Source organism: Phenylobacterium sp. (assembly GCF_030697305.1).
Taxonomy (GTDB): domain Bacteria; phylum Pseudomonadota; class Alphaproteobacteria; order Caulobacterales; family Caulobacteraceae; genus Phenylobacterium.
In genome coordinates this window covers 1-55,031 of sequence record NZ_JAUYQL010000113.1, presented here as the reverse complement: position 1 = coordinate 55,031, position 55,031 = coordinate 1, and the positions used below count along the sequence as shown (strand labels likewise).

The 55,031-nt window shown below is 68.0% G+C and carries 55 protein-coding genes, 1 other RNA gene and 1 pseudogene (1 of these 57 running past the window's edge); 25 read left to right on the top strand and 32 right to left on the bottom strand.

Annotation, left to right across the window (positions count from 1 at the left end; all coding sequences use genetic code 11):
* A protein-coding gene (locus Q8R27_RS12010) for a sigma-70 family RNA polymerase sigma factor (protein ID WP_305594813.1) crosses the window boundary here: on the bottom strand, positions 1-501 show its 5' portion. It extends 72 nt beyond the left edge of the window; 501 of the gene's 573 nt are visible here — the first part of the coding sequence; its start codon is at positions 499-501; its stop codon lies off the left edge, out of view.
* Positions 502-805: 304 nt separating this feature from the next.
* Here Q8R27_RS12010 and Q8R27_RS12005 point away from each other — a divergent pair, with 304 nt between their 5' ends.
* The 3 genes from Q8R27_RS12005 to rpoH all read left to right on the top strand — a co-directional run bounded on the left by Q8R27_RS12005 (position 806) and on the right by rpoH (position 3,787).
* On the top strand, positions 806-1,666 hold the full coding sequence (locus tag Q8R27_RS12005) for a helix-turn-helix transcriptional regulator (protein WP_305594812.1): 861 nt from the start codon (positions 806-808) through the stop codon (positions 1,664-1,666).
* Positions 1,663-2,685 (top strand): RluA family pseudouridine synthase, encoded by a 1,023-nt coding sequence (locus Q8R27_RS12000; RefSeq protein ID WP_371134693.1) that lies wholly within the window; start codon positions 1,663-1,665, stop codon positions 2,683-2,685. Before Q8R27_RS12005 ends, Q8R27_RS12000 begins: the two co-directional genes overlap by 4 nt.
* Positions 2,686-2,893: 208 nt before the next feature.
* The gene (gene rpoH / locus Q8R27_RS11995; RefSeq protein ID WP_371134692.1) at positions 2,894-3,787 is read left to right on the top strand and encodes an RNA polymerase sigma factor RpoH; all 894 of its coding nucleotides are present in this window, start codon (positions 2,894-2,896) and stop codon (positions 3,785-3,787) included.
* 33 nt (positions 3,788-3,820) lie between these two features.
* On the opposite strand, the gene Q8R27_RS11990 is transcribed toward rpoH, so the two are convergent.
* From Q8R27_RS11990 to Q8R27_RS11970, 5 genes are all read right to left on the bottom strand, one after another.
* On the bottom strand, positions 3,821-4,636 hold the full coding sequence (locus tag Q8R27_RS11990) for a response regulator transcription factor (protein ID WP_305699238.1): 816 nt from the start codon (positions 4,634-4,636) through the stop codon (positions 3,821-3,823).
* 133 nt (positions 4,637-4,769) lie between these two features.
* On the bottom strand, positions 4,770-6,059 hold the full coding sequence (locus tag Q8R27_RS11985; RefSeq protein WP_305699237.1) for an adenylosuccinate synthase: 1,290 nt from the start codon (positions 6,057-6,059) through the stop codon (positions 4,770-4,772).
* A gap of 178 nt (positions 6,060-6,237) precedes the next feature.
* Positions 6,238-9,369 (bottom strand): efflux RND transporter permease subunit, encoded by a 3,132-nt coding sequence (locus Q8R27_RS11980; protein WP_305699236.1) that lies wholly within the window; start codon positions 9,367-9,369, stop codon positions 6,238-6,240.
* Positions 9,366-10,496 carry an efflux RND transporter periplasmic adaptor subunit gene (locus Q8R27_RS11975; RefSeq protein WP_305699235.1) on the bottom strand — a complete coding sequence of 377 codons (1,131 nt, stop codon included), beginning with the start codon at positions 10,494-10,496 and terminating at the stop codon, positions 9,366-9,368. Before Q8R27_RS11975 ends, Q8R27_RS11980 begins: the two co-directional genes overlap by 4 nt.
* 9 nt (positions 10,497-10,505) lie before the next feature.
* Positions 10,506-11,939 (bottom strand): efflux transporter outer membrane subunit, encoded by a 1,434-nt coding sequence (locus Q8R27_RS11970; protein ID WP_305699234.1) that lies wholly within the window; start codon positions 11,937-11,939, stop codon positions 10,506-10,508.
* A 259-nt stretch (positions 11,940-12,198) separates the two neighbouring features.
* Between Q8R27_RS11970 and Q8R27_RS11965 the strand changes: the two genes are divergently transcribed.
* Genes Q8R27_RS11965 through Q8R27_RS11955 form a run of 3 tightly spaced genes read left to right on the top strand, consistent with a single transcriptional unit; the run spans position 12,199 to position 15,125 of the window.
* A complete protein-coding gene (locus Q8R27_RS11965) occupies positions 12,199-13,863 on the top strand; it encodes a M28 family metallopeptidase (protein WP_305699233.1) in 1,665 nt (554 codons plus the stop codon).
* 2 nt (positions 13,864-13,865) lie between these two features.
* Positions 13,866-14,669, top strand: coding sequence for a DUF72 domain-containing protein (locus tag Q8R27_RS11960; RefSeq protein WP_305699232.1), 804 nt, complete (start codon positions 13,866-13,868; stop codon positions 14,667-14,669).
* Positions 14,670-14,729: 60 nt separating this feature from the next.
* Complete coding sequence (locus Q8R27_RS11955; RefSeq protein WP_305699231.1) at positions 14,730-15,125, top strand: RidA family protein; 396 nt, start codon at positions 14,730-14,732, stop codon at positions 15,123-15,125.
* Here the strand turns inward: Q8R27_RS11955 and Q8R27_RS11950 are convergent.
* Positions 15,122-15,628 carry a sigma-70 family RNA polymerase sigma factor gene (locus tag Q8R27_RS11950; protein ID WP_305594803.1) on the bottom strand — a complete coding sequence of 169 codons (507 nt, stop codon included), beginning with the start codon at positions 15,626-15,628 and terminating at the stop codon, positions 15,122-15,124. The genes Q8R27_RS11955 and Q8R27_RS11950 overlap by 4 nt on opposite strands.
* 663 nt (positions 15,629-16,291) lie before the next feature.
* Here Q8R27_RS11950 and Q8R27_RS11945 point away from each other — a divergent pair.
* Both Q8R27_RS11945 and Q8R27_RS11940 read left to right on the top strand, forming a co-directional pair.
* The gene (locus Q8R27_RS11945; protein ID WP_305699230.1) at positions 16,292-16,912 is read left to right on the top strand and encodes a TetR/AcrR family transcriptional regulator; all 621 of its coding nucleotides are present in this window, start codon (positions 16,292-16,294) and stop codon (positions 16,910-16,912) included.
* Positions 16,913-16,955: 43 nt separating this feature from the next.
* Entirely contained in the window at positions 16,956-17,939 is a 984-nt protein-coding gene (locus Q8R27_RS11940) for an NADPH:quinone oxidoreductase family protein (RefSeq protein ID WP_305699229.1), read from the top strand.
* Positions 17,940-17,946: 7 nt separating this feature from the next.
* On the opposite strand, the gene Q8R27_RS11935 is transcribed toward Q8R27_RS11940, so the two are convergent.
* Positions 17,947-19,197 (bottom strand): CAP domain-containing protein, encoded by a 1,251-nt coding sequence (locus Q8R27_RS11935; protein WP_305699228.1) that lies wholly within the window; start codon positions 19,195-19,197, stop codon positions 17,947-17,949.
* A 146-nt stretch (positions 19,198-19,343) separates the two neighbouring features.
* Between Q8R27_RS11935 and Q8R27_RS11930 the strand changes: the two genes are divergently transcribed.
* The 9 genes and pseudogenes from Q8R27_RS11930 (at position 19,344) to dapE (ending at position 26,668) form a co-directional block, all read left to right on the top strand.
* Entirely contained in the window at positions 19,344-19,931 is a 588-nt protein-coding gene (locus Q8R27_RS11930; RefSeq protein ID WP_305699227.1) for a TIGR00730 family Rossman fold protein, read from the top strand.
* Between the two features lie 75 nt (positions 19,932-20,006).
* Positions 20,007-20,141 carry a 50S ribosomal protein L34 gene (gene rpmH / locus Q8R27_RS11925; protein ID WP_305594029.1) on the top strand — a complete coding sequence of 45 codons (135 nt, stop codon included), beginning with the start codon at positions 20,007-20,009 and terminating at the stop codon, positions 20,139-20,141.
* A 35-nt stretch (positions 20,142-20,176) separates the two neighbouring features.
* Positions 20,177-20,615: pseudogene (locus Q8R27_RS11920) on the top strand (ribonuclease P protein component); the annotation flags it as partial.
* Positions 20,592-22,394, top strand: coding sequence for a membrane protein insertase YidC (gene yidC, locus Q8R27_RS11915; protein ID WP_305699225.1), 1,803 nt, complete (start codon positions 20,592-20,594; stop codon positions 22,392-22,394). The pseudogene Q8R27_RS11920 and the gene yidC, both read left to right, overlap by 24 nt.
* Before the next feature lie 69 nt (positions 22,395-22,463).
* On the top strand, positions 22,464-23,030 hold the full coding sequence (gene yihA / locus Q8R27_RS11910) for a ribosome biogenesis GTP-binding protein YihA/YsxC (protein WP_305699250.1): 567 nt from the start codon (positions 22,464-22,466) through the stop codon (positions 23,028-23,030).
* A gap of 73 nt (positions 23,031-23,103) precedes the next feature.
* The gene (gene argB, locus Q8R27_RS11905) at positions 23,104-24,018 is read left to right on the top strand and encodes an acetylglutamate kinase (RefSeq protein ID WP_305699224.1); all 915 of its coding nucleotides are present in this window, start codon (positions 23,104-23,106) and stop codon (positions 24,016-24,018) included.
* Positions 24,015-24,677 (top strand): pyrimidine 5'-nucleotidase, encoded by a 663-nt coding sequence (locus tag Q8R27_RS11900; protein WP_305699223.1) that lies wholly within the window; start codon positions 24,015-24,017, stop codon positions 24,675-24,677. The genes argB and Q8R27_RS11900 overlap by 4 nt, the downstream gene beginning before the upstream one ends.
* Positions 24,678-25,514 (top strand): 2,3,4,5-tetrahydropyridine-2,6-dicarboxylate N-succinyltransferase, encoded by an 837-nt coding sequence (gene dapD / locus Q8R27_RS11895; protein WP_305699222.1) that lies wholly within the window; start codon positions 24,678-24,680, stop codon positions 25,512-25,514.
* On the top strand, positions 25,499-26,668 hold the full coding sequence (gene dapE / locus Q8R27_RS11890) for a succinyl-diaminopimelate desuccinylase (RefSeq protein ID WP_305699249.1): 1,170 nt from the start codon (positions 25,499-25,501) through the stop codon (positions 26,666-26,668). Before dapD ends, dapE begins: the two co-directional genes overlap by 16 nt.
* On the opposite strand, the gene truA is transcribed toward dapE, so the two are convergent.
* Together truA and fmt are read right to left on the bottom strand one after the other, a co-directional pair.
* Positions 26,644-27,399 carry a tRNA pseudouridine(38-40) synthase TruA gene (truA, locus tag Q8R27_RS11885; protein WP_305699221.1) on the bottom strand — a complete coding sequence of 252 codons (756 nt, stop codon included), beginning with the start codon at positions 27,397-27,399 and terminating at the stop codon, positions 26,644-26,646. The two genes, dapE and truA, sit on opposite strands and share 25 nt — an antisense overlap.
* Positions 27,399-28,325, bottom strand: coding sequence for a methionyl-tRNA formyltransferase (gene fmt / locus Q8R27_RS11880; protein WP_305699220.1), 927 nt, complete (start codon positions 28,323-28,325; stop codon positions 27,399-27,401). The genes truA and fmt overlap by 1 nt, the downstream gene beginning before the upstream one ends.
* Before the next feature lie 90 nt (positions 28,326-28,415).
* On the opposite strand from fmt, the gene Q8R27_RS11875 reads away from it, so the two are divergent.
* Positions 28,416-28,778, top strand: a complete 363-nt coding sequence (locus Q8R27_RS11875; RefSeq protein ID WP_305699219.1) for a hypothetical protein — start codon at positions 28,416-28,418, stop codon at positions 28,776-28,778.
* A gap of 20 nt (positions 28,779-28,798) precedes the next feature.
* Here the strand turns inward: Q8R27_RS11875 and Q8R27_RS11870 are convergent, their stop codons facing one another.
* The 6 genes from Q8R27_RS11870 to ffs form a co-directional block, all read right to left on the bottom strand.
* Positions 28,799-29,308 carry a peptide deformylase gene (locus Q8R27_RS11870; protein WP_305699218.1) on the bottom strand — a complete coding sequence of 170 codons (510 nt, stop codon included), beginning with the start codon at positions 29,306-29,308 and terminating at the stop codon, positions 28,799-28,801.
* 31 nt (positions 29,309-29,339) lie between these two features.
* On the bottom strand, positions 29,340-30,632 hold the full coding sequence (gene rmuC, locus Q8R27_RS11865; RefSeq protein WP_305699217.1) for a DNA recombination protein RmuC: 1,293 nt from the start codon (positions 30,630-30,632) through the stop codon (positions 29,340-29,342).
* Positions 30,633-30,679: 47 nt separating this feature from the next.
* The gene (recR, locus tag Q8R27_RS11860) at positions 30,680-31,282 is read right to left on the bottom strand and encodes a recombination mediator RecR (RefSeq protein WP_305594050.1); all 603 of its coding nucleotides are present in this window, start codon (positions 31,280-31,282) and stop codon (positions 30,680-30,682) included.
* A 1-nt stretch (position 31,283) separates the two neighbouring features.
* On the bottom strand, positions 31,284-31,607 hold the full coding sequence (locus tag Q8R27_RS11855) for a YbaB/EbfC family nucleoid-associated protein (RefSeq protein WP_305699216.1): 324 nt from the start codon (positions 31,605-31,607) through the stop codon (positions 31,284-31,286).
* Positions 31,608-31,613: 6 nt separating this feature from the next.
* The gene (locus Q8R27_RS11850; RefSeq protein ID WP_305699215.1) at positions 31,614-33,389 is read right to left on the bottom strand and encodes a DNA polymerase III subunit gamma/tau; all 1,776 of its coding nucleotides are present in this window, start codon (positions 33,387-33,389) and stop codon (positions 31,614-31,616) included.
* A 19-nt stretch (positions 33,390-33,408) separates the two neighbouring features.
* Positions 33,409-33,507, bottom strand: an RNA gene (gene ffs / locus Q8R27_RS11845) — signal recognition particle sRNA small type.
* A 59-nt stretch (positions 33,508-33,566) separates the two neighbouring features.
* Here ffs and nudC point away from each other — a divergent pair.
* Positions 33,567-34,505 carry an NAD(+) diphosphatase gene (nudC, locus tag Q8R27_RS11840; RefSeq protein ID WP_305699214.1) on the top strand — a complete coding sequence of 313 codons (939 nt, stop codon included), beginning with the start codon at positions 33,567-33,569 and terminating at the stop codon, positions 34,503-34,505.
* Position 34,506: 1 nt separating this feature from the next.
* Here the strand turns inward: nudC and Q8R27_RS11835 are convergent, their stop codons facing one another.
* Positions 34,507-35,349: a prephenate dehydratase gene (locus tag Q8R27_RS11835; protein WP_305699213.1), complete on the bottom strand. Its 843-nt coding sequence runs from the start codon at positions 35,347-35,349 to the stop codon at positions 34,507-34,509.
* Positions 35,346-36,083 (bottom strand): 3-deoxy-manno-octulosonate cytidylyltransferase, encoded by a 738-nt coding sequence (locus tag Q8R27_RS11830; RefSeq protein WP_305699212.1) that lies wholly within the window; start codon positions 36,081-36,083, stop codon positions 35,346-35,348. Before Q8R27_RS11830 ends, Q8R27_RS11835 begins: the two co-directional genes overlap by 4 nt.
* 161 nt (positions 36,084-36,244) lie before the next feature.
* On the opposite strand from Q8R27_RS11830, the gene Q8R27_RS11825 reads away from it, so the two are divergent.
* Positions 36,245-36,973, top strand: a complete 729-nt coding sequence (locus Q8R27_RS11825; protein ID WP_305699211.1) for a cytochrome c family protein — start codon at positions 36,245-36,247, stop codon at positions 36,971-36,973.
* A gap of 8 nt (positions 36,974-36,981) precedes the next feature.
* Here Q8R27_RS11825 and Q8R27_RS11820 read toward each other — a convergent pair whose 3' ends face one another.
* Positions 36,982-37,815 (bottom strand): NlpC/P60 family protein, encoded by an 834-nt coding sequence (locus Q8R27_RS11820; RefSeq protein WP_305699210.1) that lies wholly within the window; start codon positions 37,813-37,815, stop codon positions 36,982-36,984.
* Complete coding sequence (locus Q8R27_RS11815) at positions 37,812-39,194, bottom strand: M17 family metallopeptidase (protein WP_305699209.1); 1,383 nt, start codon at positions 39,192-39,194, stop codon at positions 37,812-37,814. Before Q8R27_RS11815 ends, Q8R27_RS11820 begins: the two co-directional genes overlap by 4 nt.
* A gap of 85 nt (positions 39,195-39,279) precedes the next feature.
* On the opposite strand from Q8R27_RS11815, the gene Q8R27_RS11810 reads away from it, so the two are divergent.
* A complete protein-coding gene (locus Q8R27_RS11810; RefSeq protein ID WP_305699208.1) occupies positions 39,280-40,095 on the top strand; it encodes a tetratricopeptide repeat protein in 816 nt (271 codons plus the stop codon).
* A 54-nt stretch (positions 40,096-40,149) separates the two neighbouring features.
* On the opposite strand, the gene Q8R27_RS11805 is transcribed toward Q8R27_RS11810, so the two are convergent.
* From Q8R27_RS11805 to Q8R27_RS11760, 10 genes are all read right to left on the bottom strand, one after another.
* On the bottom strand, positions 40,150-41,133 hold the full coding sequence (locus Q8R27_RS11805; protein WP_305699207.1) for a type II secretion system F family protein: 984 nt from the start codon (positions 41,131-41,133) through the stop codon (positions 40,150-40,152).
* A 12-nt stretch (positions 41,134-41,145) separates the two neighbouring features.
* Positions 41,146-42,126, bottom strand: a complete 981-nt coding sequence (locus Q8R27_RS11800) for a type II secretion system F family protein (RefSeq protein WP_305699248.1) — start codon at positions 42,124-42,126, stop codon at positions 41,146-41,148.
* An 11-nt stretch (positions 42,127-42,137) separates the two neighbouring features.
* A complete protein-coding gene (locus Q8R27_RS11795; protein ID WP_305699206.1) occupies positions 42,138-43,634 on the bottom strand; it encodes a CpaF family protein in 1,497 nt (498 codons plus the stop codon).
* Positions 43,635-43,639: 5 nt separating this feature from the next.
* Positions 43,640-45,079 carry a CpaE family protein gene (locus Q8R27_RS11790; RefSeq protein WP_305699205.1) on the bottom strand — a complete coding sequence of 480 codons (1,440 nt, stop codon included), beginning with the start codon at positions 45,077-45,079 and terminating at the stop codon, positions 43,640-43,642.
* Between the two features lie 11 nt (positions 45,080-45,090).
* Entirely contained in the window at positions 45,091-45,777 is a 687-nt protein-coding gene (locus tag Q8R27_RS11785) for a CpaD family pilus assembly protein (protein ID WP_305699204.1), read from the bottom strand.
* Between the two features lie 5 nt (positions 45,778-45,782).
* Entirely contained in the window at positions 45,783-47,372 is a 1,590-nt protein-coding gene (locus Q8R27_RS11780; protein WP_305699203.1) for a type II and III secretion system protein family protein, read from the bottom strand.
* Positions 47,369-48,232 (bottom strand): Flp pilus assembly protein CpaB, encoded by an 864-nt coding sequence (gene cpaB, locus Q8R27_RS11775; RefSeq protein WP_305699202.1) that lies wholly within the window; start codon positions 48,230-48,232, stop codon positions 47,369-47,371. The genes Q8R27_RS11780 and cpaB overlap by 4 nt, the downstream gene beginning before the upstream one ends.
* 135 nt (positions 48,233-48,367) lie before the next feature.
* Positions 48,368-48,889: a prepilin peptidase gene (locus tag Q8R27_RS11770; RefSeq protein ID WP_305699201.1), complete on the bottom strand. Its 522-nt coding sequence runs from the start codon at positions 48,887-48,889 to the stop codon at positions 48,368-48,370.
* Between the two features lie 148 nt (positions 48,890-49,037).
* Positions 49,038-49,202 (bottom strand): Flp family type IVb pilin, encoded by a 165-nt coding sequence (locus Q8R27_RS11765; RefSeq protein ID WP_305699200.1) that lies wholly within the window; start codon positions 49,200-49,202, stop codon positions 49,038-49,040.
* A 60-nt stretch (positions 49,203-49,262) separates the two neighbouring features.
* A complete protein-coding gene (locus Q8R27_RS11760; protein WP_305699199.1) occupies positions 49,263-49,427 on the bottom strand; it encodes a Flp family type IVb pilin in 165 nt (54 codons plus the stop codon).
* 302 nt (positions 49,428-49,729) lie between these two features.
* Here Q8R27_RS11760 and Q8R27_RS11755 point away from each other — a divergent pair, with 302 nt between their 5' ends.
* The 3 genes from Q8R27_RS11755 (at position 49,730) to Q8R27_RS11745 (ending at position 51,323) form a co-directional block, all read left to right on the top strand.
* Positions 49,730-50,143 carry a pilus assembly protein N-terminal domain-containing protein gene (locus tag Q8R27_RS11755; protein WP_305699198.1) on the top strand — a complete coding sequence of 138 codons (414 nt, stop codon included), beginning with the start codon at positions 49,730-49,732 and terminating at the stop codon, positions 50,141-50,143.
* A 68-nt stretch (positions 50,144-50,211) separates the two neighbouring features.
* Entirely contained in the window at positions 50,212-50,790 is a 579-nt protein-coding gene (locus tag Q8R27_RS11750) for a TadE/TadG family type IV pilus assembly protein (protein ID WP_305699197.1), read from the top strand.
* Positions 50,781-51,323 (top strand): TadE/TadG family type IV pilus assembly protein, encoded by a 543-nt coding sequence (locus Q8R27_RS11745; protein ID WP_305699196.1) that lies wholly within the window; start codon positions 50,781-50,783, stop codon positions 51,321-51,323. The genes Q8R27_RS11750 and Q8R27_RS11745 overlap by 10 nt, the downstream gene beginning before the upstream one ends.
* A gap of 15 nt (positions 51,324-51,338) precedes the next feature.
* Here the strand turns inward: Q8R27_RS11745 and Q8R27_RS11740 are convergent, their stop codons facing one another.
* Together Q8R27_RS11740 and Q8R27_RS11735 are read right to left on the bottom strand one after the other, a co-directional pair.
* Positions 51,339-52,061 (bottom strand): aminotransferase class IV, encoded by a 723-nt coding sequence (locus Q8R27_RS11740; protein ID WP_371134691.1) that lies wholly within the window; start codon positions 52,059-52,061, stop codon positions 51,339-51,341.
* A gap of 250 nt (positions 52,062-52,311) precedes the next feature.
* Entirely contained in the window at positions 52,312-53,763 is a 1,452-nt protein-coding gene (locus tag Q8R27_RS11735) for an AMP nucleosidase (protein ID WP_305699194.1), read from the bottom strand.
* Positions 53,764-53,865: 102 nt separating this feature from the next.
* On the opposite strand from Q8R27_RS11735, the gene Q8R27_RS11730 reads away from it, so the two are divergent.
* Positions 53,866-55,031 (top strand): dicarboxylate/amino acid:cation symporter (locus Q8R27_RS11730; RefSeq protein WP_305699193.1); only part of this gene is annotated, 1,166 nt, incomplete at its 3' end.

The following is a 55,031-nucleotide window of genomic DNA, read 5'->3' as shown; positions in this document are numbered from 1 at the left end:
CCGCATGTTGGCCTTGGGCAGATCGACGTCGATCAGTTCGGCCAGGCGTTCACGGGCGCGGTTCACGCGGCTCTTCATGGTGCCGACCGGGCAGCCGCTGATTTCGGCGGCGTCCTCGTAGCTGAGGCCTTCGGCGACCACCAGCAGCAGCGCGTCCCGCGATTCCGGGGTCAGCGACTGCAGCGCGCGGGTCAGGTCGGAGTACTTCATCCGCCATTCCTGGTCGGCGTCGCAGGTCAGGGCCGCGGCGTACTTGCCGTCCACATCCTGCACCGTATTCCGGCGTGCGACCGAGCTCGTGTAGAAGGTGTTGCGCAAAATCTTGTTGACCCAGGCGTTCAGGTTGCTGCCCTCGCGGAAACCCTCTCGAAAGCGCCAGGCACGAACCATGGTGTCCTGGATCAGGTCGTCGGCTTCCGCGCTCGACCCGGTCAGGGCCATCGCGTGGCCTCGCAACCTTGGGATGAGGGCCACCAGTTCCTGCCTGAACGTATCGCTCATCTTAGTTTCCCGTCCCAAATCCGGCCGCCCTGCGGGGCCCGCACCTTCGTCAGGCAAGAAGCGCGCCTGACGGTGTCCGATCGTGGTGACGGTGTTGTAGGCCCGGGCGCGCAAGCGCCGCAGTTGCAGCGACGGGCTACGACATGCGCAACCGTTGCAGTGATCGTGCACACGGGTTGCACGCAATCGTGCAACGGTTGCGCAACGGGTTGCATTTTCGAGGATTCGAGGGGAATGTTCCCTCGTCATGTCGGGACCAGTAGCCTTTCCCACCAAGCTTGATTTGGTGCTCAAAGCGTTGTCCATGAGTCGCGGTCGGCTGGCCGCCGACCTTGGCGTCGACAAGTCGCTGGTCGGCCGCTGGGCTTCTGGCACGGTGACCCCGTCCGCCCACAATCTCGAGAACCTCACCCGCCTGATCGCCTCGCGGCAGCCGGGCTTCACGATGCTGCACTGGGATCGCGAACTCGACGAGCTGGGCCGGGTGTTCGGCGTCGAGCCGGCGCCGACGCCCGCAACCGTCAGTTACATCCCTCCGCCTGTGGCCCCGGTGGGCCTGCCGCTCCCCGGTCTGGACCTGGCGCGCCTGGTCACCGAACGCCGCGCCGGCACCTATGAGGGGTTCTGGCGTTCGACGCGCCCTTCGATCGCCATGCCGGGCCGACTATTCCATGATCACGGAATGATCCGCCGCGGGCCGGACGGCATCCTGCAATTCACCATGGGGGGCTCTGGCCTGCTGTTCGACGGCTGGATGCTGCCGGTCGAGGGCCAGCTCTTCGCCATCCTGTTCGACACCGTCGGCCAGACGCCGGTGTTCCTGATCTTCAACGGCGTGGCCCTGCACAAGGCCACCCAGCTCGATGGGCTGATCCTGGCCGCGGCGCTGAATGCGGCGCGAACGCCGTCGGCCTATCCGGTGGTGCTGGAGCGCATCGGCGACCTGACGGGCGACTGCGAAGCCGACGACGCCCGTTGCCAGGAGCTGCTGGCCTCCGACCCCGCCGCGCCCGACGGCTCGGTGCCTGAGGATATCCGTCGCCACCTGATCCGCGATATCGGCCCCGAGGCCGTGAAGAGCGGCGCGGGCGAGCTGTTCCTGCTGTCGTCGTGGGCCAACAGCCTGTCGCGCGGCTTGAGCACGGGCGGACACCTGCAGGGGTGAACGCGACCGCGTCCGGCGATGCGGACGAGCCGTTAGACGACGAAGACCCCGAGCATCAGCCGGGCTTGAGGATCGTCACCCTCGGCGGTGAGGAAGTCACGGGCCGGCTCGACCGGGCGCTCGCCGACAAATTGCCGGAACTTTCGCGCGCCCGCGTGCAGGCTTTGATGTCAAAGGGCATGGTCAGCCGCGACGGCGCGCCGATGCGCGACCTCTCGGTCAAGGCCCAGGCGGGCGACTACACCATCCTGATCCCGGCCCCGACCGCCGCCGAGCCTGTCGCGGAGAACATCCCTCTCGTCGTGCTGTTCGAGGACGAGCACCTCATCGTCGTCGACAAGCCGGCCGGCATGGCGGCCCATCCCGCGCCCGGCAACGAGAGCGGCACCCTGGTCAACGCGTTGCTTCATCACTGCGGCGACAGCCTTTCGGGCGTCGGCGGGGTGGCGCGGCCGGGCATTGTGCACCGGCTCGACAAGGACACTTCCGGGGTTTTGGTGGCCGCCAAGAACGACGTCGCCCACCGTGGGCTGTCGACCCTGTTCGCCGCCCACGACATCGACCGCGCCTATGTGGCCTTCACCCGCGGCGCGCCCTCGCCGGTGCGTGGGGTGATCGAGGGCCGCATCGGGCGCTCTCCTCACGACCGCAAGAAGATGGCCTTGTTGAAGTCCGGCGGCCGAGAGGCGATCACCGGCTACCGGGTGGAGCGCACCTTCGGCCCCGCCGGCCGGCCGCTGGCCGCGCGCGTGTCCTGCCGCCTGGAAACCGGCCGCACCCACCAGATTCGCGTGCACCTGGCGTCCAAGGGCGCGCCCTGCCTCGGCGATCCCGTCTATGGCTCGGGCCAGCCCTCGGCGGCCGTCCGGGGGGCTATGGAGCAGGCCGGCCTGCACCGGCAAGCCCTCCATGCGGCGATACTCGGCTTCCGCCACCCGGTGACCGGCGAGACGTTGAGCTTCGAGAGCCCCCTGCCCGCCGACCTCGCCGCGCTGGAAGCCCTGCTGTCGGCGCTGTAAGATTTCATCGCCTGACGCGGTCTTGATGACTCCGGCGTCAGGGAGTAGAAATACCCGAGTTGAATAGTAGGACTTACCCGGAAACCCGCCTCCCGCGCCCTTTTGCAGAGGGCAACCAATGCTTATCTCAGAGGTTGGAGGGGACGGGCAGTGTCGCGCGGCGTAAAGCGTGTGACCCCGGCGTCCATAGAAAAAGGGGATTTTGCACATGGCCGTGAGCGCTAGCGCCCTTGCCGTGATGTCGCCGGAAGGCGGCCTGAGCCGGTATCTTTCCGAGATCCGCAAGTTTCCGATGCTGGCCAGGGACGAGGAGTTCATGCTCGCCAAGGCGTGGAAGGAGCATCAGGATCCGGAGTCCGCACATCGTCTGGTCACCTCGCACCTGCGTCTGGTGGCGAAAATCGCCATGGGCTACCGCGGCTATGGCCTGCCGATCGGCGAGGTCATCTCCGAAGGCAATGTAGGCCTGATGCAGGCGGTGAAGAAGTTCGAGCCCGACAAGGGCTTCCGGCTGGCCACCTACGCCATGTGGTGGATCCGCGCGTCGATCCAGGAATACATTCTGCGCTCCTGGAGCCTGGTGAAGATGGGCACGACGGCGGCGCAGAAGAAGCTGTTCTTCAACCTGCGCAAGGCCAAGAGCGAGATCTCCGCGCTCGAGGACGGGGACATGCGCCCCGACCAGGTGAAGCTGATCGCCACCCGACTGGGCGTGCTCGATGAGGAGGTGATTTCGATGAATCGCCGCCTGTCAGGGCCGGACGCGTCGCTGAACGCGCCGCTGCGCTCGGACTCCGAGAGCGAATGGCAGGATTGGCTAGCCGACGACAACGCGCCCAGCCAAGAGACGGTGGTCGCCGACAACGAGGAACGCACCATCCGCATGAGCCTGCTGGAAGAGGCGATGATCGAACTCACCGACCGTGAGCGTCATATCCTCACCGAACGGCGCCTGAAGGACGATCCGACCACGCTGGAGGAACTGGCTTCGCAATACGGCGTCAGCCGCGAGCGGGTGCGTCAGATCGAGGTCCGCGCCTTCGAGAAGTTGCAGAAGTCGATGCGGGCCGCCGCCGAGGAACGCAACCTGGTCAACGCCTGACGGCTGTCGACGGACACGCCTGGGCCGGTCGGCTCAGGCGGCTTCAGCGTCGCGCCCGGCTTCCTTGGGCATCATGTCGATCAGCGGCTGAGCGTGCTTGGCGACTTCGGCGCTGATCAGGGGGCCACGGGCCGCAGCCTGGGTCAGGAACCGCTGGAAGTTCGCCGAGGCGGTCGACAGGTTCATGTCCGACACCGCCACAGCCGCCTTCTGAAGGTCCGCCGCCTGCGCCTGCATTGAACGCAGCGCCTGGGCCGGATCCTCCTCGATCGCGCCCACCGCCGATTTCAGAATCTTCAGGGCCTGCAGGATGCGGGCAGCATCCGGCGTGGCGCGTGCGTCAGAGCGACGCTTCAGCGCGCCGGTGTAGTCGCCTGAGTTGAACCGCCGCCGATCGGGTCCGACGTAGGTCACCGCCTCGATCCAGTCGCGCGGCCGAAGCGTGATCGCCTCCAGGCGGCGCAGCAGGTCCTTGGTGGTGAACGGCTTGCGCAGGAATTCGTGCACGCCGGCGTCGCGCGCGGCGATGATGCCGGCTGCAGTCGCGTTCGCGGTGACCATTATCACTGGCGCCTGGCGCGCCGCCAGGTCGCTGCGGCGAAGCGCGCGGGTGAAGTCCGCGCCATCCACGCCGGGGCCAGAAGCTTCGACGAAGATCACTTGCGGCTCGACGCTTTTGATCACGCCCAGAGCCTTGGGCGTGCTGGCTGCGATCCAGATCTGCGAATGGGCGATATTGCGCATGAGATCGCCGATCAACCGCGCCCCGCTCGGCTGCGGATCGACGATCAGCACCCGCTGCAGCAGCGGGGCCATACGCTGGATGGTCTTGTAGTCCTCGTTGAACACCCGCGCCCGGCTCCTTGCGTAGTGTCCGCAAGATGCCCGGGGATCGTAAAGATCGCCTTGACGTCGGTCCGCGCGCCTCCCCTGCGAAGCGGGGCGGACTTCGCCGAGAGGCGAAAGACGAAGGGGTGGGGCCTTAGCCCTGGAAGGGGTCGCGCATCATGATGATGTCGTCCCGCTGCGGGCTGGTGGACAGCAACACCACCGGCGCGCCGATCAACTCTTCGATGCGGCGCACATACTTCACCGCATTGGCCGGCAGATCCTTCCAGGACCGCGCACCCTGTGTGCTTCCGCTCCAGCCCTCGAGCTCTTCGTAGACCGGCTCCAGGGCGGCCTGATCCCGCAGGCCGGCCGGAAGGTGGTCGATCGCCACGCCGCGCAGGGTGTAGCCCGTGCAGACCTTCAGGGTGGTGAAGCCGTCGAGGATGTCGAGCTTGGTCAGCACCACGCCCTCGACGCCGCCGACGGCGATCGACTGGCGCACCAGAGCGGCGTCGAACCAGCCGCAGCGCCGCGGGCGGCCGGTGACCGTGCCGAACTCATGGCCCTTCTCGCCCAGCCGGCGGCCGATCTCGTCGGACAGCTCAGTCGGGAACGGGCCTTCGCCGACCCGCGTGGTGTAGGCCTTGACGATGCCCAACACATAGCCGCCGACCTTGGGGCCGACGCCGGAGCCAGCCGCCACCTGGCCAGCGACGGTGTTGGACGAGGTCACATAGGGGTAGGTCCCGTGGTCGACGTCCAACAGGGTCGCCTGGGCGCCTTCGAACAGCACTCGCTTGCCGTCCTTCACCGCATCGCCCAGCACCTTCCAGGCGGGTTTGACGTAGGGGGTGATCTTGGGCGCGAGATCCAGCAGGAGGGCCAGCAATTCGTGCGGCTGGACCTGCGGCAGGCCAAGGCCCAGGCGCAGGGCGTCGTGATGCGCCAGCAGTCGTTCGATCTTGCCTTCCAGCGCCTCGCGGTCGGTGAGGTCTGCGAAACGGATCGCGCGGCGGCCGACCTTGTCCTCATAGGCCGGGCCGATGCCGCGGCCGGTGGTGCCGATCTTGTTGGCGCCCGCCCGGGCTTCGCGCGCCGCGTCCAGATCGCGGTGCAGCGGCAGCACCAGGGTGGCGTTCTCGGCCAGCACCAGGACGTCCGGGGTGAGCGCTAGGCCCTGCCCGCGGCCACGCTCGATCTCGTCGAGCAACGACCACGGGTCGACGACCACGCCGTTGCCGATGAACGACAGCTTGCCCTGGATCACCCCTGAGGGCAGCAGCGACAGCTTGTAGGTGGTGTCTCCGACCACGATCGTGTGGCCGGCGTTGTTGCCGCCCTGGAAGCGCACCACGACGTCGGCGCGGTTCGCCAGCCAGTCGATAACCTTGCCTTTGCCCTCGTCGCCCCACTGGCCGCCGATGACTGTCACATTCGCCATGGATACGCGATCCCCGCCTGCCGAGCGGGTCCAGCCACGCCCTTCGACAGGCCCTCGGCGGGTGGACTTGAATCGATTTTCACGCGCCGCTGCGAACCCTTCGCCAGCCGACGACGCGCGCCTGTAAACAGGTCTCCGCCCGCACAGTCAAGCGCCATCGCCTGCCTGCGCGCGCCGGCTAGAGCCTGTCTTCCGGCGCCGCCTGGCGAGCGGCCTCGCGCGGCGTGACCAGCCGCGCCAGCCTGGGCTTCAGCCACTGCTCGAAGTCGTCGACGAACTCGTAGACCACTGGCACCAGCACCAGCGACAGGATCGTCGAGGTGATCAACCCGCCGATCACGGCGACCGCCATCGGCTGGCGGAACTCCGCGCCCTTCTCCAGCGCCAGCGCCGTCGGCAGCATGCCGGCGGCCATCGCCAGCGTGGTCATGACGATCGGCCGAGCCCGCTCGCGGCAGGCTTCCAGCAGCGCCTCATGCTGCGTCATGCCGTCACGTTCTCGCTCGATGGCGTACTCGACCAGCAGGATCGAGTTCTTCGCCGCCAAGCCGAACAGCATCAGGAAGCCGATCATCGAGGGGATCGAGAGCGACAGGTTGAAGATCAACAGGCCCAGGAACGCCCCGCCCACGGCCAGCGGCAGGGCCGACAGGATCACGATCGGCTTGAAGAAGCTGCGGAACAGCAGCACCAGCACGCCGTAGATCATCGATACGCCGGCGAACAGCGCCACGCCGAAGCCGGCGAACAGCTGCTGCATCGCCTCCTGGTCGCCGACCGCGGCCGGCTTCACGCTCGGCGGCAGCTTCTTCATGACCGGAAGCTGGTTCACGGCCTTCTGCGCATCGCCCATCTCAACGCCATTGAGCTCGGCCTGGACGGTCATCTGGCGCTGGCGATTGAGCCGATCGATCCGCGCCGGACCGGCCTGGAAGTCGATGTCGGCGACGCTACCCAGCGTGGTGGAGCCGCCGGACGCGGTCGGCACGCGCAACGCCTTGATCCGTTCGATGTCCGCGCGGGCGTCTTCGGGCAGTCGCACGCGGATCGGCACGCGACGCTCGCCGTCGTTGAACTTGGCGACGTTGGCGTCAATGTCGCCCACCGTGGCGACCCGGGCGATGGTGGCGATGGCGTCGGACGAAACGCCCAGGCGCGCAGCTTCCTCGGCCCGCGGACGGATGACGATTTCAGGACCTTCCGCCGGTTTCGACGGGCGGGGATCGGCGAGCTGCGGAAGCGTCCGCATCTGCTGCTCCAGTTCCAGCGCCGCGAGTTGCAGCGCGTCAGGATCGTCACTGGTCAGCACCTGCTGGTAGCCGGCGGCGCCCTGGAAATCGAGGAAGTTGATCCGCGCGTCCGGAATGGCGCGCAGGTCGCTGCGCAGCCGCGCCCGGAACTCGTCGCCCGACACCTTGCGCTTCGGATCGAGCAGCACCGTGGCCGTGCCGTTGCGAAGATCGCCGCCGCCGCCGCCAGCGCCGGGGCCGAACGTCGCGACCGTGGAGCCGATCTGCACGAACACTGCGGTCACCTCGGGCTGCTTCTCCAGCAAGGCCGAGAGCCGGCGTTCGATGTCCTGCATTTGATCGGCGGTCGCGCCAGGCGGGCCCTGGATGTTCACGTAGACGTAGTCGGGATCGCCGGGAGGCTGGAACCCCTGAGGCAGGAAGGCGATGAGCCCGATCGAGCCGAAGAACATCAGCGCGCCCACCACCGTAGCGATGATCCTGTGCTTGAGCGCCCAGTCGAGGGTCCTGCGGTAGCGCCCCTCGAAAGGTTTGCGCTCATGGGGCGTAGTGACCGGCTTCAGCAGATAGGCCGCCATGAGCGGGGTCACGAGCCGCGCCGTCAGCAACGAGAACAGCACGGCCACCGACACCGTCATCCCGAACTCGCGGAAGAACTGGCCGACGATGCCCGGCATGAAGCTGACGGGGGTGAACACCACCACGATGGCCATGGTCGTCGCCACCACGGCTAGGCCGATGGCGTCGGCGCCTTCCAGCGCCGCGGCGAACGGGCGCGCGCCGCGCGCGATCCGTTTCTCGATATTCTCGATCTCGACGATGGCGTCGTCGACCAGGATGCCGACGACCAGGGTCAGGGCCAGAAGGGTCACGACGTTCAGAGAAAAGCCCATGAGCTGCATCACGAAGAACGTCGGGATCAGCGAGATCGGCATCGCCACGGCGGTGATCAGGGTGGCCCGCCAGTCACGCAGGAAGAACATCACCACAAGAGCGGCCAGCAGCATGCCTTCGGCCAACACATGCTGGGTGGCGCTGAAGCTCGCACGGGTCTCGTCGACCGTGGAGAAGATCTTGGCGAACTTCAGCCCTGGGTTCGCCATGGAGAGTTCAGCGATCTTCTTGGAGACGGCGTCCTCCGCGCCGACGTCGCTGGCCTCTTTGGTCTTGGAAACCTGGAAGCCCACGACCGGCCTGCCGTTCAGCCGCGCGAAGCCGCGGGTCTCGGACGCCCCGTCGCCGACGTCGGCCACGTCGCCCAGGCGCACGAAGCCGCCGGTCCCGGTGGGGATGGTGAGGTCTCGGATCTGCGCGACGGTCTGCACGGTGCCCAGCACGCGGAGCGTCTGCTCGCGACCGCCGATGTTCACCCGCCCGCCCGGAGCGTCGGTCTGGAAACCGCGCAACGCGCTGTTCACCTGGGTCGCCGTCAGGCCGCGGGCCGCCAGGCGGTCCGGATCGACGAGGATGTTGATCTCACGGTTGACGCCGCCGACGCGGCTGACCTGAGCTACGCCCTTGGCGCCCTGCAGGCTGCGCGACACCGTGTCGTCGATGAACCACGACAGCTCTTCGTCGGACATCGCCGGCGCTTCTACTGCATAGGTCAGGATCGGCTGCAGGGAGTCGATCTCGACCTGCTGGACGATCGGCTCGTCGACATCGCGAGGCAGCAGAGCGCGCGCCTGGTCGATCTTCGAGCGGACTTCGTCGGTCTTCTTCTGTAAATCCTCGCCGATCTCGAATTCCATCGAGGTCGTGGAAACGCCCTGAGTCACCACCGAGGTGACGTTCTTCGCCCCGCTGATGCTGGCGATGGCGTCCTCGATCGGTCGGGTGATCTGGGTCTCCATCTCGCCGGGCGCCGCGCCGCTCTGGGTGACGGTGACGGCGACGATGGGGAACTGAATGTTCGGGAACTGCTTGATCGGCAGGGCCATGTAGGCGAGCACGCCCGCCAGAACCAGGCCGATGAACAATACCGCCACGGGGACCGGATTACGGATCGCCCAGGCGGAGATCGGGAATCCGCCGGAGCCGCCAACGCGCGGGTCGCTCATTTGGCGGTCGCCTTGGCGGGAGCTGGGGCAGGCGCGGCGGCGCGAACCTCCAGCGGACGCACCATGTCTCCGTCCAGCAGCAGGCCCGCGGCGGCCGCGACGATGCGCGTGCCGGCAGGCGGCCCCTTGACCAGTTGCACCAGGCCAGAGCCCCGAGTCCCGGCGGTCACCGGCACGCGCTTCACGCGATTGTCCGCGCCGACGACCATCACGCTGGCGCCGTCGGCGTCGTAGCGGATCGCGGTCTCCGGCACGGCGAGCGCGGTCCCCGTGGCGTCGGCGAACACCGCCCGGCCGAACCCGCCGGCCCGGATGTCGCTTCGCACCGGCAGGGTGACGCGCACCGAGCCGAGCTTGGTCTGTGGATCGACCTGCGGACTGATCAGCCGCACGACGCCGATGGCTGTCGACCCGCTGGGAACCGTCACCGTGGCCTGCTGGCCGATATGAACCCGCGTCAGCTCATCCTCGGACATCTGCGCCGAGAGTTCGATCTGGCCGTCGCGCGCGATCCTGAACCAGGGCGTGGCCGAACCGGCCGACAGGTCGCCGGGGCGTACCGTGCGCTCGAGAATCAAGCCGGAAACCGGCGCGCTGACCGCGAGCTTGCCGGCGCGGGTGCGGACGTCCCTGAGCGCGGCGGCCTGGGCGTTGGCGTTGGCGCGCGCCGCACGGGCCTGGAAGCGCCGCTGCTCGATCTGCTCCTGCGAAAGGACGCCCTGGTTGTCGAGGCCTTTGACCCGAGCCGCCTGATCCTCGGCCTGTTCGGCTTGCACGGCGGCCTGAGCGGCCAGAGCCGCCTGTTGTTCGAGCTGGGAATTGATCAGCGCGCCGTCGAGTTCAGCCAGGGTCTGCCCGCGCCGGACGTAGGAGCCGACGTCGACCAACACCCGTGACACGCGGTAGCCGGTGACCTCGGGCTGCACCGCGGCCTCCTCGCGCGACACCAGGTCGCCGGAAGCTGCGAGCGCGCCGGTGACGGCGCTGGGCTCGACGCGCACGACCCTTACCGAGCGCGCCTGCTGTTTCGCGTCGGTCTCGGCGGGCGGCTTCTTGTGGCAAGCGCCCAGGCCCAGCAACGCGGTCATCCCTACGATGACGATCAGGCGAGATTTGGTGTTCGGCATGCGTCGGCTCTATCGGGCTCGGGCGTTCATGGGGAGGCTCTCGGCAGGCCATCCGCCGCCGAGCGCCTTGTAGGCCTGGACGGCGCGGCGCAGCGCCTGCACCTGGGCCGTGGTGAGTTGGGTCCGCGTGGCGCGCCAGGCCTGCTCGGCGGCCAGCGCCTGCTGCAGGTCGTCGATCCCCGCCACGTAGCGGACACGCGCCGCCTCATAGGCCCGCGCCGCTCGCCGCTCGCCGCCCTGCAACAAGACGACGCCGCGCCGGTCGGCGTCCAGCTGAACCAGGCTGTTCTCGGCCTCGGCGAACGCCGTCTGCACGACCTTCTCATAGGCGATGACCGCCTGTTCGGTCCGCGCGCTCTGAGCCTTCAGGTCGATCAGCAGTTGCGGGATGTCGAGGATGGGCTGGCTGACTGCGCCGCCGATAGACCAGTTCCGAGTGGTGGACGAGAACTCGGGCTGCAGGCTGCGCGACCAGCCCAGCCCCGGCGTCAGGGTGAAGGTCGGAAAGAACGCGCGCTCGGCGACATCGAGCCGACCGGCGGCCGCGGCGATGCGCGCCTGGGCCTCGCGCACGTCGGGCCGGCGCGCCAACAGTTCACTGGGGAGCGTCGCCGGGACCGCCGGAACAGCGCCGAGGTCGGCGACCACCGGCAGGTTCGCCGTCGGCTCCGCGCCGCGGCCGACCAGGACCAGCAAGGTGCGACGGGCGGCCTGCAGCTCGGCTTCCAGCCCCGCCGCCCGGGCCTGGGCCTGAGCGAGGTCGCCGGCCACCCGGTCCGCGTCGGAGGTCGCGCCCAGTCCCCGTTGCGCGCGACGATCGGCGACGTCCTGCAGGGCCTGCTGGATGCGCACCGTCTCGCGCGCATCGTCGAGTTGGATGGCCAGCCCGCGCGCCTGGAAGTAGGTGTCGGCGACATTGGCCGCGAGGCTGGCGCGAGCGCCTTCGTAGTTGAAGCGTGCCGCGGCGACGTCGCCCCGCGCGGCGCGGCGTCCGGAGCGCAGCCGGCCGAACAGGTCGATTTCCCAGCTCACGTCGAAATTGGCGGAGTAGGACTCGGAATCGCCGTTGGTGGAGAAGCCGGGGATGTTGATCACCGTCCCCGAAAGCTGCTCGGTGTGGGTCTTGCGGCCCTGCCCCTGCAGCGAGCCGTTCGGCAGCAACGCCGCCAGCGCGGTCTGTGCGACCGCGCGGGCTTCGGCAAGGCGAGCGGCGGCGCTGAGCGCGTCGGGACTGGCGCGCAGGGCCTGGTCGATCAGGCCGTCAAGCTGGGCGTCGCCGAACGCAGTCCACCAGGTATCGAGACCGGCCGCGGGCGTCGCCACGCCAGCCGGAGCTTCATAGGCTTGCGGCAGGGTGGTGGTGGGCTCGCGCACCGAGGCGCAGCCCGCAAGCGTCAGGATGGCGAGGCCGGCGGCTGAGGCTGCTGGCAAAGCGAGGCGCATGGGTGGGAAACGTTCCTGGTCAGGGCCGGTGCGGCGGTCGCGTCCGAGACGCGTCTGAGCCGCCTCGGCCGCGGCGATCCTGTAGAACATATGTCAGCGTCGAGCGAATTGCAGACTGGTGTCAGCTCGACGACAGCGCAATGCGCCGGCCGCCACAACGAACTCCAGGTGCATAATTGCGTTGATCGGCGGACCTCTAACGGTTCTCACTCCTGCAGACTAGACTGTAGGCAAGTTCATTCACGGCGGCGCCCTATTGATGCGAAAGCTTGTTTTCATCACCGCCGCCGTCGTGGCGCTCGCTTTTCAGGCCCATGCGGCCAGCGCCGCTGATCCTGTGTTCGATCCGGCGAAACTCGCCGACCACGTGAAGGTCCTGGCCTCTGACGCCTTCGAAGGCCGTGGGCCGGCGACGCGCGCGGAACCCAAGACGGTCGATTACCTGGTCGAGCAGTTCAAAGCCGCCGGATTGCGGCCTGGTGGAGACAAGGCGGCGGACGGATCGCGCGCCTGGACCCAGGACGTGCCGCTGGCGCGTTTCGAGATCACCGGTCCGATCACCGCCTCTGCAAAGGTGGGCGACAAGACGTTCGCCTGGTCGCAAGGAGATCAGGTCACCGTGCGAGCCGCAGCGACCGGCGCGACCCGGGTGGCGATCGAGGACGCGCCGCTGGTGTTCATCGGCTACGGCGTAGACGCCCCCGAGCGCGGCTGGGACGACTTCAAGGGCTACGACCTGAAGGGCAAGGTGGCGCTGGTCCTGGTCAACGACCCGGATTTCGAGACCGGCCGGGGCGCGTTCGGCGGCAAGGCGATGACCTACTACGGGCGCTGGACCTACAAGTACGAGGAGGCCGCCCGGCGCGGCGCGATCGGCTTCCTGGTCATCCACGAGACAGCGCCCGCCGCCTACGGCTGGGCGACGGTGAAGAACTCCAACGCCAGCGCGGTGTTCGACATCATCCGCGACGATCCGACCAAGGCCCACGCGCCGCTCGAGGGCTGGATCCAGCGTGACGCCGCAGCGGATCTGCTGAAGGCCGCCGGTCTCGACTACGAGGCGCTGAAGATCAGCGCGCGGTCGCCGCAGTTCAGACCGGTCCCGCTGCCGGGCGCGACCGTGTCGATGGACTATGCGGTGAAGGCCGAGACGATCGTCACGCGCAACGTCGCCGCGCTGCTCGCCGGAACCACGCACCCGGACGAGACGGTGATTTACACCGCCCACTGGGACCATCTCGGGATCGGCGAACCGGACGCCAAGGGCGACGTCATCTACAATGGTGCGCGGGACAACGGCACGGGCGTGGCGGCGTTGATCGAGCTGGCGGTCGCGTTCGCGAAAGCCCCCAAGACGACCCGCTCGGTGCTGTTCCTGTCGGTGACCGCCGAGGAGAAGGGCCTGCTGGGATCCGAATACTACGCCTGGAATCCACTCTATCCGCTGGCGACCACTGTGGGCGTGGTCAACATGGACTCACTCAGCGTCGCAGGACCGGCGCACGATTTCGCCACCGCCGGCGATGCGCCGCTCACACTACAGGACGACCTGATCGCGGTCGGCCGCGAGCATGGACGCTATTTCAGCCCCGACCCGCGGCCACAGAACGGCAGCTTCTTCCGCTCCGACCACTTCTCGTTCGCCAAGCGGGGCGTCCCGGCGATCTCGTTCGGTACCGGTGAGGATCTTCTGGTCGGCGGCAAGGCGGCGGGCGCGGCGGCCCAGCAGGATTATATCTCTGCGCGCTACCACCAGCCGGCCGACGAATGGAGTCCGGACTGGAATCTCGCCGGCGTCGCCGCCGACATGGGCCTGCTCTATGAGCTGGGTGAACAGCTCGCCAATTCCCGCGAATGGCCGAGCTGGAAACCGGGCGCCGAGTTCAAGGCCGAACGCGACAAGAGCGCCGCAGCGAGGAAGTGAGCATGGCTGAGATGGGACGGATTCGCGCCGGCATCGGCGGCTGGACGTTCGAACCGTGGCGGGGCGTCTTCTATCCGCAGGGCCTTAAGCAGGCCGACGAACTGGCCTACGCGAGCAGCCATCTGACCGCGATCGAGATCAACTCGACCTACTATTCCACCCAGAAACCCGCGACCTTCGCCAAGTGGGCCGCCAGCGTCCCTGACGACTTCATGTTCACGGTGAAGGCCTCGCGGTTCTGCACCAACCGCCGCGTGCTGGCCGAGATGGGCGAGTCGATGGAGAAGTTCCTGGGCCAGGGCCTGACCGAGCTTGGCCCGCACCTGGGGCCGATCCTGTGGCAGTTCATGGCCACCAAGAAGTTCGATCCCGACGACTTCGGGGCGTTCCTCGAGCTGCTGCCGAAGACCCTGGACGGCCTGCCCCTGCGCCACTGCATGGAGGTTCGCCACGCGAGTTTCGCCGATCCAGCCTTCGTCGAGATGTGCCGGTCGCACCAGGTGGCGATCTGCTGCGCGGAGCACGAGGTCTATCCGATGATCGCCGACGTCACCGCCGACTTCGTCTACGCGCGCCTGATGCGCGGCTCCGACGACATCGAGACGGCCTATCAGACTAAGGAGCTGGATGAGTGGGCTCGGCGGTTCGAGGACTACGCCAAAGGCGGCGCGCCGGACGACCTGCCCAAGCTCGCGGCGAAGCCTGCTGCAAAACAGCCGCGCGAGGTGTTCGCCTTCGTCATCCACGAAGGTAAGGTCCGCGCCCCCGCCGCGGCCATGGCGCTGCTGGAACGCACGCAGGCCTGAGGGCTCAAGACAACGCCGACGCCAAGCCGGCGACACAACAAATATCCAGGGAGGACGCAGATGGCGCGACGCCGCAGCATCAACATCAAGGGTTTCAGCCACGGGACCAATCCGACGCCGGCGGCCAGCCGGGTGGGCATCATCCTGTTCACCGGCGGGATCTCCGGCCAGGACACCACGACCGGCCTGATGCCTGATGACGTGAGCGAACAGACGCGCCTGGCCTTCATAAATATGCGCGCGATCCTGGCCGCCGGAGGCGCGGACCTGGAGGACATCGTCAAGATCGAGTTCTACGCCAAGGACGTGCCCGCGGCGCGCGAAGCCATCAATCGGGAATGGATCGTCGCCTTTCCCGACCCGGAGTCGCGGCCGGCGCGCCACATCTTCGCCTATGAGCTGCCAGGTTCGATGCTGATGCAGTGCGACGTGTTCGCCGTGGCCAGCCGCGACTAGCGGGCCGACTCCACGCCGAACATCTGGGGATCGGTGATTTCGGCGAGATGGGTGCGGGCGCGGTGCACGCGGCTCTTCAGCGTGCCCACCGCGCAGCCGGTGATCTCGGCGGCGTCCTCGTAGGTAAGGCCGGCGCCGACAACCAGCAGCAGGGCGTCGCGGGTCTCCGCGCTCAGTTGCTTCAGCGCCTCCAGCAGTTCGCTGTAGCGCAGGCGCCATTCCTGGTCGGGCGGCGACGAAAGCTGGGCGGCGTGGCGGCCGTCGACGTCGGCCACCGTGCGGCGGTTCTTCTGCAGTCCCGTGTAGAAGCAATTGCGTAGGATGGCGCACAGCCAGGCTTCCAGATTGGTCCCCGGCTTGAACCCGCTGCGGTAACGCCAGGCCCGCATCAAGGCGTCCTGGACCAGGTCGTCCGCTTCGCTCGGCGAGCGCGTCAGCGCCATCGCGTAGCCGCGAAGGGTGGGCATCAACTCCAGCACCCGGTCTTTGAATGGGTCCGACATTTTACAGCCCCGGACGCCAAGCGCTTCATTGCGGCAAGCGGCCATCGAGAGGTCAACGACTCGCGTCGGCGATTCCATCCGGGCTTCGACCAAGGAATCATTCATCATGTGCAGGCGGTGCGCGGACGCCTAGAATCCCGCGCGTCGGTGACGATCCAGGAGGCCCTTGGCGCATGCGCCGGATGACCGTGTTGTTCGGCCTGGCATTCTTGGCGACCGCCTGTCTGGCGGATGCGTCGAGCGCGCAGCAGTCGAGCCGGCCCGCGACCGGCCAGTCTGGCGCCGCAAGTCGCCCGCCTGCCTTGCGCGGGGCGATCAACCCACAGCCGGCGCGTCCAGCGCAGTCCCAGGCCGTGCGCGGCGATGCGCCGCCTTCGGAGCCGTCGCCGCTTCCGCCCATGCCGTCCTCGCTGTCGCCCGACGGCGGGCAGTGCCGTCTGGAATGCGCCCAAAGCTACTACTTCTGCCTCGGCGGAGATTCCTCTGACGAGTGCTCCAGCGCCTGGGGGCGATGCCGCGCCGGTTGCACAACGCCCCGCGCGCCAGCGCCGGTATGGGTGTCGCCGGCCCCGATGCGCCTCCCCACACCGTAAGGAACAGACTGGCGTTCCGCCGCCACAGGGTTAGAGTGACATGTGTCATTTTTGACTGGATGAGGCGTGTATGCCCAAGGTCGCGTTCCTTCCCGCCGGCAAGCGGGAGCAGACCAAGCTTCAGAATCGCAACGCGATCCTCGACGCGGCGCGCCAGGTGTTCGGCGAGATGGGCTATGACGCGGCCACGGTGCGCGACATTATCCGTCGCACCGGCCTCGCCGCCGGGACCTTCTACAACTACTACCGATCCAAGGAGGAGGTGTTCGCCGCCCTCGCAGACGAGGGTGCGCGGCGGTTCGGCCCGATCCTGCGCGCACGCCGCGCGGAGTCGGCGGACTTCGAGGCCTTCGTCCGCGCCGCCATCGACGCCTACTACGAGTTTCTGGCTGACGAGCACCGCAACTGGGTCGCCCGCCGCCCGCCGGGAGAGCCCCACCCTCACGTCCAGGGCGAGACGCCGGAAACCGCGGCGGTGTTCGCCGAAGTCCGCGACGCGATCGTCGCCGAGGTGGCCCGCGGCGCGCCGGCCGTCGACGCCGATTTCCTCGCAGCCGCCTGCATCGCCGTGGCGCGCGGCGTCGGCGACAAGATGCTGGAGCGTAGGCCTATTGACACCGCCGGAGCCGCGGCGTTCGCGGTCGGCATGATCCTGTTCGGCCTCAAGGGCCTGCCGCGCGCCGGGGCCTGAGCCGCTCGAGCATGAAACGCCGCAAAATGCAGACTGGATTTTGATGCGCGCCCTGGTGGTCGACGACCTGCTGAAGGACTTCGCCGGCTGCTCGCTGCAACAGGTGGAGACGCCAAAGCCAGGCCCTGGTGAGGTCCTGATGCGGGTCCGCGCCTCCGGCGTGAACTTCACCGACCTGCTGCAGACGCGCGGTGAATATCAGTTCAAGCCGCCGCTTCCGTTCATCAGCGGATCGGAGAACGCCGGCGAGGTCGAAGCGGTCGGCGAAGGCGTCACGGCGTTCACGCCGGGCGACGCCGTGGTCGGGCCGCCGCGGATCGGTGGATTCTCCGAGTTCGCGACAGCCGCAGTCGCTGACCTCCAGGCGAAACCCGAGGCGCTCAGCTTCGCCCAGGCCGCGGCGTTCGGGTCCGCCTACATCACCGCCTATGTCGCCCTGGTGCGACGCGCGCGTATCGAGCCGGGCGAATGGCTGCTGGTGCACGGGGCCGGGGGCGGAGTCGGCCTGGCGGCGGTGGACCTGGGCGTGAGGCTGGGCGCGAGGGTGATCGCGGCCTCTTCGTCCGACGCCAAGCTCGAGACCATTCGCAAGGAGTACGCGCCCGAGGCGACGCTGAACATCAGCGGCGGCTTCCGCGAACAGGTGAAGGCGTTGACCGGCGGGGCCGGCGCCGACGTGATCTACGACCCGGTGGGCGGCGACGTGTTCGACGAGAGCGTCCGCTGCATCGCCTTCGACGGGCGCCTGCTGGTGGTGGGCTTCACCTCCGGCCGCATCCCGACGGTGTCTGTGAACATGCCGCTGATCAAGGGGTTCTCGGTGGTCGGCGTGCGCGCCGGCGAATACGGACGCAAGTTCCCGGAACGGGGCCTGGAGAACCGTCGCGCCATCTGGTCGATGGCCGCGCAGGGCGAGCTGCGGCCGCGTGTCGATCGGGAATTCCCGCTGGACCAATGGCGCGAGGCCTTCGCGCACATGGACAAGCGGCAGGTGGTCGGCCGGACGATCATCCGGCCCGACCTGTGACCCGCGGTCAGATCACCGAGAAGTCGGCGTAAGAGAGCCTGAGCCCAGTGGGCAGAATCGCGATCTGCACCGCCGAGCCCGAACCTGTCCCGTCAGCGTCGTACAGCAGCGATCCCGTGCTCGAGTTGTAGATCACCCGGTCCGTGGCGTCGTGCGACGCAGAACCCTGGTAGAACGCAGAAGACGACAGACGCCCCGCCGAACCCAGCGCGGTGAAGATCGCGTTCTCAAGCTGGATCGTGTCGGCCGTGGTGAAATCGGTGATCTGGTCGACGCCGGTGGACGGCGCGAGGTCGAACACGAAGGTGTCGTTGCCCGCCCCGCCAGTCAGCACATCGGCCCCGACCCCGCCGTTGAGGGTGTCATTGCCCGCGCCGCCGTCCAGGCGGTCGGCCCCGCCGCCGCCCGAGAGGCGATCGCCGCCGTTCATGCCCTGCAGGGTGTCTGCGCCGTCGGTTCCAGCCAGGGTGTCCGCGCCGGCGGTGCCGATCACCGGCCCTGGCGTGCTGGGCGGCGGGGTGGGCGGGACGGGCGTCGTCCCGCCGCCTGCCACCGGGTCGATCAGGTCGACCTTCACGTTCAGCGAACCCACGGTGACCTGCTTGCTCACGGTGGCGAAGCCGCCGCCCGAGAAGGTCAGGGTGTAGGTTCCGGTGGAGAGGGTGAGGTCGTAACCCCCCGAGGCCACAGTGCTGGTGGTGAACGAAGCGCCCGTGCTGCTCACGGCCTTGACCGTCAGACCGCCGAGGCCTTCGCCTGGATCGTAGAACCTGTCGCCGTCCTGGTCGTCGAAGGCGACGCCGGTGATCGACAAGCCGGTCCCCGACTTGCCGAAGTCCTGGGTGACGAAGGCGCCCTGCCAGCCCTGGTATTCGCCGACCTCGAAGCCGATGCCGACTTCACGGTAGTTGGCGTTGAGGATGTTCGCCCGGTGACCCGCCGAGTTCATCAGGTTGGCGTGCAGCAGGTCCACCTCGTCCTGGTAGCCCGGCGCGCCGCGCAGGCTGGCCCAGGCGATGTTCTCGCCCGTCGCCCAAGAACCGGAGAGGGTGTAGCCGGCGCTCTGCATGCGCTGCGTCGCGCTCGAGCCGCCGTCTCCGGTGTGGGAGAAGGTGTCCGTCGCGATCATCCACTGACTATGGAGCTCGGCGGCCTTGTCGAGGTTCAGGTCGAAGGTCAGGGGTTGGGCGCCGACCTTGGCGCGTTCCGCGTTGACCAGTTCGAGCATGTATTGCTCGAGGGCGCTGGGCTCGTACATACAGGCGATCCACTTGATTTGTTGGACAGAATTTCCGAGAGGCCTCGCCCGTAGGGCGAAATTGGGGCGCACCCGATCGCCTGCGGCGAGATGGCGCGCCTTGACCATGGATCGACAATGACGCCGCCGCGGCCCACGCTCGGGGCGTGAATAGCGTCTGCGTCTACTGCGGCTCGGCCTTCGGCAGGGATCCCGCCTACCTGGCCGCGGCGACCGCAACAGGCGTTGCGATCGCCGGCGCCCGACTGACCCTGGTCTACGGCGGAGCCCGTGTCGGCCTGATGGGCGCGGTGGCCGACGCCGCTCTGGCGAGCGGGGGCCGCGTCGTCGGCGTGATGCCGCGCGACCTGGTCGAGCGCGAAATCGCCCACCCCGGCCTGAGCGAACTACATGTCGTCAATTCCATGCACGAGCGCAAATGGCGGATGGCGGAGCTCGCCGACGCCTTCCTCACCCTGCCCGGCGGCGCCGGCGCCCTGGAGGAGATGTTCGAGCAGTGGACCTGGGCGCAACTGGGCTTCCACGCCAAGCCCAGCGGCTTCCTCGACGTCGGCGGATATTTCCGGCCCTTGCGTGAAATGATCGCCCGGATGGTGGACGCCGACTTCCTCGCGCCCGCCTACGCGGACATGCTGATCTACGCTGCCGAGCCCGGCGAAGCGCTGGAGGCGTTCGCACGCTACACGCCGCCTGCTCCGAAGTGGGGCGGGCCGCCGGCGCGCGATAGCGACTGAGGCGAGCGGACGCGCGTTGACACGGCCGTTCCGTTCCCTTATCCACCGCCGCTCGTTCGAACCCGGAGCCTTACTGTGAAGCGGACTTTCCAGCCGTCGCGACTCGTGCGCAAGCGCCGTCACGGCTACCGCGCGCGCATGGCCACCAAGAACGGCCAAAAGGTGATCCAGCGTCGCCGCGCCAAGGGCCGCAAGCGGCTCTCGGCCTAGATCGCGCTGGCGGTGTCCGCATGACGGACGCCCCAATCCCCAACGCACCCTTCGCCATCGAGCGCCTCAGGAAGCGCCCGGAGTTCCTGGCCTGCGCCCAGGCGCCGTCATGCGCCCGAGGTGCGGTGGTCGTCCAGGCCCGCAACCGCGCGGATGGCGCGGCCCTGGTGCGCACCGGCTTCACGGCGACGCGGCGGATCGGCGGATCGGTGGTCCGCAACCGCGCCAAGCGCCGCCTGCGCGAAGCCGCCCGCCTGCTCACCCCGCAATTCGCGGCGCCCGGCTTCGACTATGTGTTCATCGCGCGTGGCGGCGTTACGACTCGGCCCTGGCCGCGTCTGCTTGACGACGTGAAAAGCGCGCTGATAAGGCTCGCGCCCGAAAGCGACCGACGGGTCAGCGACACCGCGCCGGCCCCCTCCTCCTCGGCCTGAAGGCGCACCCCCCGACATGCGAGACGACTCCACACGCAACACGATCATCTTCGTGGTCTGCTCCCTCGCCCTCCTGCTGCTCTATCAGGTGTTCATCCTCGAACCCGCGGCGCAGCGCCGCCAGGCCGAAGCCGCCCGCAAGCCCGCCGCGGCTTCGAATACGACCGCGGGACCGGTCGCCGGAACGCTTCCCGGCGTCGCCGCACCCGCCCAGGTGCGGGTCGTCACGCGCCAGGAAGCCGCCGCGGCCAGCCCGCGCGTGACGATCGACACGCCGGCGCTGCAAGGCTCGATCTCTCTGAAGGGCGCGCGTTTCGACGACCTGTTCCTGAAGCAGTACCGCGAGACGGTCGACCCGAACTCCCCGCCGGTCGAACTGCTGCGCCCGGAAGGCGCGCGGCACGCCTGGTTCGCCGAGTTCGGCTGGACCGGCGCCAATGTGCCCGGCCTGCCGAACGCCAACACCCTCTGGACGGTGACGCAGGGCTCGACGCTGACGCCCACCGCGCCGCTGAGCCTGCAGTATGTGAGCCCGGCGGGTCTGACCTTCACCCGGCAGATCGCCATCGACGCCAGGTTCATGTTCACGGTGACCGACACCGTGGCCAACACCGGCGCGGCCCCGGTGTCGCTGGCGCCCTACGCGTCAGTGCAACGCCAGGGCGCGCCGGCGCACGTCGGCCACAGCCAGATCGTCCACGAGGGCGCGATCGGCTGGCTGGGCGATGAGCTGCGTCTGATCAAATACTCCAAGTGGGCCAAGGATGGCGGCATGGAGCTGCCGTCCCGCGGCGGTTGGACCGGGATCACCGACATGTACTGGCTGGCGGCGCTGATCCCCAGCCAGTCCGAGAACGTCCGCGGCGCCTTCCGCGTCACCAAGGCCGGCGAAACCAACATCTTCGAGGCCAACTACGTCGGCGCCCTGCGTCAGATCCCAGTCGGCAAGCAGGTCACCGAGACCACGCGCTTCTTCGCCGGAGCCAAGACCGTGCCGGTGCTCAAGGGCTATGAGAAGCAGTTCGACGTCCCCAACCTGAACTGGGCGGTGGACTGGGGGCGCTTGCGCCTGCTGACCCAGCCGATCTTCAGCTTCCTGGAATTCATCTATCGCCACGTCGGTAATTTCGGCCTCGCCATCCTGGGGCTGACCGTCGTCGTGCGGCTGCTGTTCTTCCCGCTGGCGAACAAGCAGTACGAGTCGATGACCAAGATGAAGAAGCTGCAACCGCAGATGGAGGAGCTGCGCGCCCGCTTCAAGGAGGATCCCGCCAAGCAGCAGCAGGAGATCATGGCGCTCTATCAGCGCGAGAAGGTGAACCCGATCGCGGGCTGCCTGCCGCTGCTGTTGCAGATCCCAGTGTTCTTCGCGCTCTACAAGGTGTTGAGCGTCACCATCGAGATGCGCCACGCGCCCTTCATGGGCTGGATCAAGGATCTGTCGGCGCGCGATCCCACGACCATCTGGAACCTGTTCGGCCTGATCCCCTGGAACCCGGCCAGCACACCGTTGATCGGTCAGATCCTGGACACGACCCTCCACCTCGGCGTGCTGCCGCTGGCCTACGGCTTCACCATGTGGCTCACCACAGCGATGAGCCCGCCGGTGGGCGACCCGATGCAGCAGCGGATCTTCAAGCTGATGCCCTTGCTGTTCATGTTCATAATGGCGCCGTTTGCAGTCGGCCTGCTGATCTACTGGACCTGGAGCAACGTGCTCACCATCCTCCAGCAGTACGTGATCATGCGCCGGCTCAAGGTGGACAACCCCGTGGACCAGTTCATCGCGCGGTTCACCGGCAAGTCCAGGGCGGCCTGAGTGGACGCCTTCGACGACGAGGCCCTGGAGCGGGCTCGCGTACAGTTCGCGGGACCTTGCGAATTCCTCATGGGGGCGGTGACCATCGACGGCCTGCCGCCACCGGACCTGCCGGAAGTGGCCTTCGCCGGCCGTTCTAACGTCGGGAAGTCGTCGCTGATCAACGGGCTGACCAACCGCAAAGGCCTGGCGCGCGCCTCGAACGCGCCGGGACGGACGCGGGAAGTGAACTTCTTCGTCCTGGATGAGCGCCTGAGGCTGGTCGACCTGCCGGGTTACGGCTTTGCGCGCGCCTCGCGCGGCGAGGTGAAGAAGTTCCAGAACCTCGGCCGCGACTACCTGCGCGGGCGGGTGAACCTGAAGCGCGCCTATCTGCTGATCGACGCTCGCCACGGGCTCAAGGAGGTCGACGGCGAGGCGCTGAGCGCCTTCGACACCGCCGCGGTGTCCTATCAGATCGTGTTGACCAAGGCCGACAAGCTGAAGGCCTCCGAGGTCGAGGCGGTGACGCAGCGCACGCTGGCCGCCATCGCCAAGCGTCCGGCCGCCTTCCCGCGGGTCATCGCCACATCGGCGGAGAAGGGCCTGGGGATGGCCGAGCTGCGGGCCGAGATCCTCGCCGCCTGCGAGGCCTGAACCCGCCGGCGAAGGTGACAGGCGCGCCTGGGTCCGCTATCGGAGCCCACCGATCCGCCGGAGCCGCCAAGCCGTGACCGACGACACCCAAGAAGAGGGCTGGGCGACCGCGAAGACCCTCGCCGAGGCGCTGCCCTACATTCAGATCTACGACCGCGAGACTGTGGTCATCAAATATGGCGGCCATGCCATGGGCGACGACGCCGTGGCCAAGCTGTTCGCCGCCGACACCGTGCTGCTGAAGATGCTCGGCGTGCACCCCGTCGTGGTGCACGGCGGCGGGCCGCAAATCTCGGCCATGCTCAACAAGGCCGGCGTGAAATCGACTTTCGTCGACGGCCTGCGGGTGACCGACGCCGCGACCATGGAAGTCGCCGAGATGGTCTTGTCGGGCGCGATCAACAAGGAAATCGCCAACTGGATCACGCTCGCCGGCGCCGAGGCCGACGTGCGCGGCGTCGGCCTGTCGGGCAAGGACGCGCGCCTGATCACCGTCCAGAAGGCGGTGCGCACGCGCAAGGACCCGGAAACCGGCGTCGTCCAGGACGTCGACCTGGGCTTCGTCGGCGAACCCAGCCGCATCGACCAGAAGCTGATCGAGGCGCTGATCTACGCCGAGGAAGACTATATCCCCGTGATCGCGCCGATCGGCGTGTCTGAGGACGGCGAAACCTACAACGTCAACGCCGACACCGTGGCCGGCGCCCTGGCCGGCGCGCTGCGGGCCAAGCGGATGATCCTGCTCACCGACGTTCAGGGCGTGCTCGACAAGGATGGTCAGCTTGTCCGTCAGATGAGCGTCCAGGAGGCGCGCGACGCGATCGCCTCGGGCGTCGCCACCGGCGGCATGATCCCCAAGCTCGAGACCGCCATCGCCGCGGCGGAGGCTGGTGTCGAGGCCGTAGTGATCATGGATGGCCGGCGCCCGCACGCCCTGCTCGTGGAGCTGTTCACCGAGCACGGCGCAGGCACTCTGATCTGCGCATGAGCGCCGACTTGACCCATGTGGACACTTGGCTGTTCGACCTCGACAACACGCTCTATCCGGTCGAGTCCGGCTTCATGAAACAGGCCGAGGCGCGGATGACCCAATTCGTCGCCAAGACCACGGGCCTGCCGATGGACGAAGCCTACGAGCTGCAGAAGACTTATTTCCGGGACTACGGCCTGACCCTGCATGGGCTGATGGAGCACCACGGCGTCGATCCAGACGAGTATCATGCGATCTTCCATGACATCTCGCTGGACGCCCTGGCGCACGACACCGACCTGCTGGCGGCGTTGCAGCGCCTGCCTGGCCGGCGGCTGATCTTCACCAACGCCGACGACCGCCACGCCGAACGGGTGCTGGAGCGCCTGGGCCTGAGCGCCCTTTTCGACGACGTCTTTCACATCGGTTCGTTCGGCTTCCTGCCCAAGCCCGATCCGGCGGCGTTCGACCGCATGGTCGAGGCGCACGGCATGGCTCCCGCCGCCACCGCCTTCTTCGAGGATTCCGAGCGCAACCTGGAGCCGGCCGCGGGGCTGGGCATGACCACCGTGCTGGTCGGGGCGCACGCGCAGGACTCCCACGCGTCATTCGTCCATCATCGTACAGACAAGCTCGCGCCGTTCCTGGCGACCGCGCGATTGAAGGAGGCCGCCTGAATGTCCGTCGCGCTCACTCAAGACCTGAAGTCCGAGATCGAGGCCGCGTGGGAAGCCCGCGACGGCGTCTCCGCTTCGACCAAAGGCGCGGTGCGCGCCGCGGTGGATGAGACCCTGACCCAGCTCGACGCCGGCAAGCTGCGCGTGGCCGAGAAACTCGATGGCGAGTGGGTGGTCCACCAGTGGGTGAAGCAGGCGATCCTGCTGTCCTTCCGCCTGAACGCCAACGCCCTGGTCCAGGCGCCGTCGCCCGGTCCCTACTGGGACAAGGTGCCGACCAAGTTCGAAGGCTGGGGCGCGGCCGAGTTCGAGGCCGCCGGCTTCCGTGCGGTCCCCGGCTGCGTCGTTCGGCGCGGCGCGTTCATCGATCGCAACGTGGTGCTGATGCCCTCGTTCGTAAACATCGGCGCCCACGTCGGCGAAGGCACGATGGTCGACACCTGGGCCACGGTGGGGTCCTGCGCGCAGATCGGCAAGAACGTGCACCTGTCGGGCGGCGCGGGCATCGGCGGCGTGCTGGAACCGCTGCAGGCCAACCCCACGATCATCGAGGACAACTGCTTCATCGGCGCGCGCTCCGAGGTCGCCGAGGGCGTCATCGTGCGTGAAGGCTCGGTGCTGTCGATGGGCGTGTACCTGACTTCGACCACGCCGATCGTCGACCGGCGCACGGGCGTCGTCACCCTGGGCGAGGTGCCGCCGTATTCCGTGGTGGTTTCGGGCTCGCGCCCGTCTCCGCACGAGGGCATGCCGTCCACCTACTGCGCGGTGATCATGAAGACGGTGGACGAGCGCACGCGCTCCAAGACCAGCGTCAACGAATTGCTGCGCGAATAGGCGGACCCGTGATCGACGCCGTCGAGCTCTCCCGCGACCTGATCCGCCGGGCGTCGGTCACCCCGGCGGACGCCGGCGCCATGCAGGTGCTGCAGAACGCGCTCGAGGGCTTGGGCTTCGCCTGCCGGCGGATGCGCTTCGGCGACATCGAGAACCTCTACGCCCGCTACGGGAATGCGCGGCCGAACCTATGCTTCGCCGGTCATACGGACGTGGTCCCTGCCGGCGACGCCGCGGCTTGGACCCAGGAGCCATTCGACGCGACCATCGTCGACGACATACTGATCGGCCGCGGCGCTGTGGACATGAAGAGCGCCATCGCCGCCTTCGCCGCCGCCGCCCAGAGCGCCATCGCCGGCGGACGCGTCGCCGGCTCGCTGTCGTTCCTGATCACCGGCGACGAGGAAGGCCCGGCCATCCATGGCACCAAGATGGTGGTCGAGGCGCTGGCCACCGAGGGCGAGGCCATCGACCATTGCGTGGTCGGCGAGCCGACGTCGTCAGTGACCTTCGGCGACATGATCAAGATCGGCCGTCGCGGCAGCGTCAATGTCGGCATCGAGGTCGCGGGGACCCAGGGCCACGTGGCCTATCCCGACCGCGCGGCCAACCCGCTGCCTGTTCTGGTCGACCTGTTGTCGCGACTGCAGGCGCGGCGGCTGGACGACGGGTTCCTGGGCTTTCAGCCCTCGAACCTGGAGATCACCACCATCGACGTGGGCAATCCCACGACCAACCTGATCCCCTCCACCGGCCGCGCGCGGATCAACATCCGCTTCAACCCAAACCACACAGGCGCCGACTTGGTCCGCTGGATCGAAGGGGAGGCCGCGAAGGCCGCCGAGAGCTTCAACGGTAAGATACGCCTAACGCCGCAGATCAGCGGCGAAGCCTTCCTCACCGAGCCTGGTCCGTTCACCGATGTGGTCGCCGAGGCGGTCCGCGACGCGGTGGGCCAGGCGCCGGAGCTGTCGACGAGCGGCGGCACGTCGGACGCACGCTTCATCCGCGCGCTCTGCCCGGTGGTGGAGCTGGGCCTGGTCGGAACCACCATGCACTCCGTCGACGAGCGCGCGCCGGTGGCCGAGATCCGCCAACTCCAGACGGTCTACGAACGCCTGATCGAACGCTATTTCGCAGCGTTCGCCGGGTAGATCACCTCGGTGAGATAGAGGCCGTCAGGCGGAGCCACGGGGCCGCAGGCGCTGCGTTGACGAGCCTCCAGCGCCCCCTTGAAATCATCAGCGCTCCAGCGGCCGGTCCCGACCTCGACCAGCGATCCGGTCATTGAACGCACCTGGCGATGCAGGAACGAGCGCGCTGCGAACCGCAGAAGCACAGCCTCACCGTCACGCTCCACGCTGACCTGGTCCAGCGTCTTCACCGGTGACTTGGCCTGACAGCGCACGTCGCGGAAGGTGGTGAAGTCGTGCTGGCCGAGCAGGACCTGGGCCGCGGCATGCATCGCCCGGGCGTCCAGCGGCTTCTTCACCCACCACGCGCGGCCCTGGTCGAGGGCGGCGGGGCTCCGACGGTTGAGGATGCGGAACAGGTAGCGTCGCCCCGTGGCGGAGAACCTTGCATGCCAGTCCCCAGACGCCTCCTCGGCGCCCAGGACCGCGATCGGCTCGCGCGCCAGGTGGGCGTTCATGGCGTCGCGCACCACCGCCGGCGACCAGGACTTCTCGAGATCCACGTGGACCACCTGGCCCAGGGCGTGGACGCCGGTGTCGGTGCGTCCGGCGCCATGGATGCGCACGCTCTCGCCGCTGAAGGCCTGGACCGCCCGTTCCAGCGACGCCTGCACGGATGGCAGCCCCGCCTGGGCCTGGAAACCGCAGTAGGGCCGGCCGTCGTATTCCACCAGCAGGCGGTAGCGGGGCATCAGGAGAGCCTGGCGCCGGCGCTCAACGGGAAGCCGCGCAGGAAGTCGCCGGCGTCTTGGGCCGCGCGGCCCTCGCGCTGGACGCGCAACAGCCGCACCGCGCCTTCGCCGCACGCCACCAGCAGGGCGTCATCCAACAGCTCGCCAGGGGCGCCCGCGCCGTCGTCGACGCGCGACAGCAGCGCCTTGATGCGGATCGGCCCCTTGTCGCCGACGGCCGTGAACCAGGCGCCGGGAAACGGCGAGAGCCCGCGGATCTTCAGGTCGACTTCGGCGGCCGGCCGGCGCCAGTCCAGCCGCGCTTCCTTGGGGCGGATCTTCTTGGCGTAGGTGACGCCGTCCTGCGCCTGCGGAATCTCGATCGCCTCGCCACGCTCGATCGCCGGCAGGGTCGCGACCAGCAGGTCGGCGCCGGCCCGCGCCAGGCGGTCATGCAGCGTCCCGGCGGTGTCGAGCGGACCGATGCGAACCGTAGCGGTGGCCAGCACCGCGCCTTCGTCCAGGCCCTCGGTCATGCGCATCACCTGAACGCCGGTGACCGGATCTCCGGCCATCAGCGCCCGCTGGATCGGCGCCGCGCCTCGCCAACGGGGCAGCAGCGAGCCGTGCAGGTTGAACGCTCCCAGCCTTGGCGCGGACAACACTTCGGCGGGCAGGATTTGGCCGTAGGCGACCACCACGGCCACGTCGAGGTCCAGTGCTGCGAAGGCTGCGATCGCGTCGGGATCGCGCATGGAAGCCGGCGTGCGCACCGACAGGCCCCGGCTTTCGGCATAGGCCTGGACAGGCGAGGGCCGCAGCGCCTGGCCACGCCCGCGCGGCGCCGGCGGCTGCGAATAGACCGCGACCACGTCGTGCCCCGCCTCGACGATCGCCGCCAGCGAGGCGGCGGCGAAGTCGGGTGTTCCAAGGAAGGCTAAGCGCATGGACGGCCTTTACCGGTCGGCGACCTATGGGAAAAGCCCGCCGGCGCGCGCTAAACTAGCGCTGCCATGACCAAGGGGATGGAAATCAAGATGCGCAGACTGCTGATCACCACGCTCGCCGCCGCCGGCTTGATCCTCGCCGGCTGTTCCCAGGCCGAGCGGGCCGACACCGCCCAGGACATCAAAGACGCCGGTGCCAAGGCCGCCGCCGAGGCGAAAGCCGCGGCCAACAGTCCTGAGATCAAGGAAGCGGGCGCCGACCTGAAGGACGCCGCATCCGACGCCGGCGCCGCAGCCAAGGACGCCGCCGCCGATGCCGGCGCGGTCGCCAAGGACGCCGCGGGCGAAGCGAAGGAAGCCCTGTCGAAAGCCGGCGCGGAGCTGAAGACCGGCGCCAAGAACGTCAGCGAAACGGTGAAGGGCGACGATCACGCCGATCACTCAGCGCACTGAGACGCCCGTGAAGGCCGTCGTCAGGCGGCCTTCACCTGCTTCTTGACCTTCTTCACCGCCTGCTCGCGCTTCAGGCGTGACAGGTGGTCGATGAACAGCACGCCTTCCAGGTGATCCATCTCGTGCTGGATGCAGACAGCGAACAGGCCCTCGGCCTCTTCCTCGACCGCCTTGCCCTGATAGTCGAGATAGCTCAGCCGCACCTTCGCCGGCCGTTCGACCTCGTCGAAAATCTCCGGCACCGACAGGCACCCCTCTTCGTAGGGAAGCGTGTCCTCGGACGCCCAGACGATCTGAGGATTGACGAAGAAGCGCGGCGCCTTGTCTTCCTCGCCGTGGGACAGGTCCATGACGATGACGCGCTTGGGTACGCCGATCTGAACCGCGGCCAGGCCGATGCCCGGCGCCGCGTACATGGTCTCCAGCATGTCGTCCATCAGCGCGCGCAGATCGTCGTCGACGACATCCACCGGGGTGGACTTCTGCTTCAGCACCGGGTCGGGGACGACGAGGATCTCACGAATGGCCATTTGGCGGAGGTAGGTCGCAGAGCGCGCAGCGTCAAGACGCGGGCGGCGCTGCGCGTCCCTCGTCGCCGGCGACGATGCGGATCTGGGGCGGCTCGTTCGGCGACAGCTTGGCCAGCGGACGCACCCCGGTTTCGACCGGCGACAGCTCGACGATCTCGCGCCCCTCATGATCGACCTTGAGCTCCTCGAAGCGCCGCGCCTGGGTCAGCACCTGGGTCTCCAGGGAACCGACCATCTGATTGTAGCGCGACACCGCGGCCTCCAGCGCCTTGCCGACCGAGGCGGCGTGGGCGCCCATCAAAGAGATGCGCTTGTAGAGCTCTCGCCCGAGATCGGCGATCCGCCGGGCGTTGAACGCCTGTTCCTCCACCCGCCAGCCGTAGTGGACCGCCTTGCACAGCGCGAACAGGGTGGTGGGCGTGACAATCACCACGCGCCGGTCCATCGCCTCGCTCATCAGCTCCGGCGCGCGCTCCAGCGCCGCCGACAGGATGCTGTCGCCCGGTACGAACATCGCCACGAAGTCCGGCGAGGCGTCGAACTGGTCCCAGTAGGCCTTGGCCGACAGCCCCTGCATGTGCGCGCGCACGCTCTGCGCATGGCGTGTGAAGCAGGCGTCGCGCGCCGCGTCGTCGGCGGCGTCCTGCGCGTCGAGGAAGGCGTTCAGCGAACACTTGGCGTCGATCACGAACACGCCCCCGCCCGGCATGCGCACGGTCACATCGGGCCTGCGGCGACCCTCGTCGGTGTCGGTGGAGACCTGTTCTTCGAAGTCATAGCGATTGTGCAGGCCGGCGGCCTCCAGCACGTTGCGCAGGGTCTGTTCGCCCCAGCGCCCCTGCACGCCGGCTCCGCGGCGCAGCACCGCCGACAGCTTGCGCGCCTCGTCCTGGGTCGCCGTCGACGCTGCGAGAAGCTGGGCGATCTGCGCCTTCAGTCCACCGGATTCCTCGGCGCGGACCTTCTCGACCGCGGTCACCTGCTCCTGGAATTTCAGCAGGGTGTCGGCGACCGGCTTGAGCTGCGCCTCCAACCTCGCCTGGACGAGCTGCTCACGGTTGCGGAAGCTCTCGTCGGCGCGCTTGACCATCTCCTCGGCCACCGCATTCGCCGACTGGGTCGCCTGCGCGCGCAGGAATTCACCCTGCGACGCGGCTTGCTCCTCCAGCATTCGCACCCGTGCCTGCGCGTCGGCGCTGGCCTGCTGCAGATCCCACACCCGCGCTTCGGCGCGACCTGCGCGCGAGCGTTCCATCAGCGCCCAGGCCAGGGCGGCCAGAGCCATGAGCGCGGCGACGGCCGCGATGAGCAAATACGCGTTCATGCTCCGTTCTTAGACAGAGTCGCGCACATCGACCAGAGCCTTCCGAATCAGGCCGGGCGGCGCGCCCGCATGGCCTGGGCGATCGTGCCGTCATCCAGCCAGTCGAGCTCGCCGCCGACCGGCACGCCCCTGGCCAGGAGGGTCACGGGGACGTTCAGGGCGCCCAGCCGTTCGGTCAGGTAGTGGGCGGTGGTCTGGCCGTCGACCGTTGCCGGCAGCGCCAAGATCACCTCGCGCACCTGAGCGGCGCTGGCCCGCTGGAGCAAGGCGCTCACCCGAAGCGCGTCCGGGCCGACACCGTCCAGCGCCGACAACAGCCCGCCCAGCACATGATAGCGGCCACGGAAGGCGCCCGCCCGCTCCATGGCCCAGAGCGCGCCGACCTCCTCGACCACGCACAGCATGGCGTCATCGCGGACGGTGTCGGCGCAGATCGCGCAGGGGTCCTGGGTGTCCAGCGCGCCGCAGACGCTGCAGGTCCGCACCCGCGCCGCGGCGTCGGACATCGCCGCGGCCAGCGGGACCAGCAACTGGTCGCGCCGCTTGAGCAGCGCCAGCGCCGAGCGGCGGGCCGAGCGGGGCCCTAGCCCGGGCAGTTTCGCCAGCAGGCTGATCAGGCGCTCGATCTCGGGGCCGGCGGAACCCGCCAAGTCAGAACTTCAGGCCCGGCAGGCCCATGCCGGCGAGCGGGCCGGCGGCCTCGCGCATCAGGTCGGCCTGGGCCGCGTCCAGCTTGCGCTTGGCGTCGGCGTGGGCGGCGATCATCAGGTCGGCCACAACCTCGCCCTCGCCGGGGGCCAGCAGGCTCTCGTCGATCTCCACGGCGGCGAGCTCGCCCGTGCCCTTCAGCGTCACCTTGACCATGCCGCCGCCGGATGTGCCGTCAACGCTGAGATCGGCGATGCGCTGCTGGGCGTCCGCCAGCTTCTGCTGCATGGCCTGGGCCTGCTTCATCAAGGAGCCAAGGTCCTTCATCGCGCGTCAGTCCTCATCGTTGTCGTCCTCGTCCGCCGCCGCCACAGCCGGTTCCGGCGTCGGCAGCGTGCGGACCTCAAGCAGTTCTGTCCCGGGAAAGGCCTCGAACACCGACTGGACGAAGGCGTCGGCGCGCACCTCGTCCAGGGTGTCGCGCTGTTCGCGCTTCTGGCGCTCCCACTGGCTTTCGGCGCCGCCGCCGCCCTGGGCGGCGATCAGCCAGGGCTGGCCGGTCCATTCCTTGAGCCGGTTGACCAGCCGCTGAGCGAGGTTGGACGGCGCCCCCGGCGCCGGCTCGAACTCGATCGCGCCGGGACGGAAGCTGATCGGGCGCACGAAGCGCTCAACATCCAGGCGCAGGGCGATGTCGCGACGCTTTTCGATCAGCGCGATGACGTCGTCGAAGGATTGCAGGACCGGCGCCGCCTCCGCCTCGGCCGTCGCCGGACTGGGCTGGGCGCGCGCCACGGCGGACGCGCCGCCTCCCCCACTGGTTCCGCCGGAGCTCAGGCCGCCGCCGCGGGTGGTCGGCGCGTCGCCCGACTGCAGGCGCTTCAGCGCTTCTTCCGGGCCCGGCAGGTCGGCCGCGTAGGCCAAGCGAATCAGCGCCATGTCGACCGCCGCGGCGGCGTCCGGTGCGCGACGCACCTCGTCGTGGCCCTTCAGCAGCATCTGCCAGAGCCGCGCCAGCACGCCGGGCGACACCGCCGCGCCAATCGCCGCCAGCCGCGCGGCCTGATCCTTCGGCAAGGTCAGGGCATGAGCGCCGACCGCCCGCGTCAGTGAGGCGCCGTGGCAATGCTCCAGGAGATCGATCATCACCTGTCCGGGATCCGCGCCGAACCCATAGAGCGTGCGGAAAGCCTCGATCGCCGGCCCGGCTTCGCCCCGCACGATGTGCTCCAGCAGGCCGATGGTCTGGGCGCGGTCGGCGAGGCCCAGCATGTCGCGGATGACCGCCGCGCCCACCGTCAGGCCGGCTTCGGCCTGGACGATCGCCTGATCGAGCATCGACTGGGCGTCGCGCACCGAACCTTCGGCGGCGCGCGCGATCAGCATCAGGCCCTCGGCCTCGACCCGCGCACCTTCGGCCTCGGAGATGGTCTCGAGATTCTTGGCGATGACCTCGGGTTCGACGCGGCGCAGGTCGAAGCGCTGGCAGCGCGACAGGATCGTCACCGGCACCTTGCGGATCTCGGTGGTGGCGAAGATGAACTTGGCGTGGGGCGGCGGCTCCTCCAGCGTCTTCAACAGGGCGTTGAACGCCGCCGTCGAGAGCATGTGGACCTCGTCGATCACATAGACCTTGTAGCGCGCTGAGACAGGAGCGTAGCGCACCCCGTCCAGCAGCTCGCGCATCTCGTCGACCTTGGTGCGGCTGGCGGCGTCCAGTTCGAGCACGTCCATATGACGCCCCTCGATGATCGCCCGGCAGTGGATGCCTTCCTGGATCAGGTCGAGCGTCGGCTGGTGGACCGTGTCGCTCTCGTAGTTGAGGGCGCGGGCCAGCAGGCGGGCGGTGGTCGTCTTGCCGACCCCGCGGACGCCGGTGAGCATGAAGGCGTGCGCGATCCGCCCCGAGGAGAAGGCGTTGGTCAGGGTGCGGAGCATCGCCTCCTGGCCGATCAGGTCCTCGAACGTGCGGGGGCGATACTTCCGGGCCAGCACCGTGTAGGCGGCGGCGTCCTGCGCCACGGGCGGCGGCGCAGGCGCGAACATATCGGCCGTGTCGGCGTCCCGTTCCGGCGAGGCTGGATCGAGCGTGAAGTCTTCGTCGGCCATGAGGACTATGTTGGAAGGCGGGTGGAGACCGGACGACGACCCGGAGCGAAACTCGTTGCGGCTGCTTCCTTCCGGACCTGACCGGGTTGGCGAGGCGTCCGCCCGTCGCCGATCTCCACCCCTAATATCGCGTCGCACGGGCTCGCGCGCAAGCGTGCGGCGGATTAGAACTCCGCGATGACCCTGCAAAGCTTCCGCAACACCTTCGCCGGCAACCCGCTCGACCGAGTCAGCGAACGCCGTTCCGACCCCGAGTGGGTCGCGGGTCGCCTCGCCGACGCCGATTCCCTCGCCGTGGCGATCTGGAACGGGAAGCCGCTGGTCGAATCAGACGGATCTGGCGGTGTCCGCATCGCCTACTTCCCCGCCGAGCTGGCCAAGGAGCTCTCCGGCGGCGAGGAGCGGCTGCTGTTCCTTGGCATGTGGCGCGAGCAGGCAGTGTTCGCCCTGGATATCGAAGGCTCTGCAGACCCCGCCGAGGGGCCGCTGCGTGGCGTCGGGGCGTTCGAGGACCTTCGGGCCATCTCGCTGCGGCTGGTCCCGGCGGACGCCGCGATCCTCGCCACCGCAAAACAGATGTTCGAGTGGCGTCGTCGTCATCGCTTCTGCGCCTCGTGCGGCCAGCCCAGCGACGCGGTAGACGGCGGCTGGAAGCGCCGCTGCCGGGCCTGCGGCGTCGAGCATTTCCCGCGCACCGACCCAGTGGTGATCATGCTCCCGTACTTCGGGGACCGCTGCATGGTCGGACGCGGGGCGTCGTGGCCGGAAGGCCGCTATTCGGCGTTGGCGGGGTTCCTGGAGCCCGGTGAGACCATTGAGGAGGCCTGCGCCCGCGAGCTGTACGAGGAGGCCGGCCTGCGCACCGTGCGGGTGCACTACCACTCGACCCAGCCCTGGCCCTATCCATCATCGTTGATGATCGGCCTGCTCGCCGAAGTCGCCGACGACCAGGCGGCTCCGGACCAGACGGAGCTGTCGGAGGTGCGCTGGTTCACCCGCGAAGAGGCGCGAGCCCTGCTCGACGGTGAGATCGCGGACGCGACTGCGCCCGGCCAGATGGCCATCGCCCACCAGCTCCTGCGGGCGTGGGTGGACGGCGGAAACCCCGGCGACTGAACTAGCCCCTGCTTCGGAACGGGTCCGCCGGATAGACGCCGAGGATCTCGAATTTCTCGGAGAAGAAGGTGAGCTCCTCGAAGGCGCGCGCCAGCGCCAGGTCCTCGGGGCGGCCGTCGACCTCGACGTAGAAGAAGGTCGCCGAGAACACCCCGCCCTCGGTGTAGCTCTCCAGCTTGATCATGTTCACGCCATTGGTCGCGAAGCCGCCCAGCGCCTTGTACAGCGCGGCGGGGATGTTGCGGACGCGGAACACGAAGCTGGTGATGCAGGGCGCGGTGAACGGCGGCGATTCAGGCTGGTCCTCGGCGCTCATCACCAGGAAGCGCGTGGTGTTGTTGTGCTCGTCTTCGACGTCGCGCAACAGGATATCCAGGCCGTAGATCTGCGCCGCCAGGGCGGGCGCCAGGGCCGCACGGGTAGGGTCGGGCTTGTCCGCCAGTTGCCTGGCCGCGCCCGCGGTGTCGCCCGCCGCTTCGGTCGCCACCTTCAGGCGGCGCAGCAGCTTGCGGCACTGACCGAGCGCGATGGTCATGCTGGAGACGGTCTTCACGTCCTCGAGCTTGACGCCCGGATTGGCCATCAGTTGGAAGTGGATTGGCTTGAAGCGCTCGCCGATGATCTTCAGCCCGAACGACGGCAGCAGGTGGTGGACCTGATCCACTCGGCCCGCGATCGAGTTTTCCACGGGGATCATGCCGAGCTGGCAATCGCCGCTCTTCACCGCCTCGAACGCTTCTTCGAAGCTGGCGTGCGGCACCGGCTGCATCGCCGGAAAGGCGTTGGTGCAGGCTTCGTGGCTGTTGGCCCCAAGTTCCCCCTGGAAGGCGATGCGTCCGGTCATGCCAGTTCCCTTGCGTGGCGCCGCGCCCGTTCCAGGTCGGCCGGGTTGTCGACGGAGATCGGCGCCTCGTCGAGCACCGCGGCCCAGATCGACAGGCCCATCTCCAGCGCCCTCAGCTGTTCGAGACGTTCCAGCCGCTCCAGCGGCGATGGGGCAGCGGCGGTGAACCGGGTCAGCGCCTCGCGCCGATAGCCGTAGACGCCGTGGTGAAGCCACACCGGCGCGTCGCCGTAGAGCACCGATCGGGTGAAATAGAGCGCCCTGCCGCTGCGCCCGTCCGGCTGCATCGTCAGGACCGCCTTGGGGACATCCGGATTACTGCGATCGGCGACAGCGCCCTCCGCAACGACGATGGTCGAGATGTCGCAGGTCGGCTGCTCGTCCAGCAGGCGCGCGCATCGCGCGACCGCCTCCGGATCGATGAACGGGATGTCGCCCTGCAGATTGATCACCACGTCATGGGCGCCGTCCGGGTCGAGCTCAGCCAGCGCCGCCAGGATCCGGTCGCTGCCGGACGGCAGATCGGGGTCGGTAAGGATTGCGCGCCCGCCGGCCGCCTCTACGGCCTGGACGATCTCCGGATCGCCGGCGGCGACCGCCGCCGGGCCGACGCCAGCGGCCAGCGCTTGGCGCAGGACTCGCACGATCATCGGCACGCCCTCGATGTCCGCCAACGGTTTGCCCGGCAGGCGGGTCGCGGCCATCCGGGCGGGGATCAAGATGATCGGTTTCATGACGGTTCGCTGGCTGCGTCTGGACTAGGCCGGGGAGCGGCCAACTGGCCGGTTGCGCGAGCGCCGGTAGCGTGTAAGAGAGCCGGGCGCAACAAGGGGCGGGGATTCCCGCACGTCTGCCGGCCACGCGACCGGCCGTGAAGAGGGCCGAATTTAAGTCTATGAGCGACCTTACGTTCAACAAGGTCGCCGGCGCGCTGCTGGCGACGGGCCTGGCCATAGTCGGTCTTCGCGAGCTGTCCGCGGGCGTCTTCGCGCCGCATCCCGTCGAAAAAGCGGGCTACGCCATCGAGATCGTCGAGGAAGACGCCGGCGGCGGTGCGACCGCCGAAGCGCCAATCGACTGGGGTACGGTTCTGCCTACCGCGGACGTCAAGGCGGGCGAGGCGGTGTTCGCCAAGTGCAAATCCTGCCATTCCGCCGAGCAGGGCGGTCCGAACGGCACCGGGCCGGACCTCTGGGGCCTGATCGGACGCAAGCCCGCGACGCACGGCGGGTTCGCCTATTCCCAAGCGTTGCAGGACTTCGGCGCCAAACAGCCCGTCTGGGACTACGAACACGTGAGCGAGTTCATTAAGGCGCCGCAGAAGTACATCAACGGCACGAAGATGACGTTCGTCGGCCTGAAGAAGCCGGAAGACCGCGTCAATGTGATCGCCTATCTCCACGCCAAGGGCGGAACCCTACCCTTCCCGGCGCCCAACCCGGCCGCCGCTGCGGCGCCTGCAGCGCCCGCTGGCGCTGAAGCGCCGGCCGCCGGCGCGGCCGCCGCTGGTGAGCCGACCGCCACCGGTTCGACGGCGACGCCCGCCGCTGGCGCGGGCGGCCCGGCCGGTCAGGGCCCCGGCGCGCCTGCGCAGGTTCCTGCGAAGACCGCCGCGCCGAACTGAGTCGACGCTTAGAGTCGGCGGTACGCCGTCGGCTCGCCTGCGCCCGCCGCGCTGATCCGCGCCGCAGCCTCGGCCAAGGGCTCGATGGCCACGCCCATGTGATGGGCGTTGGCGTGGATGATCCGCGCCGCGTCCATCAGCATCGCCACATGGCCGCGCCAGAACACCAGATCACCACGGCTTAAGCTGTCTGCAGAGATCGCTTCGCCCGCCTGGGCTTGCAGGTCGGTGTCGCGATCCAGGCTGCGTCCGCAGGCGAAGTGCGCGTGCTGAATCAGGGCCGAGCAGTCCAGGCCGCTGGCCTCGCGCCCGCCCCACACATATGCCGCGCCCAAGAGCTGCTCGGCCACGGCGACCGGATCGGCGGCGAAGCGTCCGACGGGAACTAGGTGCCGTAATGGGACCCATCCCGCGCCCTCGGCGAAGGCGTAGGTCCCCTCCTCCGCGGTCACCGTCAGCAGCGAATTGAGGGTGATCGGGCCGCTTGGACGTGCGCGGATGGTCGGCTCACGGAAGGCGTAGGTGTTGCGCACCGACACCCGATGCGTGGGTGGGTCGCCGCGCAGCGCCAGGGCGGCGGCTTCCACAAAGCCCACATAGCCGTCGCGGCGCGACTGGCCAAAGCACCAGCCGTCAATTTCGTCGAGGACATCGAAGTCTTCGCCGAGCAGCAGTTGGTCGACCTGTTCGGCCAGGTCCGAGGCGGTTTTGCGAATGCCGGCGGCCGGCGCGACGCATCGCATTGCGCGCTCGTCCCCATAGGTCCGCGCCTTGATCAGGCCCTCGGCGGAACGGCCCGCCCGGCCATTGCGCTGCAAGATGAAGCGCGCGTCGACGGTCACGAGAACCGGTCCCGCACGAGGCGGTAGAGGGCGCGGATAGCCTGCGCCTCGCCGCCGGCCGGGCGGCCGGGCCTCCCGCGACCGTTCCAGGCGAAGATGTCGAAGTGCGCCCATGGTCCGGCAGGCGCGAAGCGTTGCAGGAATAGCGCTGCCGTCACCGATCCGGCCTGGGCCCAGGCGTCGGGATCGTTCTTGATGTCGGCGATGTCGGAATCCAAAGCGTCGGCATAGGGCTTCCATAGCGGCATCCGCCACAAGGGGTCGCCCGTCTGATCCGAAGCTGTCTGGATCTGTTGAGCCAGCACGTCATCGTCGGTGTAGTAGGGCGGAATCTCCGGCCCCAGCGCAGCGCGCGCCGCGCCGGTCAGGGTCGCCAGGTCAAGGGTCAGAGCCGGCGACAACTCGCCCGCGCGCGTCAGGGCGTCGGCCAGAATCAAACGCCCTTCGGCGTCTGTATTCCCCACCTCGATGGTCAGGCCCTTGCGCGAATTCAGCACGTCGCCCGGCCGCATGGCGTCGCCGGAGATCGCGTTCTCCACCACCGGCGCCAGGATCGCGACCCGCACCGGCAGACCCGCCGCCATAATCATCCGCCCGAGCGCCAGAGCATGCGCCGCCCCGCCCATGTCCTTTTTCATCAGCCGCATGCCAGCCGAAGGCTTGATGTCCAGGCCGCCGGTGTCGAACACCACGCCCTTGCCGACGATCGCCACCAGCGGCTTGTCAGCCTCGCCCCATTGCAGCTCGATCATCCTTGGCGCACGGGCCTCCACGGCCGCCCGACCCACGGCATGGATGGCTGGATAGTTGGCCTCCAGCAGCCCCTCGCCGGTGATCACGGTGATCTGCGCGCCGTGGTGGTGGGCGATTTCGCGGGCGATGGTCTCGATCTGCAGCGGCCCCATGTCATTGGCCGGGGTGTTGATCATGTCGCGGGCTAGAGCGCAGGCGTGAGCCTGCTGGCGCACCTCGGCGACGTCCGCGCCCTCAACGAACAACCGCGCGTGGTCGCCCACGCCGCCCTGCTTGTATCGCCCATAGCGATAGGCCCCGAGGGCGAAGGCCAGGGCCGCCTGATCGGCGCTCATGCCGGCCGGTGTCGCGGCCAGCCGGTAGTCGCCCGCCGGAAGCCTGGCGGCCAAGGCGCGTAACGCCATCGGGTCGGCCGATCCGCCAAGACCGAACAGGACCCGGTCTATGGCGCCCTCGGTGTTCGGGGCGATCAGGATCTGGCCGGCCTTGGCCTTGAAGTCGCTGGTCTGCGCATAGGCGGCGAGGAACGCCTGACGGCCTTCGAGAAAGCCGCCCAGTTCGCTTTCCTGCAATGCATGGACGACGACGGCGCCCGTGGCGGGGGTTTCGACGATGGACTCGTTCATGCGGCGGACCCGAAGATTATGCTTAACGCTTCCTTCAAGCGGCGGCCCGATGCTCCTCGCGGAACATCAGGAGCCACCCTTTCCCATGTGTCGCATGTCGATCCTTGCCGCAACCGCGCTGATGTTGACGCAGGCGCCGCTGGCGCTCGCCAAGGAACGCGTCCAACCGCTGCCCGCGACCACCGAGACCCCTGCGCCGGCGCGGCAGAAGGCCACGGCGGAGGAACGGGCCATGGCCCAGCGCGGAGATCCGCTGGCGCGCGCCACCTTCTGGACCCGTGAAGTCGAACGCGATGGCCGTGACGCGGGTGCAGGCGTCAACCTCGCGCGGGCCATGCGTTCGCTCGGCAAGTACGACGAGGCGGTCGAGGCGGCCCAACGGGTGCTGCTCATCGAGCCGGACAATCGCGAGGCCCTCCTCGAGGTCACCCGCGCCCATATCAGCCGAGGCCAGGGCTTCTACGCCGTTGCGCCCGCCCAGAAGGCCGCTGCGCTCGCGCCCAGGGACTGGCGACCGGTGTCGCTGCTGGCCGTCGCCCTGGAGCAGGCCAGCCGCGACGACGAGGCTCTCGTCGCGCATCAGAAGGCGATGGCGCTCGCGCCGGACGAACCGACGGTGCTGGCCAACTATGCCATGTACCAAGCCGGGCACGGTCAGATGGCGGACGCTGAACGCATGCTGCGCCTGGCCGCGTCGAAGCCCACCGCCAACGCCTACATCCGCCAGAATCTGGCGCTCGTGCTGGGGATGCAAGGGCGGCTCGCAGAGGCCGAGAAGCTGGCGCGCCAGGATCTTCCGCCCGAGATGGTGGCGAACAACCTGGCCTATCTGCGCGCGGTCAGCGGCGCCGGCGGCGTTCCCGCGCAACGCTCCTGGGACGCCCTGCGCGCCCAACCCTAAGCGTGGTCCTGAGGGTTCGGCGGAACGACGCAGCGCGCCGTCCCCACGCCACGCCTAGATCGGTTTGGCCGCCACCATGTCGCTGACCTTGATGATCGCCGGGCCGAGAATCACCACGAACAGCACTGGCAGGAAGAACAGGATCATCGGCACGGTGAGCTTGGCGGGGAGCTGCGAGGCCTTCTTTTCTGCGCCCGCGATACGCATGTCGCGGTTTTCCTTGGCCATGACGCGCAGGGCCGTGCCCAGCGGCGTGCCGTAGCGCTCAGCCTGGATCATCGCGGTGGTCACCGAGCGGATGCCCGGGTGGTTGGTGCGACGCGCGAGGCCTTCGTAAGCCTGGCGGCGCTCCGGCAGGTACGACAGTTCGGCGGTGAGCAGGGTCAGTTCTTCGGCCAGCTCGATGGAGCTGCCGCCGATCTCCTGGCTCACCTTCTGGATGGCCATTTCGATGGACATGCCGCTTTCCACGCAGATCAGCAGCAGGTCGAGGGCGTCGGGGAAGGCGCCGACGATCGACTCCCGCCGCTTCTGGGAGATATTGCTGATGTAGACGTTGGGCGCGTAGTAGCCGAGCGTCAGACCACCGACCGAGGCCGCGATCTTGGTCAACATCGGCATGCCGAAGTCGTTGATCACGAACAGATAGAACGCCGTCGCCGCGCCGAACACGAACGGCAGCACGAAGCGGAAGAAGTAGAACATGGTCACCGGGCGCGGCCCGCGGTAGCCGGCCTGGGCCAGCTTCTCGACGACCTGCGGATCCTCCAGCAGCCGCGATAACTGCAGCCGTTCGACGACGGTCTTGTGCAGACCCTCGTCGGTCTGGCGCAGCGAGTTCGAACTCTTGTTGGCCAGCGCCTCACGCGACTTGCGCCGCAACTCCTCGCGCCGCGTCGAAACCGACTTGAGCCGGGTCTCCAGGGTGGAGCGGATCAGCAGCGGCTGAGCGATGGTCACGATGGTGGCGAACACCACCACCGCGCTCAAGGCGGAGACGATGTTCTGCGGATCGGTGAGAACCTTGACGATGTCCATCGGCGATCCGTTCTAGAGGCGGAAGTTGATCATCTTGCGCATCACGAAGATGCCGATGCTCATCCACGTGATGCCGGCGAGCAGCATCAGTTGGCCGCGACGGTCAGTGAACAGCACCATCATGTACTCGGGGCTCATCGCGGTGATGAGCGCGACTACGCCGGGCGGTAGGGAGCCGATGATCCAGGCCGAGGCCACCGCCTCGCCGGACATCGCCTTGATCTTCTCGCGCATCAACTTGCGCGCCCGGATCACGCCGGAGAGGTTGCCGAGGGCTTCGGCCAAGTTGCCGCCGGTCTTCTGCTGGATGGTCAGCACGATCGAGAAGAACCGCACTTCGGGCGTCGGCATGCGCTCATGCATGCGCTCCAGCGCCTGCTCGACCGAAAGCCCCATGCCGAGGTTCTCCACCAGCCGGCGGAATTCTCCGGCCAGCGGCTCGGCGGTCTCCGCGCCGATGACCCGCAGCGAGTCGTGCACGGGCAAGCCCGATCGGATGCCGCGCACGACGATGTCCATGGCGTCCGGAAATGCGGCCGTGAACGCCTTCGTGCGGCGACGGCCCAGGAAGCCTACGACCCAGCGGGGCAGGCCGAACGCCGCAGCGCCGCCCAGCGCCAGCGCGATGATCGGCGACTGTCCCAGCGCAATGACCCCGATCGCTACGACGAAGCCGAGGACGCCGCTGGCGATCCAGAAGCCTTTGACCTCGCCGCTGAGCCCAGCCTGCTGAAGCCGCGAGCTGAGCGTCAGCCGCAGTTTCTTCGCCTGCCGATCCTGGTCCTTGAGGGTCTTGAGGATCTGGCGGCGGCGCTGGTCTGGCCCCGCCTGGGCGCGACGGCCACGGCCGCCCTCGGCGGCTTCGCCGCGCCCGACGATGGTCTGCGCGCGCTTCAACGTCCGGGTCTGCGCGGAGTCCCCGCCGACCAGGACGAATCCGAAGCCGGCGACCGTGACGAAGCACAGGACGGCGGCGAGCAGGGTGAGGACCATCGGGCTCATGGCTATTCCGCCGCGTCGAGGGCTTCGGCCAGTTCCCGTTCCAGGCCGTAGTAGCGTGCCCGATCCCAGAAGCGCGGCCGTGCGATGCCGGTGGAACGATGACGACCGACCACGCGGCCTTCCGCGTCCTCGCCGGTGATCTCGTAGAGGAACAAGTCCTGGGTGATGATCACGTCGCCTTCCAGCCCCACAACCTCGGTGATGTGAGTGATGCGCCGCGAACCGTCGCGCAGGCGCGCGGCCTGGATGATCACGTCGATCGAGCCAACGATCATTTCGCGGATGGTCTTCGAGGGCAGGCCGTAGCCGCCCATGGTGATCATTGATTCCAGACGGCTGATGGCTTCACGCGGGCTGTTGGCGTGCAGCGTGCCCATGGATCCGTCGTGGCCGGTGTTCATCGCCTGCAGCAGATCGAAGGCTTCAGGTCCGCGGACTTCGCCGACGATGATCCGCTCAGGACGCATCCGCAGGCAGTTCCTGACCAGATCGCGCATGGTGATCAGGCCCTGGCCTTCCAGATTGGCCGGGCGGGTTTCGAGCCTCACCACGTGCGGCTGCTGGAGCTGGAGTTCGGCGGCGTCTTCGCAGGTCACCACCCGCTCGGTCGGGTCGATGAACGCGGTCAGCGTATTCAGCAGCGTGGTCTTGCCGGAGCCGGTGCCGCCGGAGATCAGGGTGTTGCATCGGCAGGCGCCCAGCACGCCCAGCACGCGCGCGCCTTCCGGACTGATGGATTCGTACTCCACCAGGTTCTTCATCGTCAGCTTGTCCTTCTTGAACTTCCGGATGGTCAGCGTGGGACCGTCTAGAGCCAGAGGCGGACCAATGACGTTGACCCGGCTGCCATCCGGCAGGCGGGCGTCGCAGATCGGCGAGCTTTCGTCGACGCGCCGGCCCACCTGGCTGACGATCCGCTGACAGATGTTCATCAGCTGGGTGTTGTCGCGAAAGCGCACGTTGGTCAACTGCACCTTGCCGCTGACTTCGATGAACACGCGGTTGGCGCCGTTGACCATGATATCGGCGATGTCGTCGCGGGCCAGCAACGGTTCCAGCGGGCCGTAACCCAGGACGTCGTTGATGATGTCTTGGACCAGGTGATCCTGCTCGACCACCGACATGGAGACGTTCTTGATCGCCACCAGTTCGGCGACGATGTCGCGGATCTCCTCCGAAGCCGCCTTGGTGTCGAGCTGCGCCAGTTGCGACAGGTCGATGGTGTTCAGCAGGGCGTTGAAGATCGTGGTCTTCGTCGCGTGATAGAATTCCGACTGCTCGCGGACGACGTTGGTCATCGGCGTCGGCCCCTGCGCCGACTGCAGTTGCTCGAACGCGAAGGTGGACTTGGGACCAGCGACGGCTGACGCACGCTCCTTGGGCGGCGGCGCGTCGGTGCGTTGCGGGCGGGTGGCGATCGCAGGTCCACCCTGCGGCGCCGGCGGCGGCGCGTCCTTGACCTTCGGTGTGGCGGGCTCGCCAGGGCGCTTGCCGAACATGCGGGCTACTTACGCTTGAAGAAGCTGGAGATCAGGCTGGCCTTCTGGACCGCCGGCGGTTCGCGCCGGCCGATCTGTTGGGCCAGATTGTCGAGCGCTTCGGCGGCCTTCGACTTGGGGCCGATCTCGGCGATCATCTGACCGTTGTTGGCTGCTTGGCCGAACAGCTTGGCGTCGAACGGCAGCACCGCGGCGGGCGTGATGCCGAGTGCGGCGCCGAAGTCCTTGACCGGGATCTCCGGGCGGCCGGGCAGGCCGACCTGGTTCAGGACCAGCCGGGGCGGCGCATCGTTCGGACGCGCCCGGCGCACCAGGTCGATCATGTTCTTGGCGTTGCGCAGCGAGGCCAGGTCCGGCGTCGCCACGATGACCAGATCGTCAGACGACAGGAGGATCTTGCGCTTCCAGGCGCTCCAGGCGTGCGGCAAATCGAGGATCACGAACGGCGCGGCGCCGCGGATCTTGTTGGTGACCTCGTCGTAGGCCTCGTTGGAGATCTCGTAGTCCTGATCGAGCGTAGCCGGCGCGGCGAACAGCGACAGCCGCTCGGTGCAGCGCGCCATCATGCGGTCCATCAGCACCGGGTCCAGCCGGTCGGGCTGGCTGAGAGCATCGGCCACGCCTTGCAGGGGGTCCTGGTTGAAATCGAGGCCGGCGGTGCCGAACGGGAGGTCCAGGTCGACCAGGACAGCGCCAATCTGCAGCCGCTCGGTGATCGAGTGGGCGACATTGTGCGCGATGGTCGAGGAGCCGGAGCCGCCCTTGGCGCCGCAAAACGCCACCTGACGGCCGACGAACGGCGCGGATGGGTCCGAATAGAGGGTGGAGACCGAGCGGACGATCTGCAGCGCGTTGAGCGGCGGCACCAGGTACTCGCTGACGCCGCGGCGGATTAGCTCGCGGTAGAGCGCGATATCGTTGGCCGCGCCGATGACCACGACCTTGGTCCCCGGATCGCAGACCTCGGCGAGCTGGTCGAGCCCCGCGAGCAGCTCGCCCGGGGAATCCAGGCTTTCGACGATGATCAACGAAGGAGTTGTCTGGGTCTGATAGGCCTGCAGCGCGCCTGGCAGGCCGCCCGGCCGGATCGTGGTGACCACGCGCTCCATGCGACGGTCTTTGGACGCGGCTTCCGCGGCCTCGATCACATCGGGCGTGGCGAGAAAGGCGTGGATGGTGATCCGCGGGACCAGCGTCTCGCCCAGCATCGCCTCGGCGCCGGCGATGATCTCGTGCACCGGATTGGGCCGCGGCGCCTCGACCATGGCGGGCATGATCTCAAGGTCGTCGAAGTCGCCAAGGCTCGAATCCGGCGGCGTATCGAGGGCCGAAGGCGCGCCTTCGAAGGCGGCTTCATGCCAGCCTTCGTCCGGGGTCGGCGCAAAGTCGTCGTCCGCCTCGAACTTCATGTCGAAGGGATCGGGGGCGGTGGATTGAGGCTTCATCGGATCGCGCCCTAGTTGATTGCCTTCGAGACAGCGCCGGTGGCGTTGTCGTCCTTTTTCGTCGCCGTGATCTCGCCCTTGCGGTACTTCGTCAGCACGTCCATGCGGCGGCCGGCGTCGGCCGGATCCGAGGCGCGCGGGCCGAGCAGGTCCGCCGGATTTGCGACCTGGGCCGCTATGTTCGCGGTGATCGAGCAACCGAAGTTCGGCGTCGGCTTGTTGGCGATGGTCCGCGTGATGCTGGGCCAGGACTTGCCGCACTCCGGGATTTCGGTGCGATAGCTCAGGTATCCGACCAGCAGGGGCGGACGCGGGTCGCCCTTGGGGTCGTAGCCGACCAGTTCGATCTGATCGGCCGGCACGCCCTGGCCGATCAGGAAGGCGCGGGCGCCTTCGCTCATGCGGTACGCCGCGGCGCCGTCAACGCCCACATGAGGGGCCTGGATGCCGATCATGCCGCCCTCTTCCGAGCGCCAGCCGGCGACGAGGCCCTTCAGCGCGTCGGCCTGGGCCGATGACAGCCCACCGGCGTGGATCGCCAGCCGCACCTCCTCCGGTACGGACGAGACCTTGGCCTCGAACTGCTGGGTCGGCGTCAGCGGGTTTTCGACCGCGTCGGGAACGGGGCTGATGCAGCCGCTGAGCACCAAGGCGCTCAAGCCCGCGGTCGCGAAGTTGAGGAAGATGTGGCGGGTCATGGCGCTCACTCGATCACGTAGCCGTAGGGGCCTTGGTAGGAGGGGGCCGCGGCCGGAGCCGGCTTGGCCTTGTAGGCGTGGTTGATGCGTCCCAGCAGGACCGTCTCCGGGTCGCTGGCGATCTTGAAGCCGTCGGCCGGGGTCTGCAGCGCCGCGGGATTGGTCGCGCCCACCAGATAGGGGGTGACGATGATCACCAGTTCGGTCTCGCCCGACAGGTAGTCGCGTGAGCGGAACAGGGTGCCCAGCACCGGCAGGTTCATCATCCCGGGCAGGGAATCCAGGTTCTGGCGGGTCTGTTCGCGCAAGAGGCCCGCGATCATCATCGAGCCGCCGGATGGCAGTTCGACCATGGTCTCGGCGCGTCGCACGTTCAGCGCCGGGATGGTCAGGCCGGGCGCACCCGTGCCGTTGCCGATCGAGAAGGCGCCCTGGGCGGTCAGCTCGGAGACCTCGGTGGAGATCTTCAGCGAGATCCGACCGCCGGACAGCACCACCGGGGTGAAGCCGAGGCCGACGCCGAAAGGCTTGAACTCGACGGTCACGCGGCCGTCGTTGTCCTGGCCGACCGGGACCGGGAATTCACCGCCGGCGAGGAACTTGGCCGACTCGCCCGACACCGCGGTGAGATTCGGCTCGGCCAGCGTGCGGACCAGGCCGACGCGCTCAAACGCCTTGATCATGCTGGTCGCCTGATTCAGGCCAGGGTCGCCAGCGAGGCCGCTCTTGACCGTCGCAGTGTCGGAATTGCCGCCGCTACGGGAGATGACGTCGCACTTCTCGGCCTCGTTGGGAGGCGGATAACCGCAGGGGAGCTGCATCACAGGTCCCTTGGTGGAGTCGAAGTTCAGACCCCCTGTCAGGCCGCCGAGCAGCGAGCCGTTGACGCCGAAGGTGGCGGACTTGCCGAAGATGAACTGGGGTTCGCCGACCTGGTTGAGCACGGCGTTGATATCGAAGCCCAGTTGCTTGATGACGCTGCGCTCCATCTCGACCATGCGCACCTTGAGCATCACCTGGTCCTTGCCGGCGATGCCCAGCAGGTTGACCACTTGATCGTCCTTGCCGACGCTGGCGCGGGCGATCTGCACGGCGCGGTCGGCGTCGGCGAGGCTCGGCACCTGGCCGGATAGGATGATGCTGTCGTTCATGGCGTCGACGCGCACGGCGGAGCCCGGCAGCAGCCGGTTGATCGTCTGAGCCGTGGCCGAGGTGTCCTGATCGACGCGGATGTCGAGCGACAGGATGCGCCGGCCGGCGGCGTCGAAGAACACCGCATCGGTCTGACCGGCGGCGATGCCCATCACATAGATCCGCCGGGGCGTACGCAGCACCGCGTCGGCGACCGTTGGATTGGTGACCAGGACGTCGCGGGCGTCGGTGGGCAGCTCGACGATGGCCGACTTGCCCTTGGGCAGCGACAGCGACTGGGCGGCGCCTGCGCCGGCGAGATTGACCCGAACCACCGAGGACGCCGCTGCGGCGTCGCTGGACATCGCCAGGCCGGCGTTCTGGGTGACGCTCTGGGCCGACACCGACATCGGCGCCAGGGCCGCCGCCAGTAACGCCAGGGGCAGGACGAACTTGCAGATCATCGGACTGCGACCTCTGTGGAGTTGCCGGCTCGAATGATGTTGACGCTTTGCTCGCGGGCGGCAGGCCCGCCGCGGCCCGAGGCGCCGCCGACATCGGCGTAGGAGCGTAGGGCCAGGATCATCTCACCCTGGGCCTTGCCACGCGCCAGGACCTCGACGTCGGACGACGGGACTTCCAGGGTCGCGACGGCGCCGACCACGGTCTTGGCGTCAGCCTCCGGCGACGTGGTCTGGTCGATGGCCAGGACCCGCAGGTTCTGCATCAAAGTCTCGGTGACGAAGGCCTTGGAGCCGCCGTTGTCCTGAGCCCGCGACTGCAGGACGTCGACGCGGTCGCCAGGGAGGATGAACCCGCCCGCGCCCGTTTCGGCGGTGACCGGGATGGCCATGGCGCGCATGCCAGGCTGCAGGACGACGGACAGGTATCCGCTCTGGCCCGCTCGCACGACCTTGCGTGCGGTGATCGGCTCGCCGGCCATCAGGGCTTCCTTGACGATCGCGCCTTCGAACGCCTGCATCGGGCCCTGTCCCATGACCAGGTCCGTGGCGGCGCGGGTCGCAGTGTTGGCGACTTTGCTGGCGGCGTCCTTCGGCTGCGGCGTCGGCGCGGCGCCGTCGGTGATGAAGTTCGCGTTGAGCGCTTCGATCGGCCAGGCCTGCCAGTTCAGATCAGCGGGCGTGATGCGCCAGCCGATCGGCAGATCCTTCTTGGCGACCAGCACCTGGGCCATGGGTTTGGAGACAGCAGCGACCGCGACCGGCGCGACTGGCTTGGGAGCCATCATGCCGTGAATGAGGAAGGCGAGCGCGACGCCCGCAATCCCGGCGATGGCGATGATGGCTATTCGGACCGCGCCCATGACCTCGATTTCCGTCCCGCTTGGCAGGAAATTGGCGACGGTCCCGTCTTTTCGAGGGCGTGCGCGATTCGGATGTCCACATTCTGCGGTCGATGGACCTTGGCCGGTCCATGGTTAACGCCTGCTAAAGGCGCGTCAGAAAGCTACGGCCATCAGGTTTGGCAGGGTCGAGTAAGGCAGGGCCGCGAGCGCGCCGATAGCGATGGCGACGCCGTAGGGCACGTTTTCGCCCGGCTCCACCAGGCGGCCGAACCAAGCCGGTCCACCCGGCAGGAACGGTCGCAGCCAGATCGAGCGCAGCATCAGCAGGCTGAGGGCGAGGGCGCCGCCGGCGACCGCCGTGGCGGCGATGAAGATCAGGCAGGCGGGCCATCCCAGCCACAGGCCCGCAGCAGCGAACAGCTTGGCGTCGCCGCCGCCGATCCAACCCAGCGCGAACATGACCATGCCGGCCACCAAAGCGCCCGCGCCAACCGCCGCGTGCAGGCCAATGTCCCCCAAGGGCACGCCAAGCGCCAGCGCGGCCGGCAGAAACGCAGCGGCGAGGGTGATGGAGATCCAGTTCGGGATGATGTAGCTCGTCAGGTCGCGCAGGCCGCCCACGGTCACCAGGGCCGGGAACACCATCACCAGGATCATCTGAAGAGCGGGAAGCATCGTGCGCACCTTTGTCGGCGGCATGCTCTCTGGATTGGGTGAACGGAGTGTTGCACAGACGCTCGACAGTCTCACAGACGCAAAAAAAGAGCTGCGGCGCTCGCGCGCCGCAGCCCCTGTAGTGATGCGTCTATAAGACCCGCAGGTCTTACGGCATAGCGCTGCCAACCTTGTTGAACGTACCGGCGACCTTCGGGCCGAGGAAGTTCAGAGCGGCCACGAGAGCCAGGGCGATCAGCGCCGCGATCAGGCCGTATTCGATGGCCGTGGCGCCGGATTCGTCGTTCGAAAAACGCTTGATGAAGTTGGTCATTGTTGGGGTCCTTTTTAGATTAGACTAGAGATTGAGCCGCGGCGTTACTTGCAGCGGTGGCTAAGGCATTTGAGCGCTGGCGGCATTGAAGGTTCCGCCGATTTTCCCGCTGAGAGTTTGGAGCGCACTGATCAGCACCACCGCAATAAGCGCAGCGATCAGGCCATATTCGATTGCGGTCGCGCCCGACTGGTCGTGCATGAAACGCTTCACGAATTTGGACATGTGCTCGATCTCCTTCTGCAGCGAGCAACCGACGCCTTTAGGACATCCGCTGGAAACTGCTCGCCCCCGAATTGACGCGACTATCGCCTGGCTCGCTTAATGTGGAGTAAACCTGGAAGTATTCGACAAATTATTTATATGGTTTACTTTGATTTACTATTAGGATCGATTAACCACGCCGCCGAAACGGGCCGGAATCGCCGATTTCACATTTAAGACTCTCGCGCGCGCAAGGGCGCTGAAGCTTCAGGCTTTGTTGACCATTGCGGCGCATTTTTTGGCCCGAACAATCGGAGCTTCCCATGCGCCGCCTCACCCTTCTCGCCGTCGCCGCCGCCCTCGCAGCTCAGCCTGCCCTGGCGGAAACCTTCGCCGTCCGCCTCGATCAGAGCGCCAGGATCCGGCTAAGCGCGCCGGCCCGGGACGTGATCGTCGGCAATCCCGGCATCGCCGACGTCAGCATGATCGACTCGCGCAACGTCGTGGTCCTGGGCAAGGCCTATGGCATGACCAACCTGATCGTCGTCGATCGCGCCGGCCGCACGATCCTGGAGCGCGACCTGGTGGTCACCGCACCGGAAGCCAGCGTCTCGATTTTCCGCGGACCGCAGATGGTCAGCTACGCCTGCAGCTCGCTTTGCGAGCGGGTGGGCCCGCCGGCCGCGGCCTCGACGCCCGGGGCTTCAGAGCCTGCGCCGGCGGCCCCGGCCCCTTAAGCCTCGATTAGCCTGGATCGCGGATACTCTCAGCGAAGGCCTTGGGGGCGAAGCTGGTGATGCCGCGAATGCGCGAACCACGACGACTTTTCCAACGGTTCGCCCGCGCCCGGCGCGGCGCGACCGCGGTCGAGTTCGCCCTGGTCTCTTTCCCGTTCCTGGTGCTGTTGTTCGGCATCGTCGAGCTGGCGATGGTGTTCATCGTCTCGACCACCCTGGAGGCGGCTACAGAGTCGGCCTCGCGCCAGATCCGCACGGGCGAGTTCCAGACCAGCGCCGGCAACACCAAAGCCGATTTCAAGCTCCTGGTTTGCTCCAAAATGTCGTGGCTTCAGGCGAACTGCTCCACCGATCTCAGTCTGGACGTGCGCACCTTCGCGACGTTCAACGATCTGGCGAACTACCCGCAGCTCAACCCGGTGACCTACAATCCGCTCGATCCGGCCGCCAACTGCTGGTCGCCGGGCGAGCCCACCGACATCGTCCTGGTCCGCACCCGCTATCAGTGGAAGCTCTTCACGCCGCTGCTCAACAACGCCCTGCAGAACATGGGCGCCGGGTCGAACAAGCGGATGATCAATTCCATCTCCGCCTTCCGCAACGAACCGTTCAGCAGCACCCTGCCGGTAGGCTCGAAATGTTCCTGAAACGCCTGCTCCGCGACCAACGCGGCGTCTCCGCCATCGAGTTCGCGATGATCGCGCCCATCATGGTGCTGCTGTATTTAGGGCTCGCAGCGCTCACTCTGGTGTTGATGGCCGAACGACGCGCCGGCCACGCCACCTCGATCGTCGGCGACCTCGTCGCCCAGTCGACGTCGGTGAACACCGCCACGCTCACCGACATCATCCAGATCGGAACGGCGATCGTCGATCCCGGCGTGCCGTCGGACCTCAGCATCCGCATCACCAATGTCCAGGCCGACGCCGGCGGCGTGGCCCGCGTGGTGTGGAGCGTCTCGGTCGGAGCCGCCCTGCCCAAGCTCGCGCCCAAGAACTCGGTCGTCGCCGGTTTCCCGGCGGGCCTGATCGCTGCCAACGAAAGCATCGTCAAGACCGACCTTCGGTTCGACTACGACTCGTTCATCAACCAGATCCTGCCGAACGTCGTGCACTTCAACGAGACCTACTACCACCGGCCGCGCCGCACCGAGGTGATCGCCTGCGCGGACTGCACCTAGGCGCTTCATCCGTGATCAGGCGACGGCGTCGGCCAGGCGTTGCACGAGCGCCGAGGGGTTGAGCGCGATCGAGCCGATCCGCTCCACCGGCCGCACCCCGATCAGCGCATTGGTGATGAAGGCCGCCGGAGCCGCCTCCAGCTCCGCCAGATCGCCGTGTGTTTCGATGACTTCGACGCCGGCCGCGGCGCTCGCCGCCAGGACCCTTGCGCGCATGGTGCCCGCCAGCACGCCGCAGGCCAACGCCGGCGTGAAGATGCGCCCCTCGCGCAGCCAGAAGATGTTGGCCGCCGCAGCGCAGGCCACCTCCCCCGCCGCATTGAGCATCACAGCCTCGTCGCAACCGCTGCCGTTCGCCTCGCGGCGCGCCAGCACATTGTCGAGATAGGAGAGCGACTTCAGCCGTGACGCCGGTGAAGCCGCGTTGCGTCGCACCGTGCTGACCAGCAGACGCGCTGGACCGGCAGGCGCAGGCGCAGGAGCCGCGGTGGCGAACAGCCGCGGCGACGGCGACGTCAGACGGTCGAGTCCGCGCCCGCCTGAGCCCGCGGTCAGTGTCAGGCGCACGGCGACCCGAGCGTGCGATCCGACAGCCGCCAGGCTCGCCTGCATTTCGGCCCGCGCCCGCCCCCTGTCCAGCATCGGCAGTCCCAGCACCGCGCAGCCCTGCGCCATGCGATCCAGATGCGCGGCGACGCCGACCAGCACCCCGTCCAACGCCAGGACAGTCTCAAACAAGCCGTCGCCAAGCGTGAGGCCTCGGTCGTCGAGGGGCGTCATACGCAGGAATTTCCCTTTAGAAGCTGAGCCATGAACACGTCCGCGTGTCTCACACCGAGGTGATTGGCCGGTCTTCGATGCCGAGCGCAGTGTCTTTTCACGAACCTGTCGGAGAGGTTCCGTCCCTGAAAGCGCCCGCCCTGGCCTAACAGCCGCGGCGGGCGCGATCCGTTTGTGGCTCTCGCCCGTCGCCGCGCAAAGCGGCGGCTCATCGGAATGGAGGTTCATCGAAGCTGCGCAGCTTGCGCGAATGCAGTCTCGGGCCTTCCTGCCGCAGCAGGTCCATGGTCGCCACGCCGATCTGCAGATGCTGACCGATGGCGCGTTCGTAGAAAGCGTTAGCCTGGCCTGGCAGCTTGATCTCGCCATGCAGCGGCTTGTCGGAGACGCACAACAGCGTGCCGTACGGCACCCGGAACCGGTAGCCTTGGGCGGCGATCGTGGCGCTCTCCATGTCGATGGCCACAGCGCGCGACTGGTTGAACCGCAGCGCGCTGGACGAGAAGCGCAGCTCCCAGTTCCGGTCGTCCGTGGTGACCACGGTCCCGGTCCGTAGGCGTCGCTTGAGCATTTCGCCGGTCTCGCCGGTCACCTGCTCGGCTGCCGCGTTCAGCGCCACCTGGACTTCGGCGATCGGCGGGATCGGCACCTCCGGCGGCAACACGTCGTCCAGCACATGGTCGTCGCGCAGGTAGGCGTGAGCCAGCACATAGTCGCCGATGGTCTGGCTGTCGCGCAGGCCCCCGCAATGGCCGATCATCAACCAGGCCTGCGGGCGCAACACCGCCAGGTGGTCGGTGATCGTCTTGGCGTTCGACGGACCGACGCCGATGTTGACCAGGGTGATCCCGCGTCGGTCCGGGGCCATCAGGTGGTAGGCGGGCATTTGGTGACGCCGCCAGGCCGCCGCGGCCACGACGCCCGCCGCATCCGGCGTCCCCGCGTCGACCAAGGCTCCGCCCGCCGCCGACAGCGCGGTGTAGGGACCATCCTCCTGAAGCTGCTCCAGCCCCCAGCGGACGAACTCGTCGACGTAGCGGTGATAGTTGGTGAACAGGATGAACTGCTGGACGTGCTCCACCGGCGTGCCCGTGTAGTGGGCGAGCCTGGCCAGGGAGAAGTCGGTGCGCAGGCCATCGAACAGCGCCAGCGGGCGATGGGCCTCCAGCGCCGGGCTCCACAGGCCGTCGGCGATCTCGTCGCCGATCTCGGCCAGTTCCGTGGTCGGGAACCAGCGCGCGATGGCGGCGGCGTCCAGGTCGACCTGGGTGCTGTCCGTGGTGCCGTCGAGGACATAGGGAAACGGGATCTCCTGGGTGGATCGCCCGACATCCAGCTCCACCTCGAAGTCCCGCATCAGCAGGGTGAGCTGCTCGATCAGATAGTCGCGGTACAGGTCCGGCCGCGTCACGGTCACCGCGTAGCGCCCCGGGCGGGCCATGCGCGCATAGGAGCGGCCGATCCGCGGATAGGGTTTGCCCACCGGCCAGTTCAGACGCAGTTCCGGATAGGCATAGGCGCCGCTGGCCCGCAAGGCTGCCTCCGGCGGCCCGCCGCCAGCGAGAAACCGCTTCAGATCGGCTCGCAACGCCCCGACCGATCGCCTGTATTCGTCGTCCAGCCGCGCAACGATGGCGGCGGCCTGTGCCTCAATGGTCATGGCGCCCATATAGCCCGCAATCCCACCGGGTATCGAGGTGGCGGGATGGACGACGCGTGACACACCGGCCACAACTGTCGGCGACCACTCGGGGACAACTCCATGAATCGCCTGTTCACCTACCTGCTGATCGCCGCCATGGTGCTGGGGATCGGTGTGGGTTGGGCCGCCAACCAGGGCCTCACCCCCGAACAGGGCAAGGCGTTCGCCGAAACGCTCTCGATCATCACCGATGTCTTCCTGCGGCTGATCAAGATGATCATCGCCCCGCTGGTGTTCGCCACCCTTGTGGCCGGCATCGCCCACATGGAGGACGCGGCGGCCATCGGCCGTGTCGGGATCAAGACCATGGGGTGGTTCATCACCGCCTCCATCGTCTCGCTGAGCATCGGCCTGTTGATGGTGCACCTGCTGCGCCCAGGCGCCGACCTCTCGCTGACCCTGCCGGACGCCCAGACGGCGGGCGCAGCGGTCGACGCCTCGAAGTTCACGCTCAAGGACTTCATCACCCACCTGGTGCCTCGCTCGATCGTCGAAGCCATGGCCAACAACGAGATCCTGCAGATCGTGGTGTTCTCGATCTTTGTCGGCACCGCGGTGGCGGCTATCGATGACAAGGCGCCGGCGGTGCTGGCCCTGGTCGACCAGATCGCCTCGATCATGCTCAAGGTGACCGGCTATGTGATGAAGCTGGCGCCGTTCGCCATCTTCGCCGCGCTGGCCTCCACGGTGACCACCCAGGGGCTGGAGATCCTGGCGACTTACGCCAAGTTCGTCGGAGGCTTCTATCTGTCGCTGGCGCTGCTCTGGGGCCTGCTGATCGGCGTCAGCGTGCTGATCGTGGGCCCGCGCGCGCTGAAGCTGATCGCCGCGATCCGTCAGCCGGCCCTGCTCGCCTTCTCCACAGCCTCCTCCGAGGCCGCCTATCCGCGGACGCTGGAGGAGCTGCAGAAATGGGGCGTCTCACGCCGCGTGGCGAGCTTCGTGCTGCCGCTCGGCTACTCGTTCAACCTGGACGGGTCGATGATGTACTGCACCTTCGCGACCCTGTTCATCGCCCAGGTCTACGGCGTCGAACTCAGCGTCGGCCAGCAGATCACCATGCTGCTGTTGCTGATGATCACGTCGAAGGGCATGGCCGGCGTACCGCGTGCGTCCCTGGTGGTGATCGCCGCGACCCTCAGCTACTTCAACTTGCCGGAAGCTGGCCTGCTGCTGATCCTGGCGGTCGACCACCTGCTCGACATGGGCCGTTCGGCGACCAACGT

Excerpts from the sequence above, each read along its gene's own strand:
- Q8R27_RS11940 (WP_305699229.1), top strand. The coding sequence starts at position 16,956 with ATGCGCGCCCTGGTGGTCGACGACCTGCTGAAGGACTTCGCCGGCTGC.
- Q8R27_RS11735 (WP_305699194.1), bottom strand. The coding sequence starts at position 53,763 with ATGACCATTGAGGCACAGGCCGCCGCCATCGTTGCGCGGCTGGACGAC.
- truA (WP_305699221.1), bottom strand. The coding sequence starts at position 27,399 with ATGCCCCGCTACCGCCTGCTGGTGGAATACGACGGCCGGCCCTACTGC.
- Q8R27_RS11780 (WP_305699203.1), bottom strand. The coding sequence starts at position 47,372 with ATGATCTGCAAGTTCGTCCTGCCCCTGGCGTTACTGGCGGCGGCCCTG.
- Q8R27_RS11815 (WP_305699209.1), bottom strand. The coding sequence starts at position 39,194 with ATGAACGAGTCCATCGTCGAAACCCCCGCCACGGGCGCCGTCGTCGTC.
- Q8R27_RS11785 (WP_305699204.1), bottom strand. The coding sequence starts at position 45,777 with ATGACCCGCCACATCTTCCTCAACTTCGCGACCGCGGGCTTGAGCGCC.
- Q8R27_RS11980 (WP_305699236.1), bottom strand. The coding sequence starts at position 9,369 with ATGAGCGACCCGCGCGTTGGCGGCTCCGGCGGATTCCCGATCTCCGCC.
- Q8R27_RS11810 (WP_305699208.1), top strand. The coding sequence starts at position 39,280 with ATGTGTCGCATGTCGATCCTTGCCGCAACCGCGCTGATGTTGACGCAG.
- Q8R27_RS11960 (WP_305699232.1), top strand. The coding sequence starts at position 13,866 with ATGGCTGAGATGGGACGGATTCGCGCCGGCATCGGCGGCTGGACGTTC.
- Q8R27_RS11830 (WP_305699212.1), bottom strand. The coding sequence starts at position 36,083 with ATGAAACCGATCATCTTGATCCCCGCCCGGATGGCCGCGACCCGCCTG.
- Q8R27_RS11985 (WP_305699237.1), bottom strand. The coding sequence starts at position 6,059 with ATGGCGAATGTGACAGTCATCGGCGGCCAGTGGGGCGACGAGGGCAAA.
- Q8R27_RS11835 (WP_305699213.1), bottom strand. The coding sequence starts at position 35,349 with ATGACCGGACGCATCGCCTTCCAGGGGGAACTTGGGGCCAACAGCCAC.
- rmuC (WP_305699217.1), bottom strand. The coding sequence starts at position 30,632 with ATGAACGCGTATTTGCTCATCGCGGCCGTCGCCGCGCTCATGGCTCTG.
- Q8R27_RS11765 (WP_305699200.1), bottom strand. The coding sequence starts at position 49,202 with ATGACCAACTTCATCAAGCGTTTTTCGAACGACGAATCCGGCGCCACG.
- fmt (WP_305699220.1), bottom strand. The coding sequence starts at position 28,325 with ATGCGCTTAGCCTTCCTTGGAACACCCGACTTCGCCGCCGCCTCGCTG.
- Q8R27_RS11900 (WP_305699223.1), top strand. The coding sequence starts at position 24,015 with ATGAGCGCCGACTTGACCCATGTGGACACTTGGCTGTTCGACCTCGAC.
- Q8R27_RS11955 (WP_305699231.1), top strand. The coding sequence starts at position 14,730 with ATGGCGCGACGCCGCAGCATCAACATCAAGGGTTTCAGCCACGGGACC.
- Q8R27_RS11805 (WP_305699207.1), bottom strand. The coding sequence starts at position 41,133 with ATGGACATCGTCAAGGTTCTCACCGATCCGCAGAACATCGTCTCCGCC.
- Q8R27_RS11970 (WP_305699234.1), bottom strand. The coding sequence starts at position 11,939 with ATGCGCCTCGCTTTGCCAGCAGCCTCAGCCGCCGGCCTCGCCATCCTG.
- Q8R27_RS11795 (WP_305699206.1), bottom strand. The coding sequence starts at position 43,634 with ATGTTCGGCAAGCGCCCTGGCGAGCCCGCCACACCGAAGGTCAAGGAC.
- cpaB (WP_305699202.1), bottom strand. The coding sequence starts at position 48,232 with ATGGGCGCGGTCCGAATAGCCATCATCGCCATCGCCGGGATTGCGGGC.
- Q8R27_RS11760 (WP_305699199.1), bottom strand. The coding sequence starts at position 49,427 with ATGTCCAAATTCGTGAAGCGTTTCATGCACGACCAGTCGGGCGCGACC.
- Q8R27_RS11935 (WP_305699228.1), bottom strand. The coding sequence starts at position 19,197 with ATGTACGAGCCCAGCGCCCTCGAGCAATACATGCTCGAACTGGTCAAC.
- Q8R27_RS11870 (WP_305699218.1), bottom strand. The coding sequence starts at position 29,308 with ATGGCCATTCGTGAGATCCTCGTCGTCCCCGACCCGGTGCTGAAGCAG.
- Q8R27_RS11950 (WP_305594803.1), bottom strand. The coding sequence starts at position 15,628 with ATGTCGGACCCATTCAAAGACCGGGTGCTGGAGTTGATGCCCACCCTT.
- Q8R27_RS11965 (WP_305699233.1), top strand. The coding sequence starts at position 12,199 with ATGCGAAAGCTTGTTTTCATCACCGCCGCCGTCGTGGCGCTCGCTTTT.
- Q8R27_RS11825 (WP_305699211.1), top strand. The coding sequence starts at position 36,245 with ATGAGCGACCTTACGTTCAACAAGGTCGCCGGCGCGCTGCTGGCGACG.
- Q8R27_RS11745 (WP_305699196.1), top strand. The coding sequence starts at position 50,781 with ATGTTCCTGAAACGCCTGCTCCGCGACCAACGCGGCGTCTCCGCCATC.
- Q8R27_RS11770 (WP_305699201.1), bottom strand. The coding sequence starts at position 48,889 with ATGCTTCCCGCTCTTCAGATGATCCTGGTGATGGTGTTCCCGGCCCTG.
- Q8R27_RS11875 (WP_305699219.1), top strand. The coding sequence starts at position 28,416 with ATGCGCAGACTGCTGATCACCACGCTCGCCGCCGCCGGCTTGATCCTC.
- Q8R27_RS11945 (WP_305699230.1), top strand. The coding sequence starts at position 16,292 with ATGCCCAAGGTCGCGTTCCTTCCCGCCGGCAAGCGGGAGCAGACCAAG.
- yihA (WP_305699250.1), top strand. The coding sequence starts at position 22,464 with ATGGGGGCGGTGACCATCGACGGCCTGCCGCCACCGGACCTGCCGGAA.
- yidC (WP_305699225.1), top strand. The coding sequence starts at position 20,592 with ATGCGAGACGACTCCACACGCAACACGATCATCTTCGTGGTCTGCTCC.
- Q8R27_RS11850 (WP_305699215.1), bottom strand. The coding sequence starts at position 33,389 with ATGGCCGACGAAGACTTCACGCTCGATCCAGCCTCGCCGGAACGGGAC.
- Q8R27_RS11800 (WP_305699248.1), bottom strand. The coding sequence starts at position 42,126 with ATGGTCCTCACCCTGCTCGCCGCCGTCCTGTGCTTCGTCACGGTCGCC.
- Q8R27_RS11790 (WP_305699205.1), bottom strand. The coding sequence starts at position 45,079 with ATGAAGCCTCAATCCACCGCCCCCGATCCCTTCGACATGAAGTTCGAG.
- dapD (WP_305699222.1), top strand. The coding sequence starts at position 24,678 with ATGTCCGTCGCGCTCACTCAAGACCTGAAGTCCGAGATCGAGGCCGCG.
- Q8R27_RS11750 (WP_305699197.1), top strand. The coding sequence starts at position 50,212 with ATGCGCGAACCACGACGACTTTTCCAACGGTTCGCCCGCGCCCGGCGC.
- Q8R27_RS12005 (WP_305594812.1), top strand. The coding sequence starts at position 806 with ATGAGTCGCGGTCGGCTGGCCGCCGACCTTGGCGTCGACAAGTCGCTG.
- Q8R27_RS11975 (WP_305699235.1), bottom strand. The coding sequence starts at position 10,496 with ATGCCGAACACCAAATCTCGCCTGATCGTCATCGTAGGGATGACCGCG.
- rpoH (WP_371134692.1), top strand. The coding sequence starts at position 2,894 with ATGGCCGTGAGCGCTAGCGCCCTTGCCGTGATGTCGCCGGAAGGCGGC.
- nudC (WP_305699214.1), top strand. The coding sequence starts at position 33,567 with ATGACCCTGCAAAGCTTCCGCAACACCTTCGCCGGCAACCCGCTCGAC.
- Q8R27_RS11755 (WP_305699198.1), top strand. The coding sequence starts at position 49,730 with ATGCGCCGCCTCACCCTTCTCGCCGTCGCCGCCGCCCTCGCAGCTCAG.
- Q8R27_RS11855 (WP_305699216.1), bottom strand. The coding sequence starts at position 31,607 with ATGAAGGACCTTGGCTCCTTGATGAAGCAGGCCCAGGCCATGCAGCAG.